The organism is Legionella sp. PATHC035, from assembly GCF_026191115.1.
Lineage (GTDB): Bacteria > Pseudomonadota > Gammaproteobacteria > Legionellales > Legionellaceae > Legionella.
Genome location: NZ_JAPHOT010000001.1, coordinates 173,015 through 230,685, shown reverse-complemented (window position 1 = coordinate 230,685; position 57,671 = coordinate 173,015). Strand labels below are relative to the sequence as shown.

Here is a 57,671-nt window from a genome sequence, read left to right as displayed (position 1 = left end):
AAAGCCATGAGGCCTAATTTACTCAATAATCCCTCTGATTTAACTTGTTCGTCACTTGGAGTTGCATGTTGTTCGGGATGAATGCTCGCATCAACACGTCGATCAAGTCCTTGCAAGCGTAGCAGCTGCTTTTCTTGAAGCTCCAATAATTTATTGAAACGCTCTGTACTAGCTTTTAATTCCGATTTAACCATAGAAAGCTCAGATTCGGCTTTATTCATGCGTTCAGCTACTTGATCAAAATTAGCCGCTTTATCAGTTAAAAAATTATTGAGTTTTTCTTGAAAAGCTTGTCGTTGACTGGAGTCGCTGATTGCTGCAGAGGACAATACTTTCACTGTTCCTTCCAAGGAGGTGGCAATTTTTTTTGCTTTTTCCAGTTCAGCCCCCATAGATTGCCTTACCTCTGATAATTCCGAAGTTTTCTGGGATAAGAGCAATAGACATTTTGAATGCTCATCTCGAGCTTTTAAAAGCTCTTTCTCATTGGATTGAAATTGGTCATTCTGTTTTTGAAGATCTTGCTTTAAGGCGGAGTTTGTCTCTTCAAGTTTTTCCTTTGTTTTACGGAGTAATTTTTCTGTTTCAACATAAACCTCTACCTGAGCACTCAAAGTCTCAACTTCCTCATTCAAACGGGTAATATTTTGGGCGAGTTTCTCATTCTCCGCCTTAAATTTATCAATTTCTGCGGCAAGTTTTTTACGAATGGAATCTAATGCGCCAATGGTTAATTCAAGAATTTCTGCAACACCAAAAATTCCTTCTTTCAATTTTTGAGTTATATTTTTGGTATGGTAATGATGGTCATCGAGCACAATACCACTTGTGGTGTAAGCTAAAGCACTGACGCCACTAATTGTGACCAGAAAGCCGATATGTGCTGCCGCTCCGATGATGAGAGTTGGACCTGATAGAGCAACCCCACCGAGAATTCTTTGCCACAAAGGCAACTCACCCCATAAAGCGGCCGCACGAGATATAAGACTTGGATTAGCTTGTAAGGTGTCAACGATTACGCCTAGGCTTTTTTTGACTTGTGCCAGGTGCTCTTGGGTTAGAGCAATGCTTTGTAGACTATCTAAATCAGCTGGAGGAGATTTTGGATCTAATAATACTTGTTTTGCTGCATCAGAAAAACTCATCTGTGCCAAAGCTTTTTCAATAATTACTTTATTTGCATTAGAAAGATTATTATCTCTTTTAATAAATGTATCAAGTTCTTGTTCGTTAGTAGACATACACCACACTCCCTGTGTTTAAGAATCTCCCTGTAAATTCTATTTTTAACCACAAAAACCTAAATAAGCAAGTAAAAATTTGATATTTTGGAGTTATTTAAAACAATATGCAGTAATTGACTCGCTGGCGCTGATTTGGGCAAAAATCAACACGATTTCTGGAGTTTGATCGGCTTCATCTGTTTCGCTGTATAAAAAGTTTTATCAGATGCAGCAGCTATTTTTAATATGGTTCGCCCAATGATTTGGTCTATTATTTTAGGTAATAATTGAAGAAAATACTTAGAGCAGTTAGGATAACGTCATGATTGCTGTAATCACCCTGAATACACAGAAAATCGTTGATATCTGGATGTAGAGGCCCATTTAAGGAGGCAGAGTGGAAGTGTCTTTAGAATTATCTTCACCGAGTATAAAAACGGAAATGCATTTTTTACTGATTAATTGCCATTTTGATTGGAAGGACATTGTTGTTAAAGCACTAGAGGCTATGGACTCCAACTATTTGCATCAATTATTGGATGATGAACAATGGTTGCCCGGTAAAAAACGGTTATTTGCAGCTTTTAGTTTGCCGCTCGCTAAGACTCAATATATTTTATTAGGTGAGTCTCCTTATCCACGCCAAGATTCAGCGAATGGCTATGCCTTCTGGGATAATTCGGTTGGGAGTTTATGGAGTATGAATGGGTTAAGTAAAGCGGTTAATCGGGCCACTTCTTTGCGTAACTTGATTAAAATGCTACTTGTAGCGCGCGGAGATTTAGATTCCAATACCTCACAAGCTCATATTGCCCTATTGGATAAACACTTTTTGGTACAAACAGCACAGGAATTGTTTGAAGGAATGATGAAGAAGGGTATTTTGTTACTCAATGCTTCTTTAGTCTATAGCGAGGGTAGGGTTCCTTATCATGCACGGCAATGGAAACCTTTCATTCAAAGCCTGTTTAGTCAATTGGCCTTAATTAAGCCCTCCATCCAACTGATTTTGTTAGGTAAAATTGCAGAAACTGCGGCTCAAAGTCAATTACCTATAGGACTTAGCGCCGAACATCCCTATAATGTAAGTTTTATTGCCAATCAATCGGTTATCGATTTTTTTAAACCTCTGGATTTATTACAAAATGAGTCACACTGAATCAACGGTTAATCCTAAAGAAATTAATAAATTTGCTCAACATGCCAACTTATGGTGGGATACTGAGGGACCTTTGAAAACCCTGCATGACATAAATCAAACGCGGCTTGATTTTATCAAACAGCATGTTTCTTTGAGTGATCTAACTGTTTTGGATGTGGGGTGTGGTGGAGGTATTTTGTGCGAGGCCATGGCAAGGGATGGGGCTCATGTGACGGGGATTGATGCGGCATCTGAAGCAATTGTGGTCGCTCAAGAACATGCAAAAAATAATAATCTGAAGATTAATTATCTATCTACTTCTGTGGAAGAGTACGACGAACAGCGTTTTGATGTGATTACCTGTATGGAAATGTTAGAGCACGTTGAAAACCCTGAGTTGGTTTTTGAGCATTGCAAACGACTTCTCAAACCACAAGGTTTTTTATTTGTATCCACAATTAGTAGAACTATTAAGGCTTATGCGACTGCAATTATTGCTGCAGAATATCTATTCAATCTATTACCTAAACAAACACATGATTATAAAAAATTTATTAAGCCAAGTGAGTTGCTAGCCATGGCTCGACCCTGGGGTTTTAACTTGATTGATCTCAAAGGAATGGATTACAACCCTTTTTTAAGGAAAGCCTCGTTAGGATCGGACATTAGAGTGAACTATTTGATGGCTTTAAAATAAATGCCGCAACCTGAGCTAAAAAAGGCAGCCTTGGGCAAGAGATCATGAAGTCGAGATTGAAACTCGACTTCACTGTTATACGGTAATTTATGCTTCCGAGTTTTTATTCTTACTGTAGCGTTCTACATATCGTTGATGAGCATATTTAGCTTGTTCTTGGGTTACGACATCGACCTCATTACCGTAAATATCAATTCGAGCAGAGTTTTCTTTTTGACAATTTAGATAGGCTGGAGAGGCACTATAGTAGCTTAACGCTTCACGTAACGATTTTTTACTGAACGGCGGGGACTCAAGGCGCTCATAGAAATCGATGATGTCATCAAATATCCCAATTTTCAGCGGTTTAATCTGATTGCCTTTTTTAAAAAAAGCATTTGGAAAGTGTTCAATAAGCCAATCTATTACGTGTAACTTATCTTTTTTAACTGTAGTTAGCGTTTGTTTGTCCATTGTATTGCTCTAAAACGTTATCAAGATGCAGAATAAACTACCACATCTTGTGACATAATCAAGCACTTGTATACAAACTACTGATTATCCCTAGTTTTTTTTAAATGAGGAATACTCATTTTAAAAAATATATGCTCAGTTTTTTTGCTTGATTTCTTGTAAGATATTTCTCAAATGGACTGAAGATAATAGCCTTTTTTTTATGTATAAATTCTGGGCTATATAATTAAGTCATTGATTTAAAAAGAAAATCGATAAATAATTACTAGTGACTTACCCAAATCAAATCTAGAGAGAGGTGTAAATCAATCTTGAACTTCTTTTTTTCTATTGCTACATTTTAATCATGACTTGTATGGATATAAGTCAGACAAATGGAATTGTAACCATAAGGATATGGTTAATCATGGATGATAATAAGAACTGGAAGTTCTTATACGGATGACTGCGAAAAGCCAGGGGGGACCCTGGCTTTTTTATTTTATGCCACTAGATAACCTGACTTAGATAAAAATCTTTTGTCAGGAAAATAAGCAAAAATTACGGAACCATTCTTAATGGTATTGATTACAGGTTTTGCTAATGTTTGAGCGATAGCAGGGCAACCCCAAGATAACCCGGCTCGACCTGCACGCTTTATAAAATCAGGTTCTACATACCATGCACCATGTATTACCACACGTCGACTTAATGCATTATCATTAAAGCCCTTATCTAAACCTTGAAGATTCAGTGAGTATCCTTTATGACCGATGTAGGTATCTTTAGTAATATATGTACCCAAACTCGATTGTTTGCTTGAGGGAACATTCGAAAAATGACTTGCTTTATTCACACCTGAATTTTTGCCGTGTGCAACATAAGTGTTATATAGAAGACGCTCTCTATTAAGATCAAATACCCACATACGTTGCTTGTTTGAGGGTAAAGAGTAGTCAATTACTGTAAGCACAGGTTTTTTGACGGCTCCTTTTTTACTCGCATTTCTATACGCAGTTAATGCAAGCTTCAACACGTTTCTATTTAATTTCGGTGCCTTACTACTCAAATGCTGTAATTTAGTATTGATGTCTGGTTCAGATCTTGCTGCAAATGAGGGCGCACTGGATGTTATATTGCTGGTTAAAATTACGGTTGAGATTAGAGTCAATAAGGTATTCATACTTCTCCTTTCTTCTTGTAAATTGCCTTCATAGTTCTTCAGAAAAATGGTGATTATATTAACAATTCATGTAATTGTAAAATTTAACGGTCTTTCTTTGCTCATTAAGAAAAAATATGAATCAATTCAGAAGCTTACGATAGTGATCGAAAATGATATTGTATAAAAAGTTATCAATTAGAATAATTTGAAATCTATTTGTGTCTGCAAATACCGCTCAATTAGTACAAAATTAATTCTATTATTTCAAATAAAAAGCAGATATTTTGCTAAAAACCAGGTATAATTACTGCGCTTACAGCGGATCTAGACTGTATTCTACAGCAAAATAATAGTGAGTGCATTCCATTTTATATGGCACTAAATTATACTTGGCTGATACTTTTTGAACTCTATTTAACCCTGCATTGACTCAATGATCCTGAAGGGATTCCGGGGAAAAAGAGAGTAGTTATCTATTTGATTTCGGAGAATGCTATGCTGGAAAAGCAGATCATACAATTACCTGAAGGAATACGAGCTGCTATTAATCATGCCTATCGTGTTGATGAGTTATCATTGATAACAGAACTTTGTGAGAAAGCAACCTTAGGGCAACAGCAATTAATTGATATTAAAAATAGTGCGACAAAACTGGTTGAGTCAGTGCGAACCGATAGAAAAAAAAGTACGGGTATTGATTCATTTCTAACTGAATATGCATTATCCAGTGATGAAGGGATTGCTCTCATGTGTTTGGCTGAAGCATTACTACGTGTTCCTGACAGCGCTACAATTGATAATTTAATCAAAGATAAATTATCTGGCGGTGATTGGAAATCCCATATAGGTCAAAGTGATTCATTTTTTGTAAATGCAACAACATGGGCTCTAATGCTTACCGGGAAAATACTGACCCCAGAAAAGGCCCAAACCACATTATCTAAATCTTTAATGAAACTCGTTAATCGCAGTAGTGAGGCGGTAGTTAGAAAAGCCGTTGATAAAGCAATGCGTATTATGAGCAAACAATTTGTTATGGGACGAACCATAGATGAAGCATTAAACCGAGCTAAAAAGAAAGAAGCTCAAGGATATCGTTATTCTTATGACATGTTAGGTGAAGCAGCGCTTACTTCAGTTGATGCATCACGTTATTTTGAAGCGTATAAAGAAGCAATTGAAGCAATAGGTAGGCAGGCTGATAAAAATTCAAATGTTTATAAACGGGCAGGAATCTCTATAAAACTTTCTGCATTACATCCACGTTATAATGAAAGCCAACATGAGCGAGTCATGGATGAGCTGCCACCTAAACTGTTGGCTCTTGCTCGTTTGGCAAAAAATTATGATATCGCTCTAACTGTTGATGCGGAAGAATCTGAGCGTTTGGAGTTATCACTGGATGTTATGGAGCGTGTTTTTAATGACTCCAGTTTAGATGGATGGAATGGCTTTGGGTTGGCAGTCCAGTCCTATCAAAAACGAGCGTTTTATGTACTGGATTGGGTGGCCGCTCTTGCGAGAAGAAAACAACGTCGAATTATGGTGCGCTTGATTAAGGGTGCTTATTGGGATAGCGAGATTAAGAAAACACAAATGCAGGGCTTAAAAGAATACCCTGTTTTTACGCGTAAGGTTTTTACTGATGTTTCTTTTCAGGCTTGTGCTAAAAAAATATTAACCATGACGGATGCCATTTATCCGCAATTTGCGACACATAATGCCTATTCTGTTGCGATGATTTTAAATATTACTGGCGATTATCGCGATTTTGAGTTTCAGTGTTTGCATGGAATGGGCAATGAACTGTATCAACAAATCGTGCCGGCTGACTGTTATGGTATTCCTTGTCGTATTTATGCACCTGTTGGCAGTCATGAGGATTTACTTCCTTATTTGGTGCGTAGATTATTAGAAAATGGAGCAAACTCTTCATTCGTAAACCGAATCGTTGATGACAACGCGCCTATAAGTACTTTGGTTGAGGACCCTGTTGAAAAAGCCAAATCATTATTGCATAAGATGAATCAAAATATTCCCTTGCCTGATGATGTGTTTCAACCCAACAGAAAAAACTCTAAGGGTTTTGATTTGACCGATCGAACCGAGCGCGCACTTTTGCAACAAAAGATGGCACAACTCAAGTTGCAGCAATGGACTTCAGAGCCTATTATCGCAGCTAGCACCACCCTGATAGGTGAAAAGCAACGAATTGAATCCCCGCAACAAATAGAAAACGTTGTTGGAACGGTCCAAAATGCATCACTTGAGGATGTAGAACAGGCTTTAGCAAAAGCAGAGCAGACTTTTCCAGCTTGGTCCGCTATGCCTGTTAAGGAAAGAGCTGCATGTCTTAATCGTTTTGCCGACTTATTGCAGGAAAACCAGGCTGAATTGATGACTATAGCCTGTCTGGAAGCGGGTAAAACAATCAGTGACTGTATTGCTGAAGTGCGCGAAGCCATTGATTTTTGCCGCTACTATGCAACGCAAGCACAGCAAATTTTAGCAGCTCCTTTGCGTTTATCGGGGTATACAGGCGAATTAAACGAGTTGAGTTTGCATCCACGCGGCATAGTACTTTGTATTAGTCCATGGAATTTCCCTTTGGCGATTTTTACTGGGCAGATTGCTGCTGCCTTAGTAACAGGAAACTGTGCTATTGCAAAACCTGCAGAACAAACTCCATTGATTGCTGCTTATACCATTAAATTAATGCATCAAGCTGGAATTCCTATCGGCGCTGTACAATTACTCCCTGGCCCCGGTGAGACTATTGGTGCTGCATTGGTCGCTGATAAACGAATTAAAGCAGTATTATTTACAGGATCAACCGATACTGCCAATCTGATTAACCAAACTTTATCGACACGAGGTGGAGAAATCATTCCATTGATTGCTGAAACCGGTGGTCAAAATGCAATGATCGTTGATTCGTCTGCTTTACTCGAGCAAGTTGTTGTTGATGCAATTAATTCAGCGTTTGGTAGTGCTGGTCAAAGATGTTCTGCATTGAGGGTTTTATTTGTTCAGGAGGAGGTTTACCCAAGAACTATAGCGCTTTTAAAAGGCGCCATGGCGGAGTTGGTCGTAGGAGATCCTCGCTGGCTTGTTACTGATGTAGGACCTGTTATAGACAAAACAGCATTGTCCACATTAAAAAGTCATGTGGAGCTTATGAAAAAACGTTTTGAAATAGTTTACCAATGCCCATTGGATGAGTCACATGAATCAGGATATTTTATGCCACCAACGGCTATTGCTATTGATCACATCAATGCACTAGAAAGAGAAGTCTTCGGACCAGTGTTGCATGTGATTCAATTTAAGCGCAAAGACCTTGATCAAGTAATTCAACAAATTAATGCAACCGGCTATGGTTTAACTCTTGGTATCCACAGCCGTATTAATGAGACCGTTGAATACATCAGACAGAATGTTCATGCAGGGAACTGTTATGTAAACCGAAATATGATAGGGGCAGTTGTTGGTTTACAGCCTTTTGGTGGTGAGGGACTTTCAGGAACAGGTCCTAAAGCAGGTGGACCCAACTATTTAGTCCGACTTTGTCATGAGCGAACTTATACGGTCGATACCACTGCAGCGGGTGGCAATGCTAGTTTGATGTCCTTGCCTGATTAACCGATTTGCGAATAAAGGATGTTACTTTAAGAGAGGGTTTAATCTCTCTTTTAGAGTCACTCCTTTTCTTATAATGTAACATGAAGTTACAACATGTTGATTAAGGGAGTAATTGATGAACAAGCTCTTCTTTGCACCCCGCTTTATTTTATTTTCTATTTTTTTCATTTTAAATAACGCCTTGTTCGCAACGACCATAGCGTTTCCTCGTACAAATCATTTTATTTCTTATAATGATGTGGGTGAGGGGAAGCCAATCGTATTAATTCATGCATTTCCCACCGATCAACGATTATGGCAGGCGCAACAAGAGGGGCTTAAAGCGAATTTTCGCGTAATTACATTGGATCTATGGGGATTTGGCCAATCATCAAGTGTCGATGGACACGCAATTCCTATGTCAGAATATGCTGATGAGATAAAAGAATTATTAGATTACTTAAAAATTGATAGAGCGATCATTGGTGGGGAATCCATGGGTGGATACATTGCCCTGGCTTTTTTAGATAAATATCCCAATCGATTACTGGGATTAGTTCTTGCCAATACTCAGTCTGTGGCAGATAGCCTAGAAACAAAAGCGGCTCGTGAAAAAACTGCTCTTGAGGTACTTGAAAATGGAATGGATAAATTGATCGATGGATTTATGGTAAAAGCACTTTCTTCAAATGCTTCGCTGGAAATAAAAACATACCTTCATCATATTTTAAGCTTGCAAAAATCAACAGCTGCGGCATCTGCTTTGCGTGGTATGGCACTCCGTAATTCCACATCATCCCTACTCGCAACGACAGCGTTACCTATTTTAATTATTACAGGTGAAATGGATCAAGTCATTCCACCACAACAAAGTATGGATATGCATTCACTTGCCAAAAATAGTCAATTAATTATTTTACCTAATACAGGTCATTTATCCAATTTGGAGCAACCGACACAGTGGAACCAAGCCGTTATTGATTTCTTTGCGTCATGATCAATAATTGTAGCCTGCGGAAGTATGTCCTTTTCATGCTGAGAACTTATTTAACATCCTCATCCTAACCCTCTCCCGCAAGCGGGAGAGGGGATGTTTGTTTCGATTTTTTATACAGCCATGCTTTTGTGAGCAAAGAGAGTTTCTATTAATTTAGACCGTTCTTATCTCAATCCTTTTGAGAGAAAAAAATTCGTGTTATTTGAGATAGTTTTTATCTCATCTCTTATTTTAGGAAGGAGTACTTTTTGGGGTTATTTTCTGTCCCATACCTCTTTTAAGGAACATGGGATTCTATATCGATTGTTTTATTTTTTATCCCCTCTCCCTTTTGGGGAGAGGGTTAGGGTGAGGTGGGTATGCGATGCTTATCTTATTAAACCGGTGTTTATGCTCTAATGCTTTTTAGCAAGAAACCAAGGAATTAATACGAATAAAATTAACCCGCCGATTAAAAATGATTCAAATAGGTATACATTGCCAACAGGTATTTGTGTCGGAGGTACAAAACCGATAACTATTGCTGTAAGGCAACAAAGAATTCCCATGATGCATAATAACCACATGAACGCATTACCACCTGGGACAGTGTAACCACGATGCAGGTTGGGTTTGCTGTACCTTAATTTAATGGCTGCAGCAAACATAAAGACATATACTAATAAAGCCATTTGAGCACACAGATCACTTAACATCCAGTAAGCGGCATTAATTGAATCCAACAAAATAAAAGCAGTGCTTAAAATAGTAAAAATAACAGCTTGTGCAAAGAGAATAGGTGTTGGCGCGCCATATTTATTTGTATGGGCGAATTTAACAGGTAAAGAGCCGTCACGCGCTGAAACCATTAATCCTTTGGTGGGGCCAATAATCCATGCTGAAACGCCGCTGAGGCCACCTAAAATAATTAAAATAGCAATAATTGAGGTCATCCAGGGCATATGATAGGAATTAAAAAAAACTGCATAAGCATCTATAAGCCCAGATACAACACTTAAACTTTCATTAGGGACTACAACCATAATGGCTATTGAGCCCAGGGAAAGCGTAGAAATGACTAAAATAGTTGAATAAAAAAGTGCTTTTGGATAATCCCGTTGGGGATTTTTTACTTCTTCAGCATGAACGGCGGACATCTCCATACCAAGTAGACCAAATAAAACCACGGCAAATAATGATAAATTACCCAAAGAACTGAAGTCAGGTAACCATGAAGTGGGATAGCCAACAACCATAGGTTTTCCCTGGACTGCCCAAAGAATTGCCAAGAAAATAATAAAAAGCATGGGAAAGATAGTTCCTATTGTCGCGCCAATAGTGCTCACTATGCTTGATATTTTCATTCCAAAGCAATTCAGTATTGTAAACAACCAAAACAGAACAAGTACTGTGCCTAACAAGTAATACTTGTTATTTCCCAATTCGGGGGCAATTAAGTAGGATAGGGTGGCTGCGATAAAAGCAAGTATGGTTGGGTACCAAACGACATTATATATCCATTGAAGCCAAATCGTAATAAACGCTGCACGTTTGCCGAATGCTTCTCGAACCCATACGTAAATTCCTCCTGTTTCAGGATAGGTGGTGGCTAATTCAGCTGCCACTAAAGAGACAGGAATAAAAAAGGCAAATGCGGCAACAACATAATACGAGACTAATGTAAGGCCGAGTTTGGCACTAATAGGCAAAGTACGTAAGCTATCCACAGCAATGACGTTAATCATTACCAAAGAAAAAACGCTTAGAACCTTTTTAGGGTGATTCATGATTAATCCTTAACAAATGCGGTCTAACCATACCGCCAATAACTTTGTATGCCAGTGCTATTGTCATTTATGAAATTTAAATAAAAAAATAGGATTGGATTTTAACTCAAACAATTGATGAGCATATCGAAATAATTTGCTAATGCAGCAGTTGGGCCAAAGACCCAACTGAGAATAGATCATGATCATATCAAGCACACAGATTTCTGAGAACGTATTGCAGAATACCACCATTTTTATAATATTCTAATTCGTCCGCAGTATCGATGCGGCATAGTGCCTTAATCTGTTCGACTTGACCATTGGTTCGTTCAATGGTAACTGGAACCATAGAGCCAGGTTTTAAAGAATCGGATACATCAATACTAATGCGCTCATCTCCCTTTAACTCCAATGTCTTACGCGTCATCCCATCACAAAACTGTAATGGTAAAACCCCCATGCCAATTAAATTGGAACGGTGAATGCGTTCAAAACTTTCAGTAATTACTGCTTTGACGCCAAGTAAATTGGTTCCTTTTGCCGCCCAATCTCTTGAAGATCCGGTACCATATTCTTTACCTGCAATGACCACAAGATCATGATGATCGGTTTGATACAGCATTGCGGCATCATAAATGGGCATTACCTCACCCGAAGGAATATAACGTGTGATACCGCCTTCTTGGCCTGGAGTCATTTCATTACGGATACGGATATTAGCAAAAGTGCCTCGCATCATCACTTCGTGGTTCCCACGACGAGAGCCATAAGAGTTAAATTCTTTTTCATCAACTCCTTTGGATTTTAAATAAAGGCCTGCTGGAGAGTTCGCCTTAATAGAACCTGCTGGAGAAATGTGATCCGTGGTAATCGAGTCACCAAATAAAGCAAGAATATACGCTTGTTTAATCGGCTTAATCGGCTCAGGCTTTATTTTTAAGTTATCAAAAAACGGTGGATGCTGAATGTAGGTTGAATGAGCGTCCCATTCATAAGTTTTTCCACTGCCTGTTTTAATCGCTTGCCAATGTTCATCACCAAGGAAGACTTCTGCATATTCTTTGCGGAACATTCCACCTGTGACTTTAGATACCTCAGCTGCAATTTCGGCGTTAGAAGGCCAAATATCCTTCAAATATACATCATTGCCCTTATTGTCTTTACCTATGGGATCTTTGCTTAAATCAATGGTCGTGGTGCCGCAAAGCGCATAAGCAACTACTAGCGGAGGTGAAGCCAACCAGTTTGCTCTAACTTGAGGATGTACACGTCCTTCAAAATTACGGTTTCCTGATAAAACAGCCGAAACAACGAGATCATTATCACTAACGCTGTGAGAAATTGCATCAGGTAGTGGGCCAGAATTACCAATACAGGTAGTACAACCGTAACCTACCAGATTAAACCCTAATTGATCCAAATAAGATTGTAATCCGGCTTGCTTGAGATAATCAGTAACTACTTTTGAACCAGGGGCTAAAGAAGATTTTACCCAAGGTTTGCGTTGTAACCCTTTTTCAATTGCTTTCTTGGCCACTAATCCTGCAGCCATAAGGACGCTCGGATTCGATGTGTTCGTACAACTGGTTATCGCAGCAATAACGACATGGCCGTGTTTCATTTTAAAATCATGATTTTTAACTGCAAACGAAGAATCTTTTTCTTGTTCTTTTCCTGCTTCTTTGAGGAAGGTATTAAACTCAGTTGGTAAAGTGCTTAGAGTGACTTTATCTTGAGGGCGTTTAGGACCCGCTAATGAGGGTACGATAGTACTTAAATCAAGTTCTAAAGTGTCAGTGAATATCGGATCTTCACTATCTTTCTCATACCACATTCCTTGCGCTTTAGCATAAGCTTGGACCAAGGCAACGGTGTGTTTATCACGTCCAGTTAGTTCAAGATAGCGTATTGTTTCTTTGTCGACAGGGAAAAATCCACAGGTAGCCCCATATTCAGGTGCCATATTAGAGATTGTGGCGCGATCAGCAAGCGGTAAATCGCTCAAACCGGGGCCATAAAATTCAACAAATTTACCTACAACGCCTTTTTTCCTAAGCATCTGGGTTACAGTAAGTACCAGGTCAGTTGCGGTAATGCCTTCTTTCATCTTGCCATGCAATTTGAAGCCAATTACTTCAGGAATCAACATGGAGACAGGCTGACCCAACATCGCTGCTTCTGCCTCAATACCACCAACTCCCCATCCCAGCACGCCTAGACCGTTAATCATGGTTGTATGAGAGTCTGTACCAACCAAAGTATCTGGATAGGCATATAAAGTACCGTTATCGCTACTGCTCCATACCGTTTTTCCCAAGTACTCCAGATTAACTTGGTGACAAATACCTGTTCCAGGGGGTACGACTTGAAAATTATCAAAAGCTTTTTGACCCCAGCGTAAAAATTCATAGCGTTCGTTATTTCGCTTCATCTCAATTTCAGTATTCACTGTCAACGCATCGGTGCTGCCAAATTTGTCAACCATTACTGAGTGATCAATCACTAAATCAACAGGTGATAAAGGAGAGATTTTATCAGGGTTTCCACCCATTTGAGCGATGGCATTGCGCATAGCTGCCAAATCAACTACCGCGGGAACTCCTGTGAAATCCTGCATCAATACACGCGCAGGTCTAAAGGCAATTTCGTGCTGGGAAGTTTTGTTGTTTAGCCAGTCTGCGATCGCTTTAATATCTTTGGTAGTTACTGTGTTATCGTCCTCAAAACGTAATAGATTTTCAAGAAGGACTTTAAGTGAATAGGGAAGTCGACTTATTCCCTTGAAGTGCTTTTGTTCGACTTCTTTAAGGCTGTAATAATGATATGTTTTTCCATCTACATGTAATTGAGATTTTGTTGATAAGCTGTCACGACCTACTTTCATTTAAGGAGCTCCTGAAATCAAAAACTGAATGATAGCTCAATTTTAAGAAAATTCCATGAGATCTGATGAAATTAGGCCTGAACTTTTTACAACGCCATAGTACTCAACGAGTGGGTATGTTGTTGATCCTCATCAAACTTCGGATCGATTAATCGAGCCCCCACTTCAAAAATATCTTTCTCTTGCTCTATTTTTCTTGTCGGATCAAGAGAATTTGGATTTTTTAAAGAAAATAATCCAGGAACCAACAGGCTAATACCAATAGGAAGCAAGATGGCTGTAAATAGGGGATTCACAAAAAATGTCGCAATCGATGCTAAGATCAATGCAGCACCCAAAATGCTCGCGGCGAGGGATATGTGATGCCGAATAGGCTCTTCAGTGACCTCTGTAACACCTACGGGGTAATAATTTCTAGAGTCGAAGTAAAATCTTAAATGACCAGGCGTTTCTTTCGGCTTGGAGAGACAATCGAGTACCGTTTTAGCAAAACGGTGGTATTGATCGATGATTCTTTGTTGTTCACAAGGATCAGAAGCTTCTCTCAGAGCCTTCTCATAATCATCGATTCGATCCTGTAGCAGGATAAAAAAAGTAGATTTAACGGTTTCATCTTTGTCATTCAATAAGTCTTTCGCCTGTTTAATTTCCTCCTTAACTGAATTATGTGTATATTTTTTAGAAAAAAATGACTTTGAAAACATCTTAATTGTCCTTTATGTTTTAGTGAGCCTAGATTAGCACTATTGATTTGGTCTGAAATAGACCTTTTAGATGAATTTACACTCAAGAAATATTTTTTAACAAAATTTTGATGATTCCGATTTAAATTATCAATTGGTATGAATATTGCTTTCCAATAATTAAAATTATGGAGAGAGTTAGAATGACCGACTTGAATAATGTACTATCCAATCTACCTGGTGTTGCTGACCTTTTCTCTAATAATGAGTCTTGTGAAACTGCCATAAATGGCGAAATATTGGCAGCATCTGAAGGAATCTACCAAAAGGATACTCAAAATCCTCTGCCAACCATCGACTTCAACAATCCGAATGCGTTTATTTTATTATTAACACATGTTGTAGAAAAAATATCTAATTATCAGGAAAATCCTTCAACTCCAGATAAACTTCAGCTGTCTCCATCAGAAACAATCCATTCAGAATCCGAAGAGGTTTCTGAAGATAAAGGTGAAGAGCAAGCAATAAGTGAAATGGAAAGTAATGTTGCTGTTTCTTGGATTAATTCTCTCTATTATCGTCAGGAAATTGAAATAAATCAGAGTGATGCTGAGCAGAAAGATAATCCAATTGATTTGTTACATAGCGCCTCACTCACAGAGCAAGAAGATGAAAAAAGTTTACCTAGGCTAGTACAAGTTACACAAAATCAAACAGTACCTAATGAAATGGGTTCTAAAAACAATGTTTTGTCGGAAGAGATAAAACAACAAGAGATACATGAGAGAGATTTCCAAGAACAACAACCCGTTTTGGTCGAAGTTAAAGACAACCTTCAAAATGATGCCGATCAGATTTTACATTCCAATTTTGATCAGTATATTAAAAATACATTATTTCAGTCTGAAGAACCCGTTGAACACGGAGTAGATTCTCCAAGTATTCCGCTGCCTCATCTTAAAAATATGCAATTAATGGCCTCAAATTTACCGTTAGAATCTCAATTCAATTCTTTAGAAAACCCAGTAGAGCTAAATAAAGTGGATGAATTTTTTTCATTTCAACCGCTAACTGAAGGAAAAGAAGAAGCATTACCTCTACCCATATCGACAGCGACCGGTGAACATAGTGTTGGGACGGAATTACAACCCATCGTTCCTACATTAAAAAATGAAGTACCTGTTGATGTTCCACGGGAGATAGAAAACAGGGGAGCCATTTTAGAGGGGGCACCTCAGTCATTAACGATTCCCATCGAAGTAGATAAACCTGAATGGGCAAAACAATTTTCCGAGCATATTATTTGGCTTGGTCAACAAGAAATTAAGAGTGCTGTAATTAAAATACATCCTGAAGATTTAGGACCGCTAGAAATTAACATTAAGGTGGTAAATGATTCAGCTACGGTAAATATAATCACCCATAATGATCAGATAAGAGACATTGTTGATCAATCATTACCGAGATTACAGGCGATGATGGCTGAGCAAGGTTTAAATTTATCTGAGGTGCAAGTTGATTCTGAGGCCAATCCACGTCAGTTTTCTCAGAACAATAATAGAGACCAAGAGCAACTCACTCAACCATTTGAAGAGGAAGTTGGAATAACCCCCTTAAGAAGTAAAGAAAGAATTAGGGGATTAGTGGATTATTTTGCTTAATAATCCACTGGATCACGAGTGTAGCGAGGAGTCCCTTCATCGTAACATTGTGCTGCTACCGGGGTTTCCTCACTATCCCATTAATCATGCGCGACGTCACTAGGGGATAGCGAGCACTAACGGTCGGACCGACGTGGTGTCGACACCTGGTTTTATAAGAAATTGTTTTATTATCGGCACATTCTTCTACAACGAATAACACGACCACTCCAGCGGTCAATAAGACAGCTGCTCCGACAGCCATGACCTACATATCTCCAGGGGGTCCAGAACAGATTTCTATGATGACGATGATAATAATAGGGAGGTGGTTCATAATAACCGCCGGAATGGTATCCAATAAAATAAGCAAGCTGCTGGCCAGGTAGTTGTGAAGGGGGTGAATCAGCTTTTACTATGCTGCTGTAGAAAAAACCTATCAGTAGGGTAACGGAGAGCAGAAGACGCGTAACCATTTTGTAACTTTGGATGCTAACTTTTTCCATGGTGCAACCCCATCTTTTTGTTGTTACATCATAAATTATAGATTATAAATAATTTTCATGAGCAATTTTTGGATTTCAAAGATGAAGGAAAGAATAATTTTAATTACTGGTTGCTCCAGTGGTATAGGTTTTGATGCTGTTTTTGCTCTGAAAAAAAGAGGGCACAGAGTGATAGGCTCGTGCAGAAAAAAGGAGGATGTCCAAAAACTATTGGACATGGGAATTGAAGCGGTTCTACTGGATGTTTCGGATTCATCTTCAATTCAAAGTGCGTTTAATGAAGTGCTCGTTCTAACAAAAGGACGTTTAGATGTTCTAATCAACAATGCAGGTTATGGTCAAGCAGGGGCTCTGGAAGATATTTCACGCGATGTATTACGTGCACAATTTGAAACCAACGTTTTTGGCTTAGTCGAGCTTACAAATCTTGCCATACCCGTGATGCGTCAGCAGGGATATGGCCGTATTATTAATTTAAGTTCCATTTTAGGTGTTATTAGTATGCCTTTTCGTGGCGCTTATAATGCCTCAAAATATGCCGTAGAGGGGATTAGTGATACGTTAAGGCTGGAATTGAAATCATCAGGTATTGATGTCATTACAATAGAGCCAGGTCCAATAGAAAGCCATTTTCGAGATAACAGTGTGGATAAATCATTAAGTCATATTCATGTGCAAAATAGTTATTTCTCCAAACAATATGAAAGAATGCTGACAAGTTATAAGCAAAAAAAAGCGGACTCTATTTTTACTCGAAAACCCGATGCGGTAATAAATAAATTTATTCATGCAATTGAATCTAAAAGACCTAGGATCAGGTATCCGGTAACATTTCCAGCTCATCTCATGATTTTTCTTAAATGGATTTTAAGTGCAAGAATGTTGGATAAATTCTTTTTGTTGGTTTCGAAAAAAGAGCTGTCCTGATTTTTTATTTTTGAAGCATAATGAATGCGATAAAAATGCCTGAAAAATTAAACTTTTTTAAAAAAAAGGAAGAAAATCTCCAATTTCTTTGCTAATATCTAATTGGGTTAAAAATCATTAACTATCAAGGAAGTAAAATTATGAAAAAATCAACAATAGCTGTAGCTGCTCTATTAACTGTATTAGCAGCTCCTGTAGTTTCTGTTGCTTATGCAGATGACGCCTCTACAACTACTAGCACTTGCAAAGGCTGCAAAGGTTGCAAAGGTTGTGCTGGCTGCAAAGGTTGTAAAGGTTGCAAAGGTTGTAAAGGTTGCGGTGGTTGCTCTGGCGAGTAATCTGTAATCTTTATTCTTTTAAAGAGGTAGTTTTTACTACCTCTTCTTTTTTCCTTCATGAAGTAAGAAATATGATTACCCATTCAGATTTTACCTTACCGGAACTAAGTAAGTGGCATAAGAATATCTATTTGAATTACGCCAAACAAATTTTAGAATCACAACAAATGATGACGACCAATAAGGGTAAAAACATTCTTCATTACACCTTAAATAAAAAGCGTCGTTTCGAACGAATGAGTCATTACCCTAAGGGAGATCGTATCGATCATAAAACGGGGGCTCAATATTTTTATCACTGCCATAGGGAAAACTATGAAAGTACTGAGCACGGCCATTTTCATTGTTTTTTACGGTACAAACAGATTCCTAAAAGTATCAAACCCGCACCTTTAGCCGATTGGGACAGATATATTGATAATCCAATGACTCATTTAGTCGCTATTGGTATGAATCAATTAGGACAACCCATACGCTTATTCACTGTGAATCGCTGGGTAACCTCCGAGATTTGGTATCCTGCTGATCACAGTGCGCGTTTGCTTAAACGCTACAAAATGAGTTTACAGGATGATCCCTATTGGCAAGTACTGGACAAATGGGTTGAAGGGATACTTCATTTATTTAAGCCGCAGATTTTATGGTTACACCAAGAGCGCGATAAGAAAATTCGGCAGCATCAAGAGACGGGTACAGTTGAAAATCCTTATATGGATTACGAGCTTGAGGAGCTTTCCGAAATTCCCATTGATTTAAAGCAACAAATTGAGTGGATTCTGCGTTAGCTTTTACATGGCCATCCCCGATGATACGTTCCTGGGGCTGCTCTGGGTAGAGGACTATAAAGAATTGGTTCTGAAAATCAAGAGTAATATATTGATCTGATCACAGCTCGAATTTTGAATGCTTTTCCTCGATGTTCTCCATATCTTCAGGTATGGGTAAGCCACGCTCCTCCAAAAAATCTTTAGGACTACTCCCGATATTTACCGTACAATTAGGATTAGGATCAAAGGAAGTGAATTTACCATTGTCATAGGTATACATACCGATAATATGTTCACCTGAAATACCGCCTGGTACCAAATATTCACTATCAGTGATTGCATGTAGACTGTTTGCATAAAGGTCTTTTGATTTAATTGTTCGTTCAGGTTTATACATTACATAAATATAACGCTTTTCATTTGCTTTGACCTCTTCAGGAAATTTTAGTGCCCGTACAATGTCGTCAGTGCTAGAAATAAAAATGGTTGGTGTTCGTTTATCAATATGCCCTTCGTAATCATCAGAATATTTGGTCCATGGTTTCATCCCAGACTTAAATACACTCTCACTTTTTTTTTGTGTTGTTACTTTTGTTTGTTCTGACTTCTTTGAACCTTCTTGAAAAATCTGCAATGCAGCATCTTTTGAAGGATCACCAGAGTGATGACGGCTATCTGCTCGAAATAGTAGCTTCTCACCTGGAACCATTGACTTTTTATACTCTTTGTTTTGTTCCACATGTACAATTTGAGGTTTTTCTCCAGCTTTTAATTGGAAACAACCAACGACTTCGCTACGCTCAACAGCACGTGGTATCAAACTCAGATTGGGATCAGGGTTTCTCGAAAAATCATTCGTATTTACTATTGCTGAAGAGAAAACATCTACAACATAAACATATTTATGTTTCTGGGCTTTTTTTAAATCCAAGTGATTTTGAGAGGTGAGATACATACTTGATTCTTTATCAACAGATCTTCCCAATACTCCATCAAATAGTACTCGATCTAATCCATTTGATTTAAATCCTTGTCTAAAAACTTGTGATGGAGGGGTATCACTGTAAATATAGGTTATTGTTCTATCTTCGGCAGCATGGAGCTGTAATTGAGACCTTAGTAATCGCTCTTGCTGTTCTTCGTGTAATATGTCCGTCATTAAGCGAGGAGATTTGTAATGAACACTCTTCCTCTCCTGAATTATGTCTAATAATTTATTTTTAACCTCATTGATTAAGATATTTTGCTCATTCTCAGGAAGGTTATCTAAATCTTTCAACTGAGCAATCGCTTCATAAAAATCTTGTGTTATAGGATCTCTAGAAAGGCTTTTGAACATTTTAAAAGTACTCAATTTTTCCGTAACACTATTTTCTTCGGCATTCAATGCAGCCTCTGCTTTTTTTCCTAAATTTATTAATAATCTTATTTGTCCTGATAAGTCGCTTTTAAAAGGGCTACTCTCATGTTCTTTGAACAGTTCACTCATAGAGAAAACGGTAGCAGGGAGATTTTGTGTCCTTGGAATAGTACCCTTCCAACTTGGAATAGTACCCCTCCAAAAAGAGGGCGCGGAATCGGATGCTATTAAGAAATCAATAATCCTATATAGCCGCTGAAATTTATTTGAATCGATCATAGATATGATGGAATTACATCACTGATAGTTTTAGTATAGGCCATGTTAATGCAAGAATTGTACTTAATGGATATTATTGAGCCAATACCATTTCTTAAATGGGCTGTTGGATGAGGATGTGTCCGATGGTAATACTTAACTTCTTGCACATTCAAACTAAAAACTCAAAATACGATACCTGTACTATAATTTACATGCGAAATGATAAATTATTGGAGTATTTGCATGTCACCCCACGCTAAAAACAGATCTCAAGATGAGATTGATTCCATTCATCAATATTACATGGAAATTATCAATTCAATGCCCCACATTGTGTACTGGATTGATACTGAATGTAATCTCAAAGGATGTAATAATAATTTCATCAAATTGCTTGGACTAAATACGATCAAAGATCTGAAGGGTTCGCCTTATCAGCAAATGGAGGAGTTTGCACACTGGGATAAGCAACGGGTAGAAGAATTAAAATTAGACGATATGAAGGTAATTTTTTCGGGTGTTCCACAACATCATGTCGAAGAAAAACCTATCGAAGACAATACGGGTGCAGCTTATTACTTTGAATCGTCGCGAATACCAATGCATGACCGCAATAAAAAAATAATTGGACTAATTGTTATTTTAAACAATGTTACTTTAAATAAACAACTGAAAACTCATGCCAATGCGGTACAAGAAAATAATCAAAAAGTTGATCACTCCCTGCAAGAAGGTTATTTACCTACTGTGCTTATGGTGGAAGATAATGTAATTGCGCAAAATGTTGAAAAAGCACTCTTAACTGCATTACATTGTCACGTCGATATAGCAGATTCTGCTGATAGCGCTATCAAATTATTTCATCCAGGAAAATATGATCTCGTGTTAATGGATATTGGTCTTGAAGACTCCTCAGGATATGTCGTTGCAAAACAACTACGTCAAAAGGAAAAAAATACAAATCATCATGTTCCCATCATCGCTTTGACTGGTTTTGAAGCGGATGTGGTCAAATATGATTGCCAACATTATTTTATGGAGGGAGCGATCAGCAAGCCATTAACTTGTGAACAAGCAGAACAAATTATCAAACATTACGTGTATCACATGGATGTTCCTGTGCGCGGTTTGAAGACAACTTAGCATATTATTGATATCATAATTCTTTTTTAATGAATTTCTTATATGAGTAGCAATCCAATTGATAATCAGCGTATCTTATCGTTAGATGTCTTCCGTGGTCTAACTATGGCATTGATGGTATTAGTGAACAGCCTTGGAACAAGGGTTTCTTATCCGATATTAATGCATGCTGAGTGGAATGGCTGCAGTTTAGCAGATTTAGTATTTCCCGCTTTCTTGTTTATCGTCGGGATCACAACGGTTATCAGTCTCAACAAACACATCAGTGAGTCAAGTAATGCCCAACTTTACCAAGGTATTTTAACGCGCACCTTTCTTTTAATTTTTTTTGGATTATTTCTTAGTGTTTTTCCAAAAATTATTAATTTATCGACGATACGGTACTATGGAATTTTGCAACGTATTGCTTTATGTTACTTCATCTGTTCGATTCTCTATCTTCGTACCTCCATTCGCACACAAATTATTATCTTTTTCGGGATTCTTATTGGTTATTGGTTTTTCCTAACTCAAGTTCCACTTCCTGGTTCTGCTACGGATCAATTAACTAGGGCAAACAATTGGGGCGCTTATATTGATAGTCAAATATTTTCTCCCGCACATTTATTATTTAAGACTTTTGATCCAGAGGGTCTTTTAAGTACTATCCCATCAATCGCTACAACACTTTTGGGGCTTTTAACAGGACACTTTTTATTAACTCAAATCAGTAAACAAAAGAAAAGTGCAACCTTAATCGCAGTGGGGTTGCTGTCACTTTTAATAGCCTGGATATGGAGTTACAGCTTTCCTATTAATAAAAATTTATGGACAAGTACTTTTATTTTATGGAGTAGTGGTTTTTCGCTTATCGTTTTTGGCTTATGTTTTTTTGTTATCGATGTATTGGGTTATACAAAATGGTCTATTCCATTTAAGATTTTTGGCATGAATGCACTTTTTATTTTTATTTTTCACATTGTTTTACTGAAAATTCAATCCATGTTTGTTTTTCACTTAGCCGATGGATCTCAAGACGTGTTGCGTGTAGTCATCGCTGAATATTTATTTGGAACTTTTAGTCAAGAAAATGCAGGGCTTTTTTATGCCATAGTGTTTCTTTTATTAAACTTTCTGGTAGCTGTCTTTTTATATCGACGAAAAATATTTATAAAAATTTAGAAAACTCAAAGGAATAATGAACAATCTAAGCCCATGTCATACGGCTAACGTATTGTTCATCCTTTCGGAGTTCGTTATAATAATAGGTTAGTTTGAACTATCTGAAGTTAGTGGAGTCGTTTTCGATGCCAATTTATGAATATCAATGTACCAGTTGTAATCATCACTTTGATTTAATGCAAAAAATTAGTGATGAGCCTGTCAAACAGTGTCCTGTATGTTATAAAGATACAGTGGTAAAACTGATCTCTGCTGCTGGCTTTCAACTCAAAGGTACTGGTTGGTATGCTACTGATTTTAAAAACAAAAATACTAAATCTACAGAAGCTACTGCTAAAAATGATGATTCCGGTACAGCAGATAAAGCAAAAGATACTTCTTCCTCGAAAACTACTACAGACGGTGACCCTAAGTGAAAGCATTGTCATTAAGAAGCTATTTACTCACTGGATTGGTGGTTTGGTTACCCATTCTCATCACTATAGGAGTATTGCGTTTTATTATTGACTTACTTGACAATACTTTGGCTCTGATCCCTAAAGCGTATCAACCCGAACAATTAATTGGCCATTATATTCCAGGCTTAGGAGTTATTTTATCACTTATTATTTTGCTCGTTACTGGTATTATCGCAACTAATTATTTCGGACAGCGATTAGTAGAGTGGGGGGAATCGATTCTTGTTAAAATTCCGCTCGTTCGATCAATATATAAAACAGTAAAACAAGTCATTAATGCCCTATTATCAACAAATAGTGAGGCTTTTAGAAAAGTAGTTTTAATTGAGTATCCACGCAAAGGATTATGGAGCATTGCTTTCCAAACAGGGGCAGCAAGTACATCAATAAATAATAAAACAAAGGAAGAATTGGTCTCAATATTTATCCCTACTACTCCTAACCCCACTTCAGGTTTTCTTATGATGCTTCCAAGAACTGATGTTATTGAGTTAGATATGAGTATTGATGAGGCACTGAAATTTATAATTTCTCTAGGAGTGATGCCGCCAATGTCCGAGGCTGCATTAACAAACAATTTGTAAAAATTTAAATAGGCGGTTTTTTATATGCGTACACACTACTGTTTGGGCGTCGATGAGTCAAGTTTAGGTAAAGAAGTTATTGTATGTGGTTGGGTTCATCATCGTCGAGATCATGGTGGTGTCATATTCCTTGATATACGTGATAGCTCAGGTATTCTGCAAGTAGTTTATGAACCAGAGAATAAAGAATGTTTTTCTGATGCAGAAAAATTACGCTCCGAATTTGTGGTCCGAATTACCGGAATGGTACGTAAAAGACCCGAAGGGATGATTAATCCAGCGATGGCTACAGGTACAGTCGAGGTAATTGGCAGCAAGCTCGAAATTCTTAACCAATCACCAACCCCTCCATTTTTACCTGATGATTTTCAAGTTGTGAATGAAGATCTACGCTATAAATATCGTTACATTGATTTGCGTCGTCCATCAATGAAGCACAAACTCACACTAAGACATCAGCTAACTAGTTGTATTCGTACCTATCTTAATCAGCAGAATTTTCTTGATATTGAAACCCCTATGCTGACCAAAGCAACCCCAGAGGGAGCACGTGACTATTTGGTACCATCGAGAGTTCATCAAGGGTCATTTTATGCGTTGCCCCAATCACCACAGCTTTTTAAGCAATTACTTATGATTTCTGGGTTTGACAAGTATTATCAAATCGTTCGTTGCTTTCGTGATGAGGATTTACGAGCCGATAGACAACCTGAATTCACACAACTTGATATCGAGATGGCTTTTATTGATGAAGAAAGTATACTCAACCTTATCGAGGGTTTATTAAAAACGGTATTTAAACAAATTCTTAATGTGAATTTACCTGAAAAATTACGCAGAATGCCCTATGCTGAAGCCATGCGGCGCTTTGGTAGTGATAAACCGGATTTGCGCAATCCTTTAGAACTCATTGATGTGGCTGACCTAGTCAAAGACTCTGATTTTAAAGTATTTTCTGCGGCAGCAAATGATTCTGAATCCAGAGTGATTGCATTACGACTCCCAGGTGGCTGTGATCTAAGCAGAAAGGACTTGGATGATTATGGTCGTTTTGTCGGTATTTATGGAGCCAAGGGACTTGCATACATTAAAGTAAATAATGTGGATGAAGGAATGACCGGTTTGCAATCTCCCATTTTAAAGTTTCTCTCCGAAGATGCAGTACGGGCAATTCTGCAACGCACAGAAGCTAAAACTGGAGATGTTATTTTCTTTGGTGCGGATAGAAACCATATTGTTAATGAAGCGATGGGTGCATTAAGAATAAAGTTAGGCCATGATAGAAAGCTGCTTAAAGAGGGGTGGGAATTATTATGGGTTGTTGATTGGCCCATGTTTGAAATGGATTATGAGGCTAACAAATTAAATCCGATGCATCACCCATTTACTTCACCCAAAGATCTATCACCTGACAATTTACGTGCTAATCCGACACGAACCTTAGCCAAGGCTTATGATATAGTAATAAATGGCTATGAAATCGGAGGGGGATCCATACGTATTCATCAATCTGATTTACAAAAAGCAGTTTTTGAGTTGCTTGGAATTAATGAGCAAGAGGCTCAGGAAAAGTTTGGCTTTTTATTGGATGCTTTACAATATGGAGCGCCACCGCATGGCGGTATCGCACTGGGTATTGATCGCCTAGCGATGTTACTTACAGATTCAACATCAATTAGAGATGTTATTGCTTTTCCTAAAACTCAAACAGCATCGTGTCTTTTAACGAGCGCGCCATCACCTACGGGTAACGCGCAATTAACTGAATTAGGAATAAGACTTGCTCCAACGATACAGACTAAATAACAAGCTGGGTAGAAAGCTAGCCAGCCTCGTAAAAAAATTGATCATCCCTGCAAAGCCAGGGATATCTCATCCAATTGATGTTGAAGTTAATTTGGAGAGGTCTCCCTGTGTGTATAGTAAGAGCTCTTTATTAACAAAAATCAAATCACGCTCAGAAAGTCGAAGATATTTAAGTTTCTTATTTTTCTTTTTTTGCTGTTCTTCCTTAGCTATAGCTGCTCCGGCCAAGAAATCGGCTAGTTTCACTGAATATTTGGCCCAAGAGAAAGCGCATTTAACACAAGCCATTCAGGAAACAAAGCAGCCAATCATGCTTCAAAGTGAAAAAGAGTTTAATGCCAAAATGAAGCAAGTTTCGGCCATTCTCTCGATGAGCCGCGTTAAGATTGAAAGCTTGGAAAGTTTCCTTGACCATCAATATAAAGAACAAAATAATTTAAATCAGCGTTTGAAGCATCTTCAGCAGATGCCGATATCGAAAGAAAATGCAACGATTCCTGAGCGCGTAGAAAAAGTAGAAAACCTGCTTAACATCAACAAGCTAACCACTCAACTCATCATTGAAAATTTAAAACTTGCCAAAGAATATCAATCCTCATTGAGTGAAGAGATTAAACATTTGGAGCTCTGGCATTCGAATTTTGTGCTCGAGCAAAAACTAGCACAAATTAAGTCATTAAAAGAACAACTAAATAAGCGTTTGGCTGTACTTTATGAGACCAATACCCAAAATAAATCAGAGAAAAATTCTAAGTCATCAAAACCACTTTCTGCGGCAGATTATGAAGCCATGCTATTGATGAACAATCAACATATTGCAGCGATTCAAAATCATTTAAATGCTTTAAATATTCAAAAGACCGTAGTAAGAGCAGATATTATTTATCTTAAAAATCCAGATACAAAAAATTTACAACTCATCACCGATATTTATAAAGATGCTTTAAGTCAATATTCAAAAGTTGAAAAAACAATCCAACAAATAAGCAACTTTCTGAATAATGAAACGAAGCTTATTGGTCCTGTTAACTTAAAAAAATCGATACGGTCCTTGCAAGATACCTTAGCGCTGCAACTTAAAGAGGCGAGTGTTCAAAAACACCTACTCATTAAGAATTTGTCTGATTATCAAACCCAGCTCAAGAAATTAATGTCTGCTCGACAAACTCTTGCGGATTACAATATTAGCAGCTGGCCTATTATCCTTAATAAAATTGCAGCGATTCCTGGTTTATTTTATAAATACATCAACACATTGAGTCTAAAAGTTTACGACAGCTATTTATGGTTAAGTCCTTTATCTATGGTGATCTTATGGGGTGGATTTGTCTTTATAGCAGGTTTTTTCTTCATGATAAGCCGTATTTTAAGAATGCTTCGTCGAGATAAAGAGCGTTCCCGTTTAACCGGTTATCTATATGATGGTATTTTGGTTTTAGTGCAACGAAATATACCTTATTTTTGCATCGTTTCTATGTTATGGGCGTTGCTCTACGTAACCCATATTTCCTTTTCTAATTATCAGCTGTTGTTTAAATTAATTGCGGTATGGTTTACTTTTAAGATTTTAATCTTGATAGCGCGCTTAGTGTTGCTCGAGCGAATTACTGACTCATCAGGTAAGGATGTCAAACTTTATTACCGTTTAAAATGGTTATTACTTTTTGGTGGATGGACTACAGCTTTAATGACTCTCGGTCATTCATTACCCTTATCGATACTGCTTCAAGACATATTTAATCGTTTATTTATGCTCTTTATTTTAACAGTATCCCTGGTTATATGGAAAAGTAAGGACGTCATTCCGTATCTTCTTCGTCCATTATTGAAAAGTCAAAAAAGATACGTGAAAAATGCCATTTCTTTATTGGTGATCCTTGTACCGATAACATTATTTACTACTGCTGTCATCGGCTTATTAGGATTCATCAATTTAGCATGGAATATGAGTCAATATCAGGCGTATGCTTTACTTGTTCTTGTAGGTTACATTCTTTCAAGAGGCCTTTTATTCGATGCTTTAGAGTTGTTTTCAGAATTAATGATTTCCTCATTGCGTAATGGATGGTTGTGGGTTGAAGTTTTTTTAAAACCCCTAGACAAAATTTTGCGGATTCTATTACTCGTTGCGAGCATGTTGGTTCTATTTCAATTATTTGGCTGGCATTCTGATTCGTGGGTGATGGTCAGCTTGGGTAAATTTGCTCAATATACGATTGTCAATATCCCAGGTATCCATATCACTATCACCAGCACAATAGGTTTTTTTATTCTACTTGCAGTTTGTGTTTGGGCTGCTAAATGGACACGCGAATTTTGTTATCGCTGGTTGTATAAAAATGCTAAAGATGCCGGGATAAGAAATAGTCTTTCGGTTTTTAGTCAATATGCAATAGTTCTTTTAGGTGGCTTTGTTTCTCTCCATGTGCTTGGATTTGATTTTAGCGGTATGTCAATGATTATCGGCGGACTTGCCGTCGGTATGGGATTTGGTTTACGTGATTTTGCCAGCAATGTTGTTGGTGGGCTGATGTTACTTGTTGAAAGACCTGTACGAGAAGGGGATTTAGTTACAGTAGGTGAACATGAAGGACGTGTCTCTCATATCGGCATTCGGTCTATGAGAGTTTCTTCTTGGGACAATATGGAGGTATTGATTCCTAATGCAGAAACTTTTAATAAGCCTTTTACTAACTGGACACATCAGGACGGTATTGTCAGAACCGTTATTCCTATAAAAGTCAGTCGTTCTGATGATCCCGTGATGATTCAGCAACTGATACAGGATATTTTGGCAACAACCCCAGAAATTGTAGGGGATCCACCGGCTCAAGTGTTTCTTAAAAAAATTGATGAAGCCTTGCTGGAGTTTGAGGTTCGGTATTTCATTAACGTGCAAATCCATACTCGAATTGAGGTTCAATCTAAAGTATTATTTGCCATAATGACACAATTCAAAGCAGCAAATATTAAACCTCCTATCGAACCGATTGCCATTGAAATTAAAGAGGGACAAGGTGATCTCATTACTAAAAAACAGACCACCGACAACTGAAGCTGAATTACTTGAACGCTGCGCCACTATTGCTGGTCTCAGTTTTGCACAACTTGGTTTAAGTCTCGGTTTATCTATTCCAGCTAATCCCAATCACAGAAAAGGATGGGTCGGTCAGGCCATTGAATTAGCTTTAGGTGCTGATGCCCAAAATCAATCATTGCCTGACTTTAAACTTCTAGGCGTAGAACTTAAAACACTTCCTTTGAATAAATCAGGAAAACCCACCGAATCAACATTTATTACTTCCATTCCTCTACTTACCATTCATAGACAAGAATGGAAGACATCCCAGTGTTACCTTAAATTAAAACGAATTTTGTGGGTTCCAGTTGAGGGAGATACAGACATTTCTTATCCAGAAAGGAGGATTGGTCAAGGATTTATATGGTCACCCAATCGACTGCAAGAGAGTATTCTAGAGGCAGATTGGAATTATTTGTCTTTACAAATTGGTACTGGGCATCTTGAAAGCGTGGATGCTAAAGAAGGGGAGTATTTGCAAGTACGGCCTAAAGCCGCAAATGGAAAATCTTTATGCTACGGTTATGATATTCATGGGAATAAAATCAAAACCTTACCGCGAGGGTTCTATTTAAGAAGTAGTTTCACTGCAACAATTGTATCGTCAGGCTAAGGCGAGCATAGAAGCACGGATGTCATCCTGAGCTTGGAAAGGGCTCTCCCATCGTAACACAAGTGCTAGAACCAAGAGATCCCTAATTAAGATCGTTATGTAAAAAAATCTTTGATTATGCTACGCTTCACCAGGCTTTAAATGACTCTAAATGCAAGTCATTACTCAGACTTTGAATGTCCCCAGCTAAGTACTGATGGCCACATCCCTTTTATTTGCTCAACTGATTGCTGTACTTTGGCAATCAAAAGCTCTCTAAAATGAGTGTCTGTCGCGAAGTAATGAACGGCACTCTCTGCCCCTTTATAGATACCCACATCAAGTTCTCGACGCTCTACACTGGCTTTTAAATCTTGAAGACGATTCAGATCAATATCGGTTTTGGGTGCTGAAAAGAGTGAATAGGCATAGGAGAAACTACTCCAAATTGAGGTTTTAGTTTCTTCTGTAGAAGTTACTTTCTTCCATACGCACATAAACTCAGTAGGGCAGAGTGGGGCCATCAATTTAATCATACGCTGGACATCCGAGTTGGAGAGTATTGCGGTATTGTCAGTTCCATCATATTCAGTTTGATTTTTCTTCAAGCACCAGTTGTAAATTACTTTCATTTCGTCGAGCTGATTATGGAAGTCAGCGAGGCTAAAATTTTGCAGAATATAACCCGCTGCGCCGCAATAAAGAAACATACTTAGGAAGTACTTAGCAAATTCAGGGATCGGTAAAAGAAACCCAGCAAGCCAAGAACCACCCCAAGCCGTTAGTCCGGTACTCATTCCTTGGAAAAGATACATGAGATTTGCATTGTACTCGAAGTCATTTATGTATTTTTTTAACGTAGCTTGTTGTTCCTCGTCATTAATATTAAATGGTTTGGAAGTTAGTGATCTTAATGCTTCCGTACGTTCTCTTTTTGCTTTTTCAACAGCGGTCATTCCATAAACAGTAAGTTTGCCCACAATACTCTCTCCTTGAAAAAAAATAACAATAAAAACCCTCTTCATCCTACCTGAAAAAACAGGAATTATGCTATCGTTTTTTTTACAAAAAGTATGTTTTAAGAAAGATAAGTATAATAAGTACTATCGAATCTCATACATTTAAAGGGGATGTAGTATTTAAGATATAGATATGTAGGCTTGGCCTTGGCCTGACAAAACTTACTAATCTTTTCATATTAAGGATATGGCTTAAAGCATGTCGATCTCAGCCTTCAAAAAATCACTAAAAACCAACAAGTTGAAGCAAAAATAATTAAGCAGTATATTGGATGATTACTCATAAAAATTAAGGACGATTATTATGAGCTTTTCTCTAGAATTAATTGAAAACTATTTAATTCAGTACATACCTGAAAATAAATCCGGTGGTGAAGTTATTTTATCTGTTAGTGAAAGTTTATTGCTTGTAACGGATGCCTGTATTCGTGCAAAGGTAGATTTATCGATCATCGATCAATTAAATCTGCTTTACATTGAGGGCATTAAGTCCGAGGAAGAATTTGGTTTTATTAAAGAAATTCGACGTATTTTGTTATCTAAAAAATATACGGTTAAATCCGATCCTCTCACCATTAATGAAGATCCTACTCGACGCTATTTTGAAACACAACTTGCTTATTATCTTCTTCAAAACAATGCCGAAGACCTCAATCAAAGCGAATTAATTGAGTTTACAAAAAATTTAAAAAAACGTTTATTTGCTTTACCTGTCCCTGATAAGACTCATATAAAAAAAGCAGAAAAAATTCTTAAGGGAGAGATGGATTCAATACTTAATAAATATGAAACCGAATATGCACAAATAATTTCTATGTTAGCCAAAAATAATTTTTACGGTTTATCTAAGAAGGCCTGTGCCAATTTGTTGGAAATTGCATGCAGTACGAGTCTGTCCACATTAAATACCCAGATTGATCAAACGATGCCGGTTGATTTTTGTAGTGATACTGTGTTTACCATGGGTATGGATGGAAGAGGAAGAATCATTAAAAAAGATCATGATAAAGTACGAACGACGGCAAAAGGTTTAATGAAATCCACCTCACCACTTCCTTTGTACCATGATGTAGTCAATGCTGTAGATGCTCAATATGATGAAAAGACAACAGAACTATCTGTATCACCTTTTCAACGCTCCGCAGATCAAGCCAGTTTCATGATAGAAAGCCAATGGACACAGTTTTTATTTTCACGAATGACACAACCCTATTCTAACGGTATTTCCAGCACTACATTGGCACAAATCAGAAATATGATATTAGAAAAACGTCTAGGCCACATTTATCATAAAAGTTCATTTCAAAAATATATGACCGCATTTGCTGCCCTGATGGTATACAACAGCGGAGGCCATTCTTTTTTTGAGGTTTTTGAAGTATTTAAACTTTCATTGTGTCGTGAATTGATTGAGGATGAGCCGGGATTGGTAAACGCGTTACAAGAAGATAAAATGATGTACAAATGGCTTTGCTTGGATCAAAGTGATGCTTATGAAAAAGCATTGCATGCGACACGAAAATATTTACATGTTATTTTATCTAAAAAAATCAGTAACGCTGAATTTAAAAAGAAATGTATCCCTGTTTTAAGCGCTCCCCAAGAACAAATGACCTTGCATTCTGCAGTAGTTTATCGAGACATACATGATCTGGAGCAACTGATTCATACTCTTGGAAGAGAAAATATAGATACGCCCAATTACAAAGATTGGACAGCACTGATGGTCGCTTCTCAATTGGGAAAGACCGAACACGTAAAAATGCTTCTTACCGCAGGTGCGGATATCCAAAAACAAGTAGATGGACTTTCATCTCTAGAGCTTGCTATCAAAAACAGCCATTTTAAAACCACTGCAGTTTTATTAGATGGAGGTGCTCTGGTAAAAAGAGCACAAAAAGCTAAAGGAGGTTTGAAAGCAAGGGTTCCCGCTTTATATTTTGCCTGCAGACAGGCTGATGTGCGTATTTTAAAGTTATTATTGGAACAAAAAGTAATCAACATTGATGATAAAAAAGAAGCCATACTTTGTGCTTTGAAAATTGAGAATTTTGAAGCATTAAAAGTCATTATCAATCATATTACCAAAGAAGAAAGACATAAATTTGTTAATGAAAAGTATAAATTCAAATTATTAAAAGAGGCCGTAAAATTAGGTAATACCCAATTAATTAAAGGAATACTCCAATTTGATATTTTTCCGTCTTTTGAACATATCGATTGCCAATCTTTATTAAATGTGGCGGCAGAAAAGGGTTTTTTACCTACCGTAGAATTGCTATTGAAGCTTTATTTTCAGCATTTAGATAAACAAAAGGGCTGTCAAGAAATGCTTTTCTCAATAAACCTTGATCCAATACTGAGTACAGCCTTAGAACATAGTCATTTTAAATTAAGTATTTTTTTAATGATGCGCGGAGCAAATATCGATTGGGTTTCATCGAAAATGGATCATCTCGATGAATTTGCAAAATATATAAAAAATAGTGAATATCGCGATGCATTTTATATTCAAGAGTTGGATTCAGATAATATTTTTATCCAGTTGAAAGAAGACTTATTCTTGTCTCGCTTAAAAAAGGAACAGGACGAAGCCGCAATTAAAATGCCACCTAAAAGTCATATTGAATCGTCTACTTCCAGTTGTACGTTGGGTTTTTTTAGTGATAAGGAAAAATTACAAAAAAATGAAAATGATGCTAGTCTCAATTCGGTGATAACTCTGTGAATCAAGAATGGTTTCATTTGACAAACGCTGCAATAATAACTAATCTTAATTGTGCAATGCAACATAAGGAGATGCTATGAAGAACCAATTTTTTGAGCAAAAGATTTTTAACAATATGGATGCTCCAATGCAAAAACTAATGGAACTGAATGTTAAAATGATGCAGAACTTGTCTTTACTTAAGCCAATGGATTTATTCAATATAAAAAGACCCGAAGAGTTTTTTAATAAAAATATGGAGCTATTTATCCAAAACAGTCAGATGACTATGGATTATATGAGAGAAACCTTCAATATCCTTGAGCGGCATTGGTTAAATATTTCCCGTGATATGGATCAGCATGCGAACGAGATGATGAATGAAACTTCATCTTTAATGACAAAAAGCACAAAAAAAGTTGCCACCACAACCAAGACTGCAGCAAAAAAAGCCGTATCCACTGTGAAAAAGGTCTCTTCATCAGCCAAAAAAGCGGCAACATCAGCTGCGAAAAAAGTATCTTCGCCAACTAAAAAAGCCGCGTCGCCTGCTGCTCAAAAAACGTCATCTCTTGCCAAAAAAGCTGCAGCACCTGCCGCTAAAAAAGTATCATCATCTGCAAAAATGGCAAATGCGAAAAAGAATGCCAAGGCAACCACTTCTCAAAGTAAAACAACTCCTGCCGTAAAAGCAAAACAAGAAGCACGAAAACCTGAATCCAAACCCGCTATGATGCATTCTACAGCACCAATCAGTCATAATTCGCCCATAAATCAACCTGCTGCAAAGCCTGGTATGAGCAGCGGTAGTAACATGTCACAAGTAGGTGCAAGTGGGGTTAAGGATATAAATATCCAAAATATAGGTAAAGATAATCCTATGCCAAACCAATTTCCTAAATGATAATTAATCTAGGTTAAGCGCCCTGAGCATCATCAGGGCTTTTTTACGTCACTTATCACCCTCTATTTCCTATGATAGAGTCATTAGTCTTGAGTTGTCAGCAAGCATAGACAGGGCTTTTATTTAGCTATAGTCTCGAAGATTTTAAGAGGCGAGTCTATGATAAATGGCACCAAAAAGCTCATTGCATAAAACACATGGTAGTGGGTACGGTCCTGGATTTGCTCCGGTTTATTTGGAACGAGTTGACTCATAATTATTGGGACCCGCCCTGGATAACCCCCATATTTACGCTTGCTGGTAAAGCTTTTAGCCCTCTGCAGCGTGATGTAAATCATGTTCCGGGATATAGAGTTTTTCTAATAAATCAATACATTCAAAAGTCATATCACCCAATCGAGATGTAGTGAGTGCCCTAAACTCATCGTTGGTTAATAGTGGTATGTCCGGTTTATGTTCAAGGCGATATCGTTAAGATCTTGTTCATATTTATTCAAGGCTTGGTCTATACAGTCCAGCTTTAATAATAGATTGTCTGTTATGGATAATGCATCATATATCTCTTTCACTGTTAAATTGTTTCTTTGTTCAGACAGAAACTTTATGCCAACCAAAGCTGTTTGATGCCCCATACAACGGTATGGTTTTTTTTCCAACCGCAAGGGCACCTCAGATAAACTGTTCGTGTATGATGCGAGTGGTTTTATATTGAGGGTTGCTGCTTCATATTGTGATTGGATTCACTTCGCTCTTCCATCATTTGACCTTGTTTAAATAATTTATGCCGAACAGCTTCTGCTGACTTTCCCGCTTCTTGAGGTAATTTATTCTCGGCAGAGTCTTGATTTTTATCAGCTTTGGGTTTTCTAAAAAATTGAATATTAGAATATTTTTGATTGTTTTCTGAAGATTCAAAATGTTTTAACTCTTTAGAGGTCATCACTTTATCGTCCGCAGTTGATTTATTTAAACTGGCGATAAATCGATTTACCTCTTCTTCTAAAGCCTTTAAATTTTTATCAAAATCAATCGAGTGAATACTTAAATGTTGATATTGGTTTTGCAACAGATTTAATTTCTCGGATACATGGTTCCATTTATTTGTTAATTCTGAAAATTTGTTTTGAGAAAAAATCGCCAACATCGCTCTTATGTGTGCAATACAAGCCATGAGCTCATCTAAGTTTTGATTTTCTTGATATTCGGAAAAAACTATCAATAACGAGTGTTGTACGATGTTATCTAAAACTTTTTTAAATTGTTCCAACTGATCTGAGAGTGAATCATATCGACTGACAATGAAGGGCTCGAGGACAATATAAAGATCTTTTAAAACATCTTGTATATAAGCAAGACCCTGCTGTTTCTCAAAAACCTGTGTATTTAACAAAAATAAGACATTGTCAAAATATCTTGATATGTTCTCTTGATCAATTACATCAAAATCGAAACGGTTTTGATATTTAGTATTATAGTAAGCGAGTAATTCAATATAACTTAATAGGTCGTCTGTCGAACCTGAAGCGATTCGATCTTTTCGTATGTACATCCTCATATCAATATTCAATAAAGAGGAAACAAATCCTAATAATAATATTTTCAATTCATATAAGCCTGCACTTTCCTCTACTAAGCCACCGTGACCAAAAAAGCGCTGCATCGATATTGATGGCAAAGGAAACTTTGCAGCGGATTCTGGTTCTTTAGTAAATTTACGACCATTTTCAAGTGGCTTACCGAGAACTCTACTTAATCCAAAATCTGTAGGCCTTGCGGTGTAACTACCGTCTTCGTTTATTTGTAACAGGATGTTACGTAATGCAGCATCTAAGTGTAAGACTTCGGCTTTATCAATCATTAAAAGTTCTGCATTAATAACTCCCATACTAATCGACGCTAAAATTAAAAACTGTTCTATTCTACTTTTATTACGAAGTATCATTGCAATTTTTGACCCATCGATACTTTTTTGTTCGAATTGGTTGTCCAGCATGCGCGTTTGTTGCCCAATAACATATTCACTCATTATTATTTCAGTTTGTTGGGTATTATGAACAATGAATCCTTTGGCACTGGATGGACAATTCAATCCTGGATTTTTCTTCGATAATTCAGACAACGTAAGGCAAATATTTCTTTCCTGTTCAAATTCATACAAGCTTTTTGGTGTTTTTATTCTTAGTTCTTTGAAGACAATCATACGGGAGGGGAACAGGGCGCATATTTCGGGGTTATTGCCTAAATATTTAGCTGAATAGACAATGCCAAATTCCCCACCAGCGAGATACGCTAAATTCCTAATTTCCTCTGTAGGTATCGATATTGAACGAGCACCAACCTCTAATTGGATGTAGGATCCTCGATTTAATAATGGAATGGCCAAGAACTCCTCGATTTTCTTTGCTTCGTGTTGTTTTTCTTCCAACATAACTTTTAATCTAGGGAGCATTTGTTGAAAAGATAAGCCTTTTAATTGACTTAGTACCTCTTGAGGAAATAGCTTCAAATCCTCTAGAACTTGAATCACTGCGAATAAAAAATTGGGTTTGGCTTGGTCAGGATGATTTAGTTTCGTAACCAGCTCGTTTATATTCGCAATCCGATTCGCAATCATTAGGCGGGCTGTATCTATTTTTTGATAAAAATCATCATGTGCTGATTTCTCACTCGCGATCCACCTTTTTAAATCATCTGCATTTAAAGAAAGCACGGCGACTGCTAAACGTTCGGATTTATATTTATCACTTAGTTTTAACTTGCGAAGATTCCCTGATGCACTGAAAAGCACTGGATTATTCGTTACAGGCCTGGACTGCAAATCATGAATAAAATTCCTGGTGCATATCGCTTCATATCTGCTCCATAAAACAGTTAATACCACCTGAACCAAATAAGGATCCCGATCAAATTGAACTAATGTTTGTTTTTGAAAATGCTCTATAGCATCATAAATATATTCTAAAAAATAATAATTGGCTTTAATGTCTTCACTAGTGGAAACATAATTTTCTACAGCAGCTAGTTTTTCAAATAGGTCCACGTTACTGTTTAATAATCCGGCCAGTTTTGTTGCGGTAATCTCTGATGTTGTTTGTGAAAGAATAGAAAGTAAGTCAGATAAAGTAATTATCGATTCTCTTAAAATATCTACATGTTGTTTTTGCCCATTAACTATGATGTAGTTTTCTTTAATCGTGCCTTCTTTTAAATGAGCTGACACACATATTTTCAGAATGTTTTTTAAACTATCAAGAATTGTCTTATGCAGCCTTATTTGCAGCTCTTTATCATTTATCCTCGTTATTGCAGACAAAAGGGCTACATTAGATGAGATGTTAGCTCTTTTATCTTTTCCACCCACAAGCAGCATCACCAAATGAAGTAAGGATAGTAACTGATCGAGACTTTTTGCATCATAGGTCATTGATTGGCTAAGATTACTGCATATTTCCATCATTGGTACTATTTTGTATTGTAATTTATCAACCAATGCTTGTGGATTATTTGTCGAGACTTCTATTTCTGGCGATACAGTATAGAAATGTTTTAAAAGAGAAATGTGTGCCTGTTGGTACTTATCCCGTATAGCCAAAAACCAATTGCGATAATGAAAATTAGACTGAATTTGTTCATAATAACTTACTGTGATTTGTTGCATTAATTCATTGATATGAGCGTATTGCTCAGAGTTGAATTGGTTCGGTGTAATTTGGTCGATTGCTTTTTCTAAATTATCTAAGGAACTATGCAACGTAGAAAATTTCTGATGAAGCGATTGATCTTCCAGTGTTACCGCATGCAAGAGAAATTCATCTAAACCATCACTATCAGTCTCACTATCACTCCGATTGTCTTCTATCTGCTCGGATTGAATTTCTTTATTTTCCTCTAACTGAGTTTCAACATCTCCTGATGCAGAGACATCACTTTGTACAACAAAAAATGACATCTGTTCTCGAGTTGTTAATTTGCCATAAATTTGATCTGAAGGTGGTACTTCAATGGGATGTATAGGGGATGAATGAGGAGATAAAAAATTTAAAATTCTTCTTTTAACTTTTCTGTAAGATGTCTTCATCAGCTAAGTCCTTTCCTATTTGCTACAGCAGGCGCGCATACTATCACAGAGATATATAACCTAACAGATCTCTTTTATTATTAAAGACTTGTCGCGCTTAAGCCTTTCCAAACTGCTGTTTGAAGAGATTAACTTGTAAATTGCGAAGAACCTTTGTCTCATAGGTTTTGCTAATCTCTGTGGTAAGAATATTTGATTAATGTTCTGAGACATTAGCGAAGCCATCGAAGCACACAATGGCTGGGTTATTGATACAAGTATCGCGGATTCAGGCAGCTAAGAAGCAATGCGCTCAAAATGGTTGCTGGTCATTGCATGTGGAAAATAAGAGGGGGAATTTGAAAGGAAATAAAATCACTTTAGTTTTCGCATCTTTCTCTGGTGAAAACAATATGGTCTTGAACCGAACTGATTTTGGTTATTAATCGCTTTTTTTAACATTTATTGGCTTAACTTGTAGGGCATTACTTGACTTAAATCAGGCAGCATTGATTGCATTTTTTTTGCCACAGAATACAACAATAAGTCATTTCCTTGAGTAGCCCCCATTTGTACTGATATCGGAAGCTGATCATGTAACATGACTGGAAGGGTCATCGCCGGTAGGCCTGCTTGGTTAAACAATGAAGTAAAAGGAGAAAATTCTACATTTTTTTGTAAATAATGCTCAAAATCATCTTGTGTACTCAATTCTCCTATAAGCAATGGAAGCTGTGCTAAAGCCGGCGTAAGTACTAAATCATTTAGTTTTAGTAACTGGTGAAGGGGCTGAATGAGCTGGTATAAACGACTCTTGGCAATTAAATAATCTCCAGCAGTAAGTTTTTTTCCTCGTTGATAGAATTCCCATGTCACCGGTTCAAGTTCATCACGCGTTGCTTTTTTCTTTAATTGAGTCTCTTGGATTTTAATAACGGTATATGTATTTGCGGCAATAAGGGTAATCACACAATCACCGATACTTTGAAGATCTAATGCCAAGCTTTTTCTTTGTATTGTATGGCCTAAACTTTTTAATAATTCTTCAACTATGCGCACCGCCTCCAGGCATGGTTCCGCAACAGGTACTGGTGCAAAAACGCCATCTAAGTAGATTATGTTTAATTTTCTATCTGGAATAAGAGGATGCACTCGAGATTGATCGGCCAATTGCTTAAATAATGCCTCAGAATCTCGTAAAGAGCGGGTTAATACAAAATTTACTGCCAGGCCAGACCATAATTCATCCGTTAAAGGACCTGTTGGAGTTAATCCCCTCGTTGGTTTAAAACCGAATAGGCCACAACATGCGGCAGGGATCCTAATGGAGCCACCTCCATCACTCGCTGTAGCAATAGGCGCAATACCTGCAGCAATTGCTGCAGCTGAACCCCCAGAGGAGCCTCCTGTAGTTCTATTAAGGTCATAAGGATTGTGACATGGTCCTAATAATGCAGATTCAGTCACATAGGAAAGGCCTAACTCTGGTGTATTTGTTTTTGCAAAAGGGATAAAGCCCAATGAAATCATCTTACTCACTAAATCACTTGTGATTTGAGGAATATTTTTAGCAAAAAAGCGTGATCCTTCGGTAGCGCGTACTCCAGCAATGGGCTGCCCCAAATCCTTTATTAATAGAGGAACACCATAATAGGGTTCATCTCCATGAAGCGTGCTGAGGCATTTCTTTGCAAAATCGGAACAATCAGTCACTACCGCATTGAGTGTTGTATTGACTTCAATTAGCCGGGAAAGAGCACAATCCAAGGCTTCAAGTGGGCTAATTTCGTGTGTTTTGATTCGTTTTGCCAGTTCTGTTGCATCACAACACAGATATTCATCTAATAACATTTCTTGCCCGTTTGGATTAAGAATTCAGGAATTATCACGATTGTTCCTGAATTGAAATAGGATCGGGTGACGATCCCACTATCCTGGCAAAATGTCGTGATTTTAAATGCTTTGTTCCTGTACGCTGTATTTCGTGCTCTAAAATCACGACATTTTGACTCAGTCTAGCGAGTTGTTAAAAAAGTTCCTAAGATACTTCGTTTACTCTTCATGACAGCTTTTAAATTTTTCTTCCATCTTTTCTTTCATTTTTTTCATTTTATTTTGAAGTTCTGTTTTTTGTTGTGGGGTCAGAACTGCATAAATTTGATTCTTAGCGGCTATTTTGGCTTTCATCATGTCGCCGATCAGTTTTGTCTTTTTATCGATTAAACTGTCCACTGTTGATTGATCCATATTAGCCGATTCAGCTTGTTGATTGAGTTGATCATGTAAGCCCTTCATTTGAGCTGCATCATTTTGTATTGTTGATTTTAGTTGCTCTAAAACAGGTTTTATCTTAGATTTTTGGCTGTCATCAAGTTTTAATGATTCAACCATATTTTTCAATCCTTCCCCGCAGCCCCAGGAATGGGCTAATACTACTGGGCTAAGTGCTAACGTAAAAGAGAATGCAGCTGCTTGTATGATTTTCTTATACATGATAAGTACCTTCCTTAGTTAAAATAATTAAAATCATAGGTAAGTATAGATGCTTAAAATGATTTTTGTAAAAAATATAAGCGGTAAATGATATAAAAAAAGCTTTTTGAGCCATAAGGGATCTATCGTTCAAATGTTCTATTTTTTGTTTTGCAAATATATTTTGCATTCTTCTACTGATAATGGCTGGTAATAATAAAATCCTTGGACTCCATCAATGCCTTGTTCCCGTAAAAAATGAAGTTGTGATTCGTTCTCAACTCCTTCAGCAACAACCTTTATATTTAACTTATGCGCGATTGTTGCAATTGCTTTAATAATCGTTTGATCTAAATAATCATTATGACAATTATTAATAAATGCTTTATCGATTTTTATTTTTTTAACGGGTAAATGTTTTAAATAAGATAAACTGGAATAACCAGTACCAAAATCATCAATCACTAAACTAATATCCATTTCTTTTAATAAATTAATTTCTTTGTATAACTTATCACTATATTCAATGAAAACTGATTCTGTGATTTCCAACTCAATAGAGGATGTATCAAGTTGATTTTCGGCCAAAGCATCAGCAATGATTTTACTCAGTGAATGTCGAATAAATTGGACTGTGGATATATTAATCGCAATAGGTCCTGCAAGCATTTTTTTATCTTGCCAGTCCTTCGCCTGACGACATACATTTCTGATAATCCATTCACTCACTGGAATGATTAATGGGCTTTTTTCTAAATTAGGGATAAACTTTCCAGCATCTAAGACACCTTTTTCTGGATGAGCCCAGCGCAATAAAGCTTCAAGTCCAACTATGTTTCCTGTGCGTGCGTCACAAACTGGTTGATACTTTAAGAAAAATTCTTGTTTATCATAGGCACGTTGTAGCTCTTTACCCAGTCCATGGGTTTGTTGGTACTCTTCATAGAGTTCATTAGAATAATAATGAAATTGATTTCTTCCTTTCTCTTTTGCTTGATAAAGAGCTGTATCAGCCTGTTTAAGTAACGTTTCTATATTCTTCCCATCATCAGGGTAGATACTTATACCCATGCTGGATGCGATTTGAATTAAATGTTCATCTACAGGAACTGGTTTGGTAATATCAGCGAGCAATCGCTCAACGATTGTTGTAATTTGTTCCTTTGAATTGATATTGAAAAGGATTATTGCAAATTCATCACCACCTATTCGAGCAGCGATATCAAATTCACGTAAACAAGAAGTAATTGTTTTTGCTACATGAATCAGCATCTTATCTCCATTATCATGTCCCAAACTGTCATTAATTACCTTAAAATAATCAATATCCAAAAATAGTAAAGCAATCTTTCCCTGAAATCGGGTCACCTGATTTGTATTGTGTTGAAATATTTCATAGAGTAAATTTCGATTGGCTAATCCGGTTAATGGATCATGAGTCGCTTGATAATAAAGTTTGGCATTTTCGAGTGAAATCATTGCTTGGGAAGCGAGCAATTGCAAGTTATCCAAATGACTTGGCGTAAAGGTACAGCTACTGCTGTTGTTCTCTAAATACAGGATCCGACATAATTGACTCTTATAAAACAACGGCATCATTAAAAGAGATCTTGGATTTTCTTGCTGTACATATTCATCTTGAACAGTGAGTTCTGATTGAATTGCATCATTTAAAATAATGGCTTTTTGAGTCCGTTGAACATAATTCAGGATGGAAGTAGGGTATCCTACGGTATTTTCCTGATCTATTGGGCTATTGAGGTAAATCATTTGATGATCTAAATTTCCTTCTGCCTCAATCATCCACTTATCATTATCCTGAATCAGGATAATACCTCGTTGTGCTCCTGCATTTTCTAATACAATAACTAACAGTTTTTGAAGTAATTTATCCAGGCGAATTTCACTAGAAATAAGCTGATTAAATTTTAAAACGGTCAACATATCTAGAGTCGGCGTTTTAACTTGCAGATCGGGATAGTAGTTAATTAATGCCGTTGTCTGAGAAGATTGTTCTAAATGTTTTACTTTGGCAAGTGCCCCCCAATCCTTGAAGTAGTGATGGGCATGAGACATGTAAATTTTTGCGATATTATCTATTTTGATTTTATCGCAAAAGTAAGCAGCGCGCTCACTGGCAATTGCCGCAACTAAGACTAGCCCACTTGTAAGAGCAGCTTCGATTGCTTGCTCATAGAGTACCAGGACACTCTCGTTTTGCTTCTTTAGACTCATATATTCAGCATTTATAAGCAAAGAATAAGCTTTAAAGTTTCCCGGACACCAAGTTTCATATTTTTTAATAAATGCTTTGAGTTGCTTTAATTTTTTTAAATAAAGACGATGTTTGTTTTTGGGTAACTGGGGTAATAAGCTTAGCAGGGATAACGCATAGTAAAATTTACCATCAAAATGGCTAATCATGCCTTTATTATATTCCGAATAGATCTCATGGTTGCCTCCTGCTTGGACTGCCTCAGCAAAATTACCCAGGAGAAAGTGTAGCTGTGTCAGAGAGCTATAGAAAAAGCTTAATTCGGTTTTATTTCTTCCACTAATGATATTTTTTTCAAATAAAGATAATTGCTTGATTTTTGTAAACTGAGGCTGCTCCAAGCCTTGCGTCATATAATCCCAAAAAGTGGTTACATTAACAAAATCTGATATTTTCATGCGTGACATAAAGGATAAAGCCGATTTTATGTATTTTTTACTTTCATCTAACTCTTTACCTGCTGACAATGAATGGAGTATCAGGAGTAGGTTACTGTAATTACTGTATACTAAGTCACCTACTTCACAACACAACTTAAATGCTTTAATCACTGTGTTATTGCATAAAGTAAGTGATTTTTGATAGGGCTCAATAAAAGTACCCAGAACGAATTGATTTTTACCTTCAAAACTTGATGCACCATATTCATTCTTCAGCCGGTTATATAGCGTTACAAATGAAATGGCATCATCGTACAAATTTAAGGAATGCATAATAATAAACGCATAGACCGGAATTGACATCGATGTACTTTCAGTATATCCGTACTTTAAGCTTAAAATAATATTTTTGCAGGTCAGAAGCACGAACAATTGCTGATTTGTGATAAATGCACTATTGAGCAGTTGAGTAATTAGATTAACTATCGCGATCTGCTTTAAGTCACTCACCAGAGGTAAATGTAGGTTTTCAATTTTAGTATGTCTTAATTGAAATTTTATTCTAAAGATTGAGGCCAATATATTAATTGAACTTGGATTCGTTGGTATCTTCATGCCAAAACTTCGTAATGCATTTAATCCTATCTGTAGGGCTTCAGTATGTTTTCCCAGTGCCGAGAGCATTTCAATCTTCAAACGATAAATTTCAATTTTATCCAAAGCATCATGTGCATGCTTTAAGAGCTCGCTAAAATACTCATCTGCAATTTTAAAATCACCAATTAAATATCTGCAAACTGCAAACTCCTTAAAAAGTTGGAAGATAAGATTATAATTTTTTTTCCAATTATATGGTTTTAATAGTTCAACACCGACAGTTAGATGCTCGTTTGCAACATCATATGCAGAGGCTAATTTTGCTTTTTGTCCTGCCCATAAATTATATTGAGCCAACTTCAATCGTTCGCTTGATTTATGAATTAATGAAATACTTTGATTAAAATGTTTTAATACATCAAAAAGCCGCTCATCATATTCTACAAGGGGATCATCTTTTAATAATAATTTGCCTATCTTTAAATGAATATCCGGTCTTTCTTGTTCATTTATCAACTCATAAGCAGCTTGCTGAATTCTGTCATGAACAAAAATATAATGTAGTGATGTGTTGCTAAGATTTGTAATTGTTTCATTTAAACCCATCAACCCCGATGTTTTATAAGCTTCCTCAACTGGGTAGATTAAATTTGCTTTCATCGCTTCCCACAAGTGCGCCGCCATCTGGCTCGTCGATTGATTGGTAATTATTTGTAAGGTTTTAAAGTTGAACTGATAGCCGAAACAGGCCCCTAATTTTAAGATTTCTTGTGTGGCTTTGGGGAGTAAGTGAATTTTGCTAGTCAAAAGATCAATGACATTATCCGTGGCACTCTGTTGTTGAATTTTGTTTAAGTCCCACTCCCAAGCAGCATGCTCATAAGAGAAGACCAATAAGTTTTGTGCATAAATTATTTTAAGAAACTCATTAATAAAAAATGGGTTACCTTGAGTTTTATTAAAAATACATTTGGCCAAATCATGGACTTTTTTGGGTGAACTGGATAATGTATCGACCAGAAGACTTTGAATGTTATTTAAGCGTAGTGGCTGTAGAGTCAGGGTGCTTAAGTTCACTTTATTTTTATCTAGGTTGTTAATGCTTAATTGCAATGGGTGATTCTCATTGATTTCATTATCACGATAAGCGCCAATAATGAGTAGGTGATTCGTTTCTCTATCTTGTAACAAGTTTTCAATAAAATTTAGGGAAGAATTATCAGCCCATTGTAAATCATCTAAAAACATGACGAGTGGATGTTCTGCTTGAGCAAAGATTCGTACAAAATTTTGAAATGCCAGATTAAAACGTATTTGTGTTTCAGCAGGGCTCAACGGGACTACTGGTGGTTGTTTGCCGATAATGAGCTCAACATCTGGAATAACATCAATGACAACCTGACCTATATTGCCTAGAGAATGGATAAGCAATTTTTTTAGCTTCTCTAGTTTGTTTTCACTCTCTGATAGGACTTGTTTTACTAAATTTTTAAATGCGGCAACAATGGCGCTATAAGGGGTACTTCGTTGTAGTTGATCAAATTTGCCCTGAATATAATATCCTCTATGTTGAATAATCGGTTTATGTACTTCCTTCACTAATGAGGTTTTCCCGATGCCAGAATATCCCGCAATCAAAACAATTTCTTTACCACTGTGGCTAATTCGATTAAAAGCTTTGATTAGTTTTTCTACTTGTATTTCTCTGCCATATAAATTACGAGAAATACTTAAATGATCGCGAATATCATTTCGTCCAAGGGGAAATTCATTAATCGTTCCCTTTTGTTGCCATTGATTTAAGCATTCCCTAAGATCCGATTTCAATCCAATAATACTGGAATAGCGGTCCTCTGGCATTTTACACAACAACTTCTCGATAATTGCATCCAACATCTTGGGTGCATCCGGTCTCGCTTCCAATACAGTTGGGGGCTTTTTGGCAATATGACAATGTACTAATTCAAGCGTATCAACTGTTTGAAAGGGTAATCGATTAGTCAACATTTCATAAAATGTGATACCCAGTGAATAAAAATCGGTGCGATAATCAACTGGACGGTTAATACGTCCCGTTTGTTCAGGGGAGATATAGGCCAAGTCTTCTTCTAATGTTTCTAATTTCAGGTAATCAAAGGTTTCTTCAGTTAACTTGGAAGAGGAGCTTAAGTCAACCAGCTTGAGGTTCAGTTGGTCTGGATCAATAACGATATTAGATGGTTTAATTTCTTTGTGAATAATATGTCGCTGATGTAATTCTCCAACTATATCAACAAGTTGCAAAGATAAAATTAAAAAACTCTCAATGTCTAATTGATGCATAAGAAGGTATGACGTTAATAATTGTCCTTTGACATCCTCAAGAATTAAGACAGGCGTTTTTAAATTTTGCAGAAAATCATAAGCTTTTATAATGGTTGGCGCCTCAATCATATTGAGCAAATAATATTCATGTTGCAAGATAGCCAAGTTCTCAGAGCTTGAGTGGGGCTTACTTGGTGTTTTAAGAAGAACTCTTCGACTGTCTCTAAGTCGCAAGGCATAATAGGTATCAATATTATGGTTATGCCGCATTTTTTCTCGTAATGCATAGCCGTCTATAGAAATCATTTATTTCCTTAGCAACTGGTTAGACAAGAATGTTTCATACTTCTTTATATTATAGAAGATATTGAAGCTTAATAAGGCGGATAGGAGAAGTATTTATATCTCTTAATAAAACAAAAGCATAAGACCTCAAAATTTATCTCTTCCATTAATTATTTTTCAATCAAACCTTGAATATGACGGATGTGGCGGTATCACCACTGATATTAATCTGTGAATAAAATAAAGTGATAATAACGTCAATAAGTATAAAATCTCGCACTACCCCGATATAAGTTGATTATTTTGAATGCAATATGTAATATATTTTGGGGTTTTATTGAGAGCAAAATGACTAAATTAAATTTAGAATACGCTACAAATGGTTTAGGATTCTTTACTCAAATTCAAAGGGCAAGTTCGATTATTCGTGAATCGAAACAAAATGATTCAATTTCTACTTTTAATGCTGAGGATGAGAAAGAAATAGGCCGAAGCTCGAGCTATGCCGTTTTTCCAGAATTGAGAAGTAAAAATACTAAAATAACTTTAGATGGTTTTCGTCGTTGTTTAGCTGATAGAGGCATAAACGATGCTGCATTTCAAAATAAAATTTTACATATGACATTGCAAAGCAGGCTTAGCTTACACTTTGCAATGAATAAAATAGTCGACACATTGCTGTATTTACAAAATGAATATCCTATATGGATGTCTCCTGACGTACCCGAGCACAAAATAGAATTAGAAGTTGTTAATGACAATAGTGTGGATTTTATATTTAAAGGCATTTGGCAAACTCATGTTACCGATAGCCCAACAGGAGAAACCGTGAATGCGGTTGAGGCCCTTATTAAAATAAATATATCTCGCGAAGTTGTAGCGATCACTTCTTTTGAACTTACAAAATTGTCGGACATGCCCAATGTAACCAAGGCTTTTGAGCGTCTTGAAGAAAATCAGCAAAATATTATTATGAAACTCATTACGTTCATACGACACGCACTTGGATACAATAGTGAGCTCAGATTAGAGGAACAAGAAGAGAATGATCGCAGTTGGGCTCCTACTCACTAACATAGAAGTTTCTAATCAATATTCTTTGTTAGGCCAATCAAGCAGGCACCGCGTATGAAGCGCGGTACCTATTGTTACAACAAATCATCTATGCTTCTTCAGCACCGGCCGTCACATTTCCCGTAGTATAGGAGTGTGCTCCCGTACCGGCTAGTCTGCCTTTATCGACAATAAGATAAACATCACGGATAGGACGTCCTTCTAACCAACACTCTAAAATCTCCCGAGTGCCTGCAGCATAACGAGCTTGAGCAGACAGCGAAGTTCCCGAAATGTGTGGAGTCATGCCGTGATTAGGCATTGAGCGCCATGGGTGATCTTTAGGTGCAGGTTGTGGGAACCATACATCACCGGCGTAGCCTGCAAGTTGTCCATCTTTACAAGCCTGCACAATGGCCTCACGATTGCATATTTTTCCTCGAGCAGTATTGATTAAATACGAGCCGCGCTTCATTTTATTTATCAATCGCTCATCAAACAAATTCTCTGTCTCAGGCGTAAGAGGGCAGTTAATCGTAATGACATCGCATGCTTGGACTAGAGACTCCACATCATGATGAAATACAAGACCCAATTCTTTTTCAGTTTTTTCTGGTAAACGATGGCGATCTGTATAATGCAATTTAACATCAAATGGTTTTAAACGTTTCATGACAGCCAAACCAATACGTCCGCATGCTACAGAACCTACAGTCATTCCTTCCAAATCATAGGAACGCACAACGCAATCAGCAATATTCCAACCTTTTTGAACAACCCACTGATGGGAGGGCAGATAATTACGTACTAAAGAAAGAATCATCATCACCACATGCTCGGCAACACTAATACTGTTTGAATAAGTAACTTCAGCTACAGTTACATTATTTTCCTGAGCAGCTTGCAAGTCTACATGGTCCGAACCAATACCTGCAGTAATGACTAATTGTAGTTTTTTTGCTTTGGCAATTCGTTCAGCAGTTAAGTAAGCAGGCCAAAAAGGTTGGGAAATAACCACATCAGCGTCGGGCAATTCTTTCTCAAAAACTGAATTAGGGCCTTCCTTATCTGAAGTCACTATAAATTGGTGTCCTTGCGCTTCAAGAAATTGGCGTAAACCCAAAGCACCAGAAACCGAACCCAGTAAAGTTCCTGGTTTAAAATCATAATGCTTGGGAGTCGGGACACTTTGTCCATCAGGATAGTGTTCTATTTTTGGAAGTGTGTCTCGAGCATAATACTTGGGATATCCATTAATCGGATCCTCATAGAGAACACATAAAATTTTAGCCATACATTTTTCCTTAAATAAAATGGTTAAATTGAGGCAAAGGGTTCATTTTTATCTCATCTATTGTGGAAGGATAACAGAACGCTAAATTTAGCATCAGGCTCCTATTTGCTAAATTCTCGGAACAAGATAATGAATTTATTCTGTTAATTTGTAAACTATTATTATTAAAAAAAATTTTCCAACTAATGGGGTATGAATTGCTTTTATCCAGTAGCGATATTTCCTAAAGAAAATAGCTCATAGCATCATTTAAAATGCGTTGTTATTTGACTTAACAAATAACAACGCAAACAATTACTACCAAAGAAACTCCATTTTCCAGAGCATAAGGACAGCTATTGGAATTTATGATTCTGTTCGTTCATTCGCTCAAGTTGTTCTTCATTTCTTATTGTTAATCCTGGATATTCTTTTTTGAGCACTGCAATTGCATCTTTTGCAAATTCCGGATTAATCGTTACCTTAAGCCTATCTGAATGGAAACCAGAACTTGACTGTACTACAGGCTGAACTTTAAATTGTTCATCTCTTTTGAACGTATGTCCTTTGTTAGCTTGATCATTGCAAATTGTCACCAGTGCATGATAAGCAAAGGTCATATCACCGTTAGCAGATAATGTTCCATCTGTCATAACAAGAGAGCCATCACGCTCAACTTCAACTGTTGTCTTGTATTGCATATTTCTCTCACTTTATGGCCTATTTGTATATAATATTAGCACAATTAACTGTCACGATATTAAAGCGGCATTTACAGCTAAAAAACTTTATTCCCGAGAAGAAAGGAATTAGGATTGCTGCATCACAAAATCTAATTCTAGACATTGAGATATGAATCCTATTAACAAATTAGAAGAATTCCGCTTGGGTGGCTCTCATGAAGATTCTACGATTGAATTTGCAAATACCTTAAGAGGTCTTGCTGCCTTATTTGTCGTTGTTTCTCATTATCTAAGTGCTTTTTGGTATAAGAGGGAGTCTATTGCTCATCTAATTAACGCACCTCTATTAACCCCTGAAACACACGCGACACCCTTTTATGTTGGATGGCTTAACCCATTTCCACTTTTTGACTGGGGTGCTTATGGGGTAGGATTATTTTTTATAATCAGCGGATTTGTTATTCCCTTTTCACTTCAGAAGACCAATAGCATTAGTTTTTTCGTGAATCGCTTTTTTCGTATAGTTCCTACTTATGCCGTTGGATTTAGTTTCACTTTAATGGCTCTATTTTTAGGTGGAAAATTCTTTGGTGCTGCATGGCCATATACGTTTAAGGAAATAATATTTCACTATCTACCAGGAATTCGCGACATTTTTGCATCAAGAAATATCGATGTTATCGTCTGGACTCTTGAAGTAGAAATGAAATTCTATCTCATCGCAGCACTATTCGTTATCTGGTTTCGTCGGTATTCGCTAACTGTTTTTTTTATACCCACATTACTTTTTCTTTTGAACTGCTATATGTCGCACAGGATTCCTGAGTGGGCAACAACTAATTTTGTAGCTTTTATTGGCGCAGAAACGTATATGATGTCCGCACAATATATCATTTTTATATTCATTGGTGTGGTTTTGCATTATGTACATTGTCATCAAATTAAACCTGATTTGGGATATTTTATAATCGGTACTTTATTTGCTATGTTTTGTATCGCTTGGTGGTCAGGGCCTTATTCAGGAAATTTAATCCTGGCATGGAGCTATGCTTTTGCTCTATTAACATTTTTATTTGCTTCTATATTTCCACATTTTTTCAAAGCAAATCCTGTATTTAATTTTTGGGCTCGTATAAGTTATCCACTTTATGTCATTCATAGTATCGCAGGTTATATTGCTCTGCGTATGATGTTGGAGATGAAGTTTGAAATTTGGCTATCACTCAGTATCGTTATAAGTGCTTCATTATTATTATCATGGTTATTGCATGTATTTATTGAGCAGCCTTTACGTAGAGTAGGGAAAAAACTCGCGGAAAAGTTAAACAATAATTTTAGAGTGTCACCCATGCTTTTAAAAAAAATGATAAAGTCATCAAGTTTAAAACCCTCACAAAATTAATTTAGGAATTTTATGTCAGCTACTGAAACCATTTTAAGTAAACAAGAAAAAAAATGGATCTTAGACAGGCGTATAACAAGACTTTCTGATTATAAAGAAGTGCAAATTTATCCAATGGGAGCTGAGCGCTATATCGCATCCGCATTGGCAGGAGATCGAAAGGAGCGATATGACCTTCGAGGAGAAGTGGAGGGAAAAAATGTCTTGGTCATTCCTGGATATGGAAATAGTAGTTTTCTATTGGCTCAAGCAGGTGCGAAAGCCGTTACTGCCTATGATAAAGATCCCGTTACCATTGCTTGGATGAAAGCATTTAAAAAATATTACCTTTATCGTGAATATGATAATCATGGAAATCCACTTCCTTCAATCGGTGAGTTATTCGCTGCACTGACCTGCTGGTATCCTCCGTTAATGACTTTATCCAGTGGAAAATTCACTCATTTTTTATCCTGGTTGATACTGCCGAATTCCTTAAGAAGAACCTATATTCACTACATGGTGGGATTGGTTCAACAGGCAGTGCGATCCAAAATCCAAAGTAATTATGAACTTGATAAAAACATTCAATTCCATGTAGGGACAATAGAGCAACTGCTTAGGAATGATGGAACTCAAACCTTTGATACTGCTTTTGTCCCCTATTTGCTTGGTGTGGAAAATGGGATAGAAAAAGGAAATGAGATAGTCGAATTTATTGAACAATTAATCAAAATTATTCCTGAGGGACACATTCTGGTAACTCCTTCACGGAATACTAAAGAATATTCACTTTTAGGGAAAAGTTATTTTGTAACAACAGGTTATTCAGATATTCAAGAGATCCCTGAGTTAAAAGCCTATTTTGTGGGCGAAGACAAATACTGGTTTCGAACTCAAGGGCTTGCAATATTTGGAGCACGGCACAATGAGTTGGTGTAGTATCAATTCATGAATTATTCGATTGGAGATAGGGCTATGGAATATAAGACTTTAGGAAATACTGGCTTGCTTGTTTCTACTCTTTGTTTAGGAACGATGACTTTTGGGGGAAAAGGATTTTGGGAAACGGTTGGTGCGGTTGACCAAGCAGGTGTAGATAAGCTCATCAAAGCGTCTGTAGATGCAGGGATAAATTTTTTCGACACTGCGGATATTTATTCAGAAGGAGAAAGCGAGCGTCTTTTAGGAAACTCTTTAAAAAACCTTAATATCGCACGCAAAGACGTAGTGATCGCAACTAAAGTATATGGGAGAGTGGGCCAAGGTTACAATGATATAGGGGCCTCTCGGGGGCATATTATGGATGCTGTGGATGCAAGTCTTCGTCGACTGAATACTGAGTATATTGATTTGTATCAAATTCATGGAAATGATCCCATTACCCCAATCGAAGAAACGCTACGAGCACTTGATGCGTTAGTCCAACAAGGAAAAGTTCGCTATATTGGGTGTTCAAATTGGCAAGCCTGGAAAATTGCAAAAGCATTGGGAATTTCTCAATTTAAAAACCTGGCTCGTTTTGATACGTTGCAAGCCTATTATTCGTTGGCTGGACGAGATTTAGAACGAGAAATTATACCGTTATTGGAAGCTGAAAAAACGGGGCTGCTGGTATGGAGCCCACTTGCGGGTGGCTTACTATCAGGTAAATTCAGCCGTGAAAATCAAACACCAGAACACGCTCGTCGTTCCAGTTTTGATTTTCCCATTGTCGACAAGGATAGGGCTTGGAAAATTCTTGATGTACTCAGACCAATAGCGGATAACCATAATTGTAGTGTCGCTCGTGTGTCATTAGCCTGGGTACTTACCAGACCAGCTGTAACTTCTGTTATTATTGGTGCCAAGCGCATAGAACAATTAGAAGATAATTTAGAGGCTGTGACACTCAAATTATCCGTTGAAGAACTAAAACAGTTAGATGAAGTAAGTGCCTTACCACCGGAATATCCGGGATGGATGCTTCCTTTTCAAGCGTTAGATCGATTGGATCCATCCGTACAGCGTTTTTAAAGAGCTCCAATCAATTTTTTTAAGTTTTCGCATACATTTTTGGTTCTCTGAATGCAACAAATTATGTCATCCCGAGTGTAGTAGGGAGCCCCCATCGTAACACCGTGCCACAGCGTGGAGATCCCACGCTCTGCTCGGATGACTCGCTGCAATTCAGCTGATCTGTTTTCCTCATTTTATTTTTCAAATTTTTATGCCATAAATTATAGCAAGGTGAATATGATAACCAGCCTATGATTTCCATTCAGTTACGGTTTTATGAAGAATTAAATGATTTTCTCCCACCAGAAAAGCGTAAAACGCAGTTTATTCATACCGTATCACAAAAAACATCGATTAAAGAGGTTATCGAATCTCTTGGAATTCCACATACTGAAATCGAAGTGATATTAGTCAATGGAATATCAGTCGATTTTAACTATCTTGTCCAAGATAGAGATTTCATCTCCGTATATCCTGTTTTTGAGGCTTTTGATGTCAGTGAAATCATACGACTACATCCCAAACCACTGAGAAAACCTCGCTTTATTCTGGATGTGCATCTTGGAAAACTAGCCAAGTATTTGCGTCTACTCGGATTTGATGTGGTTTACGCAAATAATTTAACGGATAAGTTCATCATTCAATGCAGTGTTAATGAACATCGAATAGTATTAACACGTGATATCGGGATTTTGAAAAATAAAAGCATTACCCATGGGCATTGGATGCATCATACCAATCCTCAACAGCAAGTAGACGAAGTGTTACAACAGTTCCAGTTAAAAAAACAGTGTAATCCATTGACTCGATGTCTTTCGTGTAATGGAAGGCTGAAAAAAATTGAAAAAAAGAAAATTGTCGCAGATATTCCTGAGTTAACACAAAAATATTATCAAACCTTCATGCAGTGTCAATCGTGCAAGAAAATTTATTGGGAGGGTTCGCACTATACTAAATTAAAAAACTGGATTGAAAGCATTTTGGGTGATAGTGAAGACGAATCCTTTAAAAAATAAGAGAGAAATGCTGGCAAAATTTTTATACATATCAAACGGATAGTCATCAAAGATACCATGAATCACTATTCACTGCTAAACTAAATAAATGCCTAATTTTTTAATCAGCTACTATGATAAATGATCAAATGGATACATTTTTTAAGTCAAAAGCATTTGCGGTGATCGGTGCCTCATCCAATCGTGGAAAATATGGAAATAAGGTTTTACGTTGTTATTTGCAAAATGGTAAAAAAGTTTATCCAGTAAATCCTCGGGAAGATCTAATTGAGGGATTGTCTGTTTACTCTTCAGTACGAGATTTGCCAGACGAGGTAGAAAGCATTTCCATCATCACCCCAGCTGCAGTTACAGAGAAAGTGGTTGAAGAAGCAATTCAAAAGGGCATTAAAAATATTTGGATGCAACCAGGTGCAGAAAGTAATGACGCCATTCAAAACTGTAAGCAACATAAAATCAATCTCATAGCTGGCGGGCCTTGTATTTTAATTGTTTTGGATTATAGGGATCATTAAGGGTTTTTGTGCATTTATCTTGGCTGTCTTGCTGGTTTTGTGCTGCGGCCAATATCAAGAAACTTGCATTTGATTCAGATCATCAGGTTGTCGCGAACACTCTAGCTCCAGAGAAGAATGGCATGTTTTTGTTGCCTTATTCATAATGATAATTTAGTTGTAATTATTAGGGATATCTATGTACATGTGGTTTGAACTATTAGTTATGCTCGTTCTTATCCTAATATCAGCGCAATTATTCTCAAATGCGCTTGAATATTTTGGTGAAAGAATAAACATTTCAACGGGTGTCACCGGTTCAATATTCGCAGCGATTTCTACAGCACTTCCAGAAACAACCGTACCAGTTTTGGCAATTATTGCAGGAACACCTGATCGACAAATCAATGAAGAAATTAGTGTAGGGGCAATTTTAGGTGCTCCATTAATGTTATCCACCTTGTCAACGTTTATTATGGCCTTTTCAGTAATCAAAAAGCGGGGGGTTAAGGGATACATAGCACCAGAGGTTACTGGATTTAAAAGAGATTTGAATTTTTTCTTAGTCGCATTTACATTCGGTGCTTTAGCAATGTTTCTTCCTATAAAGCCAAACTCTATACGTATTTTATTTAGTGTTTCACTCATTTCTCTTTATTTTATCTATTTATTACTTACATTGAGTGCATCTAAAGCTTTAGTCAAAGATGGACATGCTGTCATAACGAATGAGCCCTTGCTTCTAAACCGGCTAGGCTTAAAAACCAATCTGACAACAATCCTGATTCAATTACTTTTTGGTTTGATTTTATTGGTATTTAGTGCAAAAGGATTCATTGAGGGAGTACATGAAGTGGCAGACTCTATTGGTTTACCTGTTTTGCTGTTATCGCTGCTTATTATTCCTGTAGCAACTGAATTACCGGAAAAGGTAAATAGTGTGATTTGGGTACGTAAGGGCCAAGATACTTTAGGTTTTGGTAACATATCTGGTGCGATGGTTTTTCAGGGAACATTATTACCTGCATTAGGAATACTTTTAACCCCTTGGCAACCTTCCCGGATAGTACTTACGGGCATCCTTATTACTTATCTGGCTACAGCTTGGTTAAGATTTAATATTTCAGCCCATGGGATTAAAGTGGGCGCATTGCTTTTGAATGGAATTTTATACCTTACCTATCTTGGAATCGTGCTTTAATAATACATATAGGCTGGACCAACGCTTGTTATTTTCCTTTATTAAAAATTAGGTCGCCCTTATTTAATTTTCATAATGAATACGTTATAAGCTGGTATAACTGGCGCAATAATAATATTTTTTCTTCAGCAAATGGAGTTTATGTTTTATGAAATTTGATGTCATTATCCTGGGCAGTGGAATTGTCGGTGTATCGATCGCAACTCATTTGCAAATGCGGGGACGTTCCGTAGCTTTGATCGATTTGAAATCGCCAGGAAATGAGACATCTTTTGGTAACGCAGGCTTAATTCAGCGTGAAGGGGTATATCCCTATGCATTCCCAAGAGATATTGCTTCGCTAATTAAATATGCTTTGAATTATTCTCCTGACGTCCGATATCATCCAAAATCGATACTAAAACTTGCACCTTTCTTGTTGAAGTATTGGGTTAACTCTCATTCTTTTCGTCATGCAAAGATTGCGAAGTCTTATGCAACCTTAATCCAACATAGTGTGAGTGAGCATCACTTTCTTGCCAATGCTGCAAAAGCGCGACCTTTGTTGCGCTCAGGAGGATGGATTAAAGTGTTTAGAACCTCAAAAAAACAAGATACTGAACTTCAATTTGCTGAGCAGTGCAAAACGGAGTATGGCATCCAATTTGAGTTCCTTGATTCATCTTCATTGCAAGAAGTTGAGCCTGATCTCGACAAATCGTTATTAAGCGCTCTTCGGTATGTAGATTCAGAAACGGTAAGCGACCCTGGTGCGCTGGTGTCTGCCTATGCAAAATATTTTGAACATCTTGGTGGCCAGTTCTTTTTTGGCGATGCATTCACTTTAGCCAATCAATGGACAGTGCAAACAGGGCAGGGGCTAATCCATGCCGACGCTGCTGTGATTGCTTTAGGACCCTGGTCCGATGTCTTATGCACAAGGCTTGGATATCGTTTTCCACTTGCCGTGAAACGTGGATATCATATGCATTATGCAATAGGGCAAAACGCACACCTTTATCATCCGGTGCTTGATATAGAAAATGGTTATTTAATCGCGCCTATGGCACGCGGAATTCGTCTTACCACAGGCGCAGAATTTGCCACACGTGACTCGAAAAAGACCCCGGTGCAGCTTGATTTGGTAGAACCTATAGCGCGCACCCTTTTTCCAATTACCAAACGGATTGATAAGTCACCGTGGATGGGTTGTAGACCGTGTACCCCTGATATGCTCCCCATTATTGGCCCAGCTCCCCGACATAAGGGACTTTGGTTTGCATTCGGACACGCACATCATGGATTGACTTTAGGACCTATTACCGGTCGTTTGCTTGCTGAAATGATGACCAATGAGGACCTAATCGTTGATCCATTGCCGTTTAGTGCCAATCGGTTTAATAAATAAAACAACACCAATCATTGTAAAATGAATTAAAATTGCGAATTTATCGAGTAGGAGATATGAATGAGTGAGCCATTTAAAATCATCACTGATTTTAAAGAAAATGATGTTGTTTCAAAAATCATTTATGACAATTTAAAAAAATTTAATGAATCGATTATTGGCAATTATGAAGCAAAACCCTTTATTATCCATGCACAAAATGAGGTATCGGAAGTTCTTGGCGGTATTAAAGGAGATATATTTGGCACGCTGTGTCGCGTATTTACTGTTTGGATCCATGAGCAGTATCGCCGCCAAGGATTAGGACGTGAACTCTTTGATCAACTGGATGTTTTCGCAAAAGAAAATCACTGCCAAATGATTCAACTGGATACCGCAGAATTCCAAGCAAAAGGATTCTATGAAAAGCTGGGATATCAGGTAATAGCTACATTACCTAATAATTTTATGGGTTATACCAGTTACATTCTGAGAAAAAATTTACTTTAAATATTCCTGTTTCATCAGACCGAGTTCTCATCCATGTTACAAAAATATCTTTTTAAAAATCGCTTAAACTTGGACAATCAAAATTTGGAACAGCTTCCTTATGAATTGGGCCATTTAGACTTTTTAGAAAGTCTTAGTCTTTATAATAATCAATTAAACGAACTGTCTGATGAAATCTGGACTATCAAATCTTTACGCCATTTAAATGCTGCAGCAAACAATATCGACTCAATACCGGAGCGAATAGAGGCTTTAGAAAAGCTAGAAACTTTAGATATGAATGGCAATAAACTTTCTACATTACCCGAAAATATATGTAAACTTCCATTAACAAAATATTTATATATGGCAGATAATGAGTTCTCTATGATTCCAAAAGTAGTTACTCAGTTGCGTCGATTAAAATATTTAAATTTTTCTGGTAATAAAATAAAACAATTACCTGAAGATATTGGTGGTTTGGAGAGCCTCATAGAGCTTCGA

The 57,671-nt window shown here is 37.1% G+C and carries 42 protein-coding genes (2 of these 42 running past the window's edge); 27 read left to right on the top strand and 15 right to left on the bottom strand.

Annotated features, from left to right (window positions below; genetic code table 11):
- Positions 1–1,241, bottom strand: the 5' portion of a protein-coding gene (locus tag OQJ13_RS01010; RefSeq protein ID WP_265708546.1) for a LegC2/C7 family Dot/Icm T4SS effector. The gene continues 73 nt to the left of window position 1, outside the view; only the first 1,241 of its 1,314 coding nucleotides appear in the window; the start codon lies at positions 1,239–1,241; its stop codon lies off the left edge, out of view.
- 424 nt (positions 1,242–1,665) lie between these two features.
- Here OQJ13_RS01010 and OQJ13_RS01005 point away from each other — a divergent pair, with 424 nt between their 5' ends.
- A complete protein-coding gene (locus tag OQJ13_RS01005; protein WP_265711862.1) occupies positions 1,666–2,382 on the top strand; it encodes a uracil-DNA glycosylase family protein in 717 nt (238 codons plus the stop codon).
- Entirely contained in the window at positions 2,369–3,061 is a 693-nt protein-coding gene (ubiG, locus tag OQJ13_RS01000) for a bifunctional 2-polyprenyl-6-hydroxyphenol methylase/3-demethylubiquinol 3-O-methyltransferase UbiG (RefSeq protein ID WP_265708545.1), read from the top strand. The genes OQJ13_RS01005 and ubiG overlap by 14 nt, the downstream gene beginning before the upstream one ends.
- 87 nt (positions 3,062–3,148) lie before the next feature.
- On the opposite strand, the gene OQJ13_RS00995 is transcribed toward ubiG, so the two are convergent.
- Together OQJ13_RS00995 and OQJ13_RS00990 are read right to left on the bottom strand one after the other, a co-directional pair.
- Positions 3,149–3,514, bottom strand: a complete 366-nt coding sequence (locus OQJ13_RS00995) for a ProQ/FinO family protein (RefSeq protein ID WP_265708543.1) — start codon at positions 3,512–3,514, stop codon at positions 3,149–3,151.
- Positions 3,515–3,995: 481 nt separating this feature from the next.
- The gene (locus OQJ13_RS00990; RefSeq protein WP_265708541.1) at positions 3,996–4,676 is read right to left on the bottom strand and encodes a murein L,D-transpeptidase catalytic domain family protein; all 681 of its coding nucleotides are present in this window, start codon (positions 4,674–4,676) and stop codon (positions 3,996–3,998) included.
- Positions 4,677–5,153: 477 nt separating this feature from the next.
- On the opposite strand from OQJ13_RS00990, the gene putA reads away from it, so the two are divergent.
- Positions 5,154–8,300: a bifunctional proline dehydrogenase/L-glutamate gamma-semialdehyde dehydrogenase PutA gene (putA, locus tag OQJ13_RS00985; RefSeq protein WP_265708538.1), complete on the top strand. Its 3,147-nt coding sequence runs from the start codon at positions 5,154–5,156 to the stop codon at positions 8,298–8,300.
- A gap of 115 nt (positions 8,301–8,415) precedes the next feature.
- Positions 8,416–9,276: an alpha/beta fold hydrolase gene (locus tag OQJ13_RS00980; protein ID WP_265708537.1), complete on the top strand. Its 861-nt coding sequence runs from the start codon at positions 8,416–8,418 to the stop codon at positions 9,274–9,276.
- 395 nt (positions 9,277–9,671) lie between these two features.
- Here OQJ13_RS00980 and OQJ13_RS00975 read toward each other — a convergent pair whose 3' ends face one another.
- The 3 genes from OQJ13_RS00975 to OQJ13_RS00965 all read right to left on the bottom strand — a co-directional run bounded on the left by OQJ13_RS00975 (position 9,672) and on the right by OQJ13_RS00965 (position 14,612).
- Complete coding sequence (locus OQJ13_RS00975; RefSeq protein ID WP_265708535.1) at positions 9,672–11,042, bottom strand: APC family permease; 1,371 nt, start codon at positions 11,040–11,042, stop codon at positions 9,672–9,674.
- Positions 11,043–11,232: 190 nt separating this feature from the next.
- Positions 11,233–13,908, bottom strand: coding sequence for an aconitate hydratase AcnA (gene acnA, locus OQJ13_RS00970; RefSeq protein ID WP_265708533.1), 2,676 nt, complete (start codon positions 13,906–13,908; stop codon positions 11,233–11,235).
- 86 nt (positions 13,909–13,994) lie between these two features.
- On the bottom strand, positions 13,995–14,612 hold the full coding sequence (locus OQJ13_RS00965; RefSeq protein WP_265708531.1) for a hypothetical protein: 618 nt from the start codon (positions 14,610–14,612) through the stop codon (positions 13,995–13,997).
- 182 nt (positions 14,613–14,794) lie between these two features.
- On the opposite strand from OQJ13_RS00965, the gene OQJ13_RS00960 reads away from it, so the two are divergent.
- Positions 14,795–16,252, top strand: a complete 1,458-nt coding sequence (locus tag OQJ13_RS00960) for a flagellar hook-length control protein FliK (protein WP_265708529.1) — start codon at positions 14,795–14,797, stop codon at positions 16,250–16,252.
- Positions 16,253–16,422: 170 nt separating this feature from the next.
- Here OQJ13_RS00960 and OQJ13_RS00955 read toward each other — a convergent pair whose 3' ends face one another.
- Entirely contained in the window at positions 16,423–16,737 is a 315-nt protein-coding gene (locus OQJ13_RS00955; RefSeq protein WP_265708527.1) for a hypothetical protein, read from the bottom strand.
- 81 nt (positions 16,738–16,818) lie between these two features.
- On the opposite strand from OQJ13_RS00955, the gene OQJ13_RS00950 reads away from it, so the two are divergent.
- From OQJ13_RS00950 to OQJ13_RS00940, 3 genes are all read left to right on the top strand, one after another.
- Positions 16,819–17,664 (top strand): SDR family NAD(P)-dependent oxidoreductase, encoded by an 846-nt coding sequence (locus tag OQJ13_RS00950; RefSeq protein ID WP_265708526.1) that lies wholly within the window; start codon positions 16,819–16,821, stop codon positions 17,662–17,664.
- 140 nt (positions 17,665–17,804) lie between these two features.
- The gene (locus OQJ13_RS17020; RefSeq protein WP_265704740.1) at positions 17,805–18,002 is read left to right on the top strand and encodes a hypothetical protein; all 198 of its coding nucleotides are present in this window, start codon (positions 17,805–17,807) and stop codon (positions 18,000–18,002) included.
- 71 nt (positions 18,003–18,073) lie between these two features.
- Positions 18,074–18,787: a DUF6969 family protein gene (locus tag OQJ13_RS00940; protein WP_265708522.1), complete on the top strand. Its 714-nt coding sequence runs from the start codon at positions 18,074–18,076 to the stop codon at positions 18,785–18,787.
- A 100-nt stretch (positions 18,788–18,887) separates the two neighbouring features.
- Here OQJ13_RS00940 and OQJ13_RS00935 read toward each other — a convergent pair whose 3' ends face one another.
- On the bottom strand, positions 18,888–20,258 hold the full coding sequence (locus OQJ13_RS00935; RefSeq protein WP_265708520.1) for a hypothetical protein: 1,371 nt from the start codon (positions 20,256–20,258) through the stop codon (positions 18,888–18,890).
- A gap of 375 nt (positions 20,259–20,633) precedes the next feature.
- Between OQJ13_RS00935 and OQJ13_RS00930 the strand changes: the two genes are divergently transcribed.
- The 7 genes from OQJ13_RS00930 to mutH all read left to right on the top strand — a co-directional run bounded on the left by OQJ13_RS00930 (position 20,634) and on the right by mutH (position 29,234).
- Positions 20,634–21,533 (top strand): response regulator, encoded by a 900-nt coding sequence (locus tag OQJ13_RS00930; protein ID WP_265708519.1) that lies wholly within the window; start codon positions 20,634–20,636, stop codon positions 21,531–21,533.
- A gap of 42 nt (positions 21,534–21,575) precedes the next feature.
- Positions 21,576–22,694 (top strand): acyltransferase family protein, encoded by a 1,119-nt coding sequence (locus OQJ13_RS00925; RefSeq protein ID WP_265708518.1) that lies wholly within the window; start codon positions 21,576–21,578, stop codon positions 22,692–22,694.
- Positions 22,695–22,819: 125 nt separating this feature from the next.
- Entirely contained in the window at positions 22,820–23,110 is a 291-nt protein-coding gene (locus OQJ13_RS00920) for an FmdB family zinc ribbon protein (protein WP_265708517.1), read from the top strand.
- Positions 23,107–23,736 carry a DUF502 domain-containing protein gene (locus OQJ13_RS00915; protein ID WP_265708515.1) on the top strand — a complete coding sequence of 210 codons (630 nt, stop codon included), beginning with the start codon at positions 23,107–23,109 and terminating at the stop codon, positions 23,734–23,736. Before OQJ13_RS00920 ends, OQJ13_RS00915 begins: the two co-directional genes overlap by 4 nt.
- A 24-nt stretch (positions 23,737–23,760) precedes the next feature.
- Positions 23,761–25,542, top strand: coding sequence for an aspartate--tRNA ligase (gene aspS / locus OQJ13_RS00910; RefSeq protein WP_265708513.1), 1,782 nt, complete (start codon positions 23,761–23,763; stop codon positions 25,540–25,542).
- Positions 25,517–28,597, top strand: coding sequence for a mechanosensitive ion channel family protein (locus OQJ13_RS00905; RefSeq protein WP_265708511.1), 3,081 nt, complete (start codon positions 25,517–25,519; stop codon positions 28,595–28,597). The genes aspS and OQJ13_RS00905 overlap by 26 nt, the downstream gene beginning before the upstream one ends.
- Entirely contained in the window at positions 28,560–29,234 is a 675-nt protein-coding gene (gene mutH, locus OQJ13_RS00900) for a DNA mismatch repair endonuclease MutH (protein ID WP_265708509.1), read from the top strand. Before OQJ13_RS00905 ends, mutH begins: the two co-directional genes overlap by 38 nt.
- A 161-nt stretch (positions 29,235–29,395) precedes the next feature.
- Here the strand turns inward: mutH and OQJ13_RS00895 are convergent, their stop codons facing one another.
- Positions 29,396–30,193, bottom strand: a complete 798-nt coding sequence (locus OQJ13_RS00895; protein WP_265708508.1) for a hypothetical protein — start codon at positions 30,191–30,193, stop codon at positions 29,396–29,398.
- Between the two features lie 343 nt (positions 30,194–30,536).
- On the opposite strand from OQJ13_RS00895, the gene OQJ13_RS00890 reads away from it, so the two are divergent.
- Both OQJ13_RS00890 and OQJ13_RS00885 read left to right on the top strand, forming a co-directional pair.
- A complete protein-coding gene (locus tag OQJ13_RS00890; RefSeq protein WP_265708506.1) occupies positions 30,537–32,960 on the top strand; it encodes an ankyrin repeat domain-containing protein in 2,424 nt (807 codons plus the stop codon).
- Between the two features lie 76 nt (positions 32,961–33,036).
- A complete protein-coding gene (locus tag OQJ13_RS00885; RefSeq protein ID WP_265708505.1) occupies positions 33,037–33,843 on the top strand; it encodes a hypothetical protein in 807 nt (268 codons plus the stop codon).
- Between the two features lie 703 nt (positions 33,844–34,546).
- Here OQJ13_RS00885 and OQJ13_RS00880 read toward each other — a convergent pair.
- The 4 genes from OQJ13_RS00880 to OQJ13_RS00865 all read right to left on the bottom strand — a co-directional run bounded on the left by OQJ13_RS00880 (position 34,547) and on the right by OQJ13_RS00865 (position 46,234).
- Complete coding sequence (locus tag OQJ13_RS00880; protein WP_265708504.1) at positions 34,547–37,921, bottom strand: hypothetical protein; 3,375 nt, start codon at positions 37,919–37,921, stop codon at positions 34,547–34,549.
- A gap of 441 nt (positions 37,922–38,362) precedes the next feature.
- On the bottom strand, positions 38,363–39,751 hold the full coding sequence (locus OQJ13_RS00875) for an amidase (protein WP_265708503.1): 1,389 nt from the start codon (positions 39,749–39,751) through the stop codon (positions 38,363–38,365).
- A 201-nt stretch (positions 39,752–39,952) separates the two neighbouring features.
- The gene (locus tag OQJ13_RS00870; RefSeq protein WP_265708501.1) at positions 39,953–40,393 is read right to left on the bottom strand and encodes a Spy/CpxP family protein refolding chaperone; all 441 of its coding nucleotides are present in this window, start codon (positions 40,391–40,393) and stop codon (positions 39,953–39,955) included.
- 138 nt (positions 40,394–40,531) lie between these two features.
- Positions 40,532–46,234: an EAL domain-containing protein gene (locus OQJ13_RS00865; RefSeq protein ID WP_265708499.1), complete on the bottom strand. Its 5,703-nt coding sequence runs from the start codon at positions 46,232–46,234 to the stop codon at positions 40,532–40,534.
- Positions 46,235–46,561: 327 nt separating this feature from the next.
- Here OQJ13_RS00865 and OQJ13_RS00860 point away from each other — a divergent pair, with 327 nt between their 5' ends.
- Positions 46,562–47,287: a hypothetical protein gene (locus OQJ13_RS00860; RefSeq protein WP_265708497.1), complete on the top strand. Its 726-nt coding sequence runs from the start codon at positions 46,562–46,564 to the stop codon at positions 47,285–47,287.
- An 88-nt stretch (positions 47,288–47,375) separates the two neighbouring features.
- Here OQJ13_RS00860 and OQJ13_RS00855 read toward each other — a convergent pair whose 3' ends face one another.
- Together OQJ13_RS00855 and OQJ13_RS00850 are read right to left on the bottom strand one after the other, a co-directional pair.
- Entirely contained in the window at positions 47,376–48,560 is a 1,185-nt protein-coding gene (locus OQJ13_RS00855) for an NAD-dependent formate dehydrogenase (protein ID WP_265708494.1), read from the bottom strand.
- 335 nt (positions 48,561–48,895) lie between these two features.
- Entirely contained in the window at positions 48,896–49,240 is a 345-nt protein-coding gene (locus tag OQJ13_RS00850) for a hypothetical protein (protein WP_265708493.1), read from the bottom strand.
- 151 nt (positions 49,241–49,391) lie between these two features.
- Between OQJ13_RS00850 and OQJ13_RS00845 the strand changes: the two genes are divergently transcribed.
- The 9 genes from OQJ13_RS00845 to OQJ13_RS00805 all read left to right on the top strand — a co-directional run.
- A complete protein-coding gene (locus tag OQJ13_RS00845) occupies positions 49,392–50,624 on the top strand; it encodes an acyltransferase family protein (RefSeq protein WP_265708491.1) in 1,233 nt (410 codons plus the stop codon).
- A gap of 12 nt (positions 50,625–50,636) precedes the next feature.
- A complete protein-coding gene (locus OQJ13_RS00840) occupies positions 50,637–51,545 on the top strand; it encodes an ABC transporter permease (protein ID WP_265708490.1) in 909 nt (302 codons plus the stop codon).
- Between the two features lie 36 nt (positions 51,546–51,581).
- A complete protein-coding gene (locus OQJ13_RS00835; protein WP_265708488.1) occupies positions 51,582–52,619 on the top strand; it encodes an aldo/keto reductase in 1,038 nt (345 codons plus the stop codon).
- 233 nt (positions 52,620–52,852) lie between these two features.
- The gene (locus tag OQJ13_RS00830; protein WP_265708487.1) at positions 52,853–53,617 is read left to right on the top strand and encodes a Mut7-C RNAse domain-containing protein; all 765 of its coding nucleotides are present in this window, start codon (positions 52,853–52,855) and stop codon (positions 53,615–53,617) included.
- Between the two features lie 113 nt (positions 53,618–53,730).
- The gene (locus OQJ13_RS00825) at positions 53,731–54,132 is read left to right on the top strand and encodes a CoA-binding protein (RefSeq protein ID WP_265708486.1); all 402 of its coding nucleotides are present in this window, start codon (positions 53,731–53,733) and stop codon (positions 54,130–54,132) included.
- Between the two features lie 184 nt (positions 54,133–54,316).
- Positions 54,317–55,312 (top strand): sodium:calcium antiporter, encoded by a 996-nt coding sequence (locus OQJ13_RS00820; RefSeq protein WP_265708485.1) that lies wholly within the window; start codon positions 54,317–54,319, stop codon positions 55,310–55,312.
- A gap of 148 nt (positions 55,313–55,460) precedes the next feature.
- On the top strand, positions 55,461–56,699 hold the full coding sequence (locus OQJ13_RS00815; RefSeq protein WP_265708484.1) for an NAD(P)/FAD-dependent oxidoreductase: 1,239 nt from the start codon (positions 55,461–55,463) through the stop codon (positions 56,697–56,699).
- A gap of 60 nt (positions 56,700–56,759) precedes the next feature.
- A complete protein-coding gene (locus OQJ13_RS00810) occupies positions 56,760–57,188 on the top strand; it encodes a GNAT family N-acetyltransferase (protein WP_265708483.1) in 429 nt (142 codons plus the stop codon).
- 33 nt (positions 57,189–57,221) lie between these two features.
- Positions 57,222–57,671: the 5' portion of a leucine-rich repeat domain-containing protein gene (locus OQJ13_RS00805; RefSeq protein WP_265708482.1), read on the top strand. It continues 423 nt past the right edge of the window; 450 of the gene's 873 nt are visible here — the first part of the coding sequence; its start codon is at positions 57,222–57,224; its stop codon lies beyond the right edge, outside the window.

Bases quoted from the DNA above. Each gene is read 5' to 3' on its own strand.
- OQJ13_RS00935 (WP_265708520.1), bottom strand. From the start codon at position 20,258: ATGAGTGAACTGTTCAAAGAACATGAGAGTAGCCCTTTTAAAAGCGAC.
- OQJ13_RS00955 (WP_265708527.1), bottom strand. From the start codon at position 16,737: ATGGAAAAAGTTAGCATCCAAAGTTACAAAATGGTTACGCGTCTTCTG.
- OQJ13_RS00920 (WP_265708517.1), top strand. From the start codon at position 22,820: ATGCCAATTTATGAATATCAATGTACCAGTTGTAATCATCACTTTGAT.
- OQJ13_RS00835 (WP_265708488.1), top strand. From the start codon at position 51,582: ATGGAATATAAGACTTTAGGAAATACTGGCTTGCTTGTTTCTACTCTT.
- OQJ13_RS00965 (WP_265708531.1), bottom strand. From the start codon at position 14,612: ATGTTTTCAAAGTCATTTTTTTCTAAAAAATATACACATAATTCAGTT.
- putA (WP_265708538.1), top strand. From the start codon at position 5,154: ATGCTGGAAAAGCAGATCATACAATTACCTGAAGGAATACGAGCTGCT.
- OQJ13_RS00875 (WP_265708503.1), bottom strand. From the start codon at position 39,751: ATGTTATTAGATGAATATCTGTGTTGTGATGCAACAGAACTGGCAAAA.
- OQJ13_RS00990 (WP_265708541.1), bottom strand. From the start codon at position 4,676: ATGAATACCTTATTGACTCTAATCTCAACCGTAATTTTAACCAGCAAT.
- OQJ13_RS00930 (WP_265708519.1), top strand. From the start codon at position 20,634: ATGTCACCCCACGCTAAAAACAGATCTCAAGATGAGATTGATTCCATT.
- OQJ13_RS00880 (WP_265708504.1), bottom strand. From the start codon at position 37,921: ATGAAGACATCTTACAGAAAAGTTAAAAGAAGAATTTTAAATTTTTTA.
- OQJ13_RS00825 (WP_265708486.1), top strand. From the start codon at position 53,731: ATGATAAATGATCAAATGGATACATTTTTTAAGTCAAAAGCATTTGCG.
- OQJ13_RS00815 (WP_265708484.1), top strand. From the start codon at position 55,461: ATGAAATTTGATGTCATTATCCTGGGCAGTGGAATTGTCGGTGTATCG.
- OQJ13_RS01005 (WP_265711862.1), top strand. From the start codon at position 1,666: ATGCATTTTTTACTGATTAATTGCCATTTTGATTGGAAGGACATTGTT.
- OQJ13_RS00810 (WP_265708483.1), top strand. From the start codon at position 56,760: ATGAGTGAGCCATTTAAAATCATCACTGATTTTAAAGAAAATGATGTT.
- OQJ13_RS00925 (WP_265708518.1), top strand. From the start codon at position 21,576: ATGAGTAGCAATCCAATTGATAATCAGCGTATCTTATCGTTAGATGTC.
- OQJ13_RS00885 (WP_265708505.1), top strand. From the start codon at position 33,037: ATGAAGAACCAATTTTTTGAGCAAAAGATTTTTAACAATATGGATGCT.
- OQJ13_RS00960 (WP_265708529.1), top strand. From the start codon at position 14,795: ATGACCGACTTGAATAATGTACTATCCAATCTACCTGGTGTTGCTGAC.
- OQJ13_RS00870 (WP_265708501.1), bottom strand. From the start codon at position 40,393: ATGTATAAGAAAATCATACAAGCAGCTGCATTCTCTTTTACGTTAGCA.
- OQJ13_RS00980 (WP_265708537.1), top strand. From the start codon at position 8,416: ATGAACAAGCTCTTCTTTGCACCCCGCTTTATTTTATTTTCTATTTTT.
- OQJ13_RS00950 (WP_265708526.1), top strand. From the start codon at position 16,819: ATGAAGGAAAGAATAATTTTAATTACTGGTTGCTCCAGTGGTATAGGT.
- OQJ13_RS00830 (WP_265708487.1), top strand. From the start codon at position 52,853: ATGATTTCCATTCAGTTACGGTTTTATGAAGAATTAAATGATTTTCTC.
- OQJ13_RS00940 (WP_265708522.1), top strand. From the start codon at position 18,074: ATGATTACCCATTCAGATTTTACCTTACCGGAACTAAGTAAGTGGCAT.
- OQJ13_RS00855 (WP_265708494.1), bottom strand. From the start codon at position 48,560: ATGGCTAAAATTTTATGTGTTCTCTATGAGGATCCGATTAATGGATAT.
- acnA (WP_265708533.1), bottom strand. From the start codon at position 13,908: ATGAAAGTAGGTCGTGACAGCTTATCAACAAAATCTCAATTACATGTA.
- OQJ13_RS00850 (WP_265708493.1), bottom strand. From the start codon at position 49,240: ATGCAATACAAGACAACAGTTGAAGTTGAGCGTGATGGCTCTCTTGTT.
- aspS (WP_265708513.1), top strand. From the start codon at position 23,761: ATGCGTACACACTACTGTTTGGGCGTCGATGAGTCAAGTTTAGGTAAA.
- OQJ13_RS00975 (WP_265708535.1), bottom strand. From the start codon at position 11,042: ATGAATCACCCTAAAAAGGTTCTAAGCGTTTTTTCTTTGGTAATGATT.
- OQJ13_RS00865 (WP_265708499.1), bottom strand. From the start codon at position 46,234: ATGATTTCTATAGACGGCTATGCATTACGAGAAAAAATGCGGCATAAC.
- OQJ13_RS00840 (WP_265708490.1), top strand. From the start codon at position 50,637: ATGTCAGCTACTGAAACCATTTTAAGTAAACAAGAAAAAAAATGGATC.
- ubiG (WP_265708545.1), top strand. From the start codon at position 2,369: ATGAGTCACACTGAATCAACGGTTAATCCTAAAGAAATTAATAAATTT.
- OQJ13_RS00995 (WP_265708543.1), bottom strand. From the start codon at position 3,514: ATGGACAAACAAACGCTAACTACAGTTAAAAAAGATAAGTTACACGTA.
- OQJ13_RS00845 (WP_265708491.1), top strand. From the start codon at position 49,392: ATGAATCCTATTAACAAATTAGAAGAATTCCGCTTGGGTGGCTCTCAT.
- OQJ13_RS00860 (WP_265708497.1), top strand. From the start codon at position 46,562: ATGACTAAATTAAATTTAGAATACGCTACAAATGGTTTAGGATTCTTT.
- OQJ13_RS00820 (WP_265708485.1), top strand. From the start codon at position 54,317: ATGTGGTTTGAACTATTAGTTATGCTCGTTCTTATCCTAATATCAGCG.
- OQJ13_RS00890 (WP_265708506.1), top strand. From the start codon at position 30,537: ATGAGCTTTTCTCTAGAATTAATTGAAAACTATTTAATTCAGTACATA.
- OQJ13_RS17020 (WP_265704740.1), top strand. From the start codon at position 17,805: ATGAAAAAATCAACAATAGCTGTAGCTGCTCTATTAACTGTATTAGCA.